Here is a 56,267-nt window from a genome sequence, read left to right on the forward strand (position 1 = left end):
GGGCCCCGAGTTCAATTCCGGTAAGGCCTTTGTGTTCAACCCGCTCTAACGAGCGCAGGTCATCTTCGGAAGATTCATCGTCCGCAAGAAGACGATTTTCATACGCGCCTGCATCCTCATCAGACGCGACAAAGAAGTCAGTGAGCATTCCCATGTTTGGTTCCTATCTTCGTGATGAAAGACCATGAAAGAGGTCTTTGGACATTGAGCGGATAAGCATTCTGGCCAAATTTAGCCGCCACGGCGACCGTCTGCTTCTGGCCGAACTTTGCCATCGAGGGCGCACGGCTGTGAGCGTGCCCCCTCATTCGCGTTGAAAGCCCCTGCAGAGCTCGAGAAAGTCTGCGGCAACCGGCATGGCAGCCTCCGGCTCCATACCAATCATAGGCAGCAAGAAAATTGCTCCAGCGTTGTCGAACGCGAAGACCTCGCCGCCGCCGTCCCCGGCAAAGGCGATAAAGCCTGGGGCGCATGCATCGACCTCCATGGCTTCGTTGGCAGATGCCGCTTCTTCCTCCCCCAGAGGATGATGTCGCCCTCATGCGTTGCTGTGACAACCCGGCCCTCGAACAGCTCATTCGTGGTGACCTATTGGCGGTATTCTGGTGGCAATTTGGCAAGCATGTTGGATGTCTTGTTCTGGCCGGATTGCGTCAAGCCAAGCCCCCTATGCCGCACTGCGGGCCAGCAATCCAAGCTCTCTTAAATGCTCCACTGCACGACTGGCAACCCGCTCTTTGTATTTGAAGTCGCCCGAGCGGGAGCGCCATCGAACTCGACTGCCGTCGTGGAGGTGAAATGTCAGTTGGTGCCGCCGCGACATAAAGGCCCACTTCAGCCCATAGATCCCGGCAAGCCCAAGCAGACCGACCCGGATGGTCGTCCCTGGCTCAAGGCTGTCCCAATAAACCCCCAAGTAGTAGAAGATGCCAACTAGTAGAAGCAGCACCAGTACGCCCGCCACGATTCGCGTTGCCGCCAAGCCGCTCTCGTATTCCACTCTGGAAATGCTGGATGCAGGCACTACCTCAATTCTGTACGGACTCTTTATCGAAAGTTGCTTGCGAACGACCCTCAAGCCGTCGGAACCAATGCTCACCACCTGGCCGATGTAGTACGCATAGTCTTCAGGCAGTGCAAAGATGGCGAAGGTTTGCTCTTCCTCGAGTCGTTTTCTTTCGCTTTCCATGATCTCCTTGCGTTGTGAACGAAGCTGCGCTTGCCTAGCCACGATTGGCGAGCTTCAATACTTTGGACTTCCTAGCGATTGATTGTTGACGCGCCTTCAGTTGGTGTGCACGCGCTTTCATTGCCGCGATACCAATCTGTTCGACTAGTGTTGTGAGCATGCTGCGAAGGTCTGCTTTCCGGCGATCTAGGTAAGGTCGCTGTACGACATTCATGCCCGACTGGAGCCTCGCGCACGGCCCTCGCAACAAGGCCCGAAGCCGACGGACATGGTTCATGGCGATCTTTTCATTGCGCACCGCCCTCGCCTGCGGCAGCACGCAACGACTGAATCGTAGCCTCGGCCGTTTCGACGCGCCGCTGCAGTTCTTCATTAACTAGCCGCACCAGAGCGCCGAGTTCGGCGCGCGTCGGATAGACCTCTTCCGTATCGCTCATCCTCTGCGGAACGATGAGCTTTTCAAGACACGCATAGGCGCGATGCACAGCGTGAAAGCTGTCGATGTCATCGCACGCCTGCAGCACAAGCGCTTCAACGCTGGCAGTTTCAGAAGATTCGGGAAACGAAGAGACGAGCGCAGAAGCGCGAGCAGATGCAGCCATGAATGGCCTCCAAGGGTTTCGGTTTGCTGAAACCGACACCCCCGAGTCCAAGCGGAGGCGGCGGCTCGACGGGTTGGACTACCGGGAAACCACTTGCGTGAAACCGGCCGGGCTTGCGCCCGCCCATCGAGCCGCCAAAACTGGAAGCACGAACGACGAAGCCGCAGACCCTGCGGGGTGACTGCGGCTTGCGTCGCAGTGATTTCAACGGGAGTCCAAGCCCGATCACGCCTCTTTTTGACGTGACCGGCGCAGTATAGCCACGGGTAACGGCATGCCCCTACGCCCTAGGGCTTCAACACAATTCAATGGTCTGCCGCAGCAACCCTGTTTGCTCAGCACTCGGCCCGACGAAGATCTCGACTTCGCCCGCCTCGAACAAGGGCTGCAGGTCCGGCCCGAGGTAGCGCAACTCGGCCGCCGGCAGTTCCAGGTTCACCAAGCCGGCTTCGCCCGGCATCAATCGCAGCTTCGCGTAGCCCTTGAGTTCCAGCAACGGCCGGGTGACACGGCTCCGCTTGCCGCGAACGAACAGGAAGACAGTTTCTTCAGCCTCACGCGCACCAACGTTGCGCAGCCTGACGCTGATCTTCAGCGCGTCCTGCTCGCGCACGCGTCGCGGCTCTACCTGAAGCTCGTCGTAGACAAACCGGCCGAAGGTCAAGCCGTGGCCGAAGGCATACAGCGGCGAATTTTCGACGTCCTGGTACCTGCTCGTGAAGTAGTCGGCGGGATTCATCGGCCGGCCGGTGGGACGCTGGCCGAAGTAGATCGGCAGCTGCCCGACGGCGCGCGGCCAGCTCATCGGCGTGCGGCCACTTGGCGTTGCCTGGCCCGTGACCACATCGGCGATCGCATGGCCGGCTTCGATACCGAGGAACCACGCAGCCAGCAGCGCATCGGCGTGTTCGGACAGCCAGGGCACGACGAGCGGGCGGCCCGAGAACAAGATTGCGACGACGGGGATGCCGAGCGCCTTTGCACGTGCCGTCACCGCTTCGGCCAGGGCCTGTTGTCGACCGGGAAGCGCGGGCGTGGCGCGGCTCGCGGCCTCGCCGCTCATGGTGGCACGCTCGCCCAGGCACAGCAGAACGGCGTCGGCGCCATCGCACAGCAGGGCGGCAGCTTCGATGCCGCTGTCGTCATCACTCTCGATGGCGACGCCGGGTGCATGGCGTATGTCGGTCTGCGGCAGCGCGGCGCGCAAGCCGGCAAGCACGCTGACGGCCGGCTCGTGTTCGCCGGCACCCCACCACGGGCCTTTCATCTCGGTGCTTGCGTCGGCCAGCGGGCCGATGACGCACAGTGCCTTCGCCGCAGCTGGCAAAGGCAGGGTGTCGCGCTCGTTCTTCAGCATGACGATGGCCTTGCGCGCGGCGTCGCGCGCCACCGCGTGCCGCTCGGCGACAACCGCCGCGAGTTCGGGTGTCGCGCCGCGGCGGTAAGGGTCGTCGAACAGGCCGAGCTGCTCCTTGAGCCGCAGCACGCGGCGCACGCTCGCGTCGATCTCTTCGATCGTCACCCGTCCCTGCGCGAGCGCGATGGGCAGACCCTTGCGATACGCGTCGGCCATCATGTCGATGTCGACGCCGGCCTTCAGCGCCAGTACTGCGGCATCGACGAGATCGGCCGCGACGCCGTGCTTGATCAATTCCGCGATCGCGTTGTAGTCGCTGACGATGACGCCGTCCCAGCCCATCTCGCCGCGCAGCCAGTCGCGCAGCAAGGGGATGTGCGCAGTCATCGGCACGCCGTTGAGATCGGTGAAGGCGGGCATCAGCGTTGCAACGCCGGCGCGCACCGCTGCTGCGAAGCCTGGCAGATGCACCTCGTGCAAGGTGCGCTCGGAGATGTCCACGGCGGCGTACTCCCGCCCTGCGGTGACTGCGCCGTATGCGACGAAATGCTTCGCGCAGGCGGCCAGCGAATCGGCCGATGAAAGGTCTGCCCCCTGGAACCCGCGCACCTTGGCCTGCGCGATGCGTGCGTTAAGCCAAGGGTCTTCGCCGGGTCCTTCCGCGGTACGGCCCCAGCGGGGATCGCGCGATACATCGAGCATCGGCGCAAAAGTCATCGCCAAGCCGTCGGCAGCGCCTTCGCGTGCGGCCTCCCGCGCCGTGCGCTCCCAGAGGTCTTCGTCGAAGGTGCCGGCCTCCGCAAGCGGGATCGGAAAGAGCGTGCGATGGCCATGAATGATGTCCAGGCCGATCAGCAGCGGAATGCCGAGCCGCGACTTCTCGACGGCCAGTCGCTGCATCTCGTGCGTGTGACCGGCGCCGACCATGTTCAGCAGATTGCCGACGGTGCCGTCGATGATCGACTGCGTGGAGTCTCCCGCGAGCACCGGCCCGGTGATCGTGTAGCCGGAGGCAGTCATCGTCAGTTGACCCAGCTTTTCGGCTAGCGTCATCCGGGCCATGAGAGTATCGATGCGACTCATCAGGGATTTCGAATAGAACCCAGGGGGCCTAATGATGGCATGCTGCGGGCGAAGAGCCCTCAGCCGCGTGGCGTCGCCGATGATTCGGTGAAACCAAACGTGACACCCGGGACAACAACGAAAGGAACCGTTCGTGTTGATGGATGACAGGAACCCGAGGGCACTGGCAGCCCTGCCCGATGAAGCCTTGATCGACGCCGTGCAGCGGCAGACCTTCCGCTATTTCTGGGACGGTGCGGATGCCGACAGCGGCCTGGCGCTCGACCGCCGCACGCTCGTCGGCGCCACGGGCGAAGACCTGCCCGATGACAGGGTCGCGATCGGCGGGACGGGCTTCGGCATCATGGCCATGATCGTCGCGGTGGAGCGCGGCTGGGTCACGCGGGACGCAGCGCTGGAGCGCCTGGGGCGCATGCGGGACGCCCTCTTTCGCGCCAGGCGCTACCACGGCGCCTTCCCCCACTTCATGGACGCAGCGAGCGGCGAGACGATCCCGATGAGCCCAAAGGACGACGCGGGCGATCTGGTCGAGACCTCGTTCCTCTGCATGGGCCTGCTCTGTGCGCGCCAGTATTTCAGCGAAGACACGGCCGCGGCGCGCCGGTTGCGCAGCGACATCGACACGCTGTGGCACGAGGTCGAATGGAACTGGTTCACCCAGAGCGGGCGGGACGTGCTGTATTGGCACTGGAGCCCGAACCACGGCTGGGCGATGAACCATGAAGTGCGCGGCTGGAACGAGTGCCTCATCAGCTACCTGCTGGCTGCGGCCGCGCCGCGCCATGCGATCGATCCGCGGGTGTACCACCGCGGCTTCGCGGCGGGGGCCGGTTTCCTCAACGGCCGGTCGTACTACGGCATCGAGATACCGCTGGGCATGCCGTACGGCGGCCCGCTGTTCTTCACGCACTACTCGTTCTGCGGCCTCGATCCGCACGGCCTGAAGGATCGCTACGCCGACTACTGGGACCTCAACTGCCGCCACCTGCAGATCAACCGTGCGCACTGCATCGCCAATCCTCATGGCCATCCGGGCTACGGTGAATCGTGCTGGGGCCTGACCGCCAGCGACGACCCCGACGGCTACCTCGCGCACGCCCCGGACATCGACAACGGCACCATTTCGCCGACGGCTGCGCTGGCCAGCCTGCCGTATGCGCCCACCGAGGTGATGCAGGTTCTGCGGCATTTCCTCACCGTGCATGGCACGCGCTTGTGGAAGGACTACGGCTTCATCGATGCGTTCTGCGAACGGCGCGGTTGGTTCGCAGAGACATATCTCGCCATCGACCAGGGCCCGATCGTCGTGATGATGGAGAACCATCGCACGGGCCTTCTGTGGAAACTGTTCATGAGCGTGCCCGAAGTGCAGGCCGGGCTGCGCGCCCTGGACTTCAGCAGCCCGCACCTCGAGTCGCCTGCACCGTGACCTTCAGCGTGGCGAGCCAGCAAGACCCGGCTTTCGAGTCATGGCTCGAAAGACAGCTGTCCCATTCGGCGAGCGCGATGCTGCCCTGCATCTCGCCGGTGTCTATCGTCAAGCATCGCCCCGGCTTCGGTCAGACCATACGGCCGGTCGCCGGCGCCATCATTGCCTCGCCCGTACTCGGCAACTACGACCCGGACCCGGACTACTTCTTTCATTGGTTCCGGGACTCTGCTGTCGTCATCGATGCATTGCGCCTGCTCTACGTCGACGGACGCATCGGCGACGAAGCCCTGCAGCATCTGCGCGATTTCACCCGCTTCAGCCTTGCCGTGAACGGGCTCGACGGCCGCGCGGTTCCCGCGGAGCAGAGCCGCAGAGCGCGCGTGGCCCCCGAACTCCTGCAGTACCTGCGCGAAGACCATGACCTCGCGAGCGTCCACGGCGATGCCGTCGTCGCCGAAACGAGGGTGAACCCCGACGGTACGCTCGATGTCCTCCGCTGGGCGCGCCCCCAGCACGACGGGCCGCCATTGCGCGCGCTGGCGCTGCTGCGCTGGGCGGCCGGCGGGCACCTCGACGCGGCCCTGCTGGCGGAGGTCACGCCGCTGATTCGCTTCGACATCGACTTCACGCTGCGTCACTGGCGCGAGCCGTCATACGACATCTGGGAGGAAGAGCTCGGCCACCACTACTACACACTGCGCGTCGCAGGGGCCGCGCTGGCCGAAGGCGCGGCATGGCTGGAGGGCCTGGGCGACGCGGCGCTGGCGCAGCGCTGCCGGGAGGAGTCGCGGGCCGTGCAGCGCCTGCTCGACGACTACTGGGTGGACGAACGAGACGAACAGTCAGACGACCGCGACTCGACGCGCGGCTACTACCGTTCACGCGTGCTGGCAGACGGCCGGCCCAGTGCGAAGGCGCTGGACATCGCGGTGATCCTGTCGGCAATCCACAGCCTCGGCACCGAGGCCGCGCATGGCCCGGCCGATCCGCGCATGCAGGCCACGCTGACGCGACTCGACGCGCTGTTCGATGCAGCCTATCCGATCAACCACGGCCGCGCCGCAGGCCGTGGCGCGGCGATGGGGCGGTACGCCGGCGACGTGTACTACTCGGGCGGTGCGTACTTTTTCTCGACACTCGGCGCCGCCGAGTTCTGTTTCCGCGCCGCGGCGATGGGCGGCGATGCACGCCATTGGAACCAGTGGATGGGGCGCGGCGACGCCTACCTCGGTACCGTGCGCGCGTACACGCCGGCCGGTGGTGATCTGTCGGAACAGTTCGACCAGCGCAGCGGCGCGCAGACCTCGGCGAAGCAACTGGCATGGAGCCACGCCGCCTTCATTTCGTGTGTCTCGGCGCGCCGCATCGCGGCCGCCGCTTGTCAGGTGCCGCGGTAGCGATGAGCGCGAGGCCTGAGAACCGTGTCGAGCCGGCTGCAAGAGCCGGTGTCTTCCGTCAGGTCCGCGAGTTGCTCGGCGCCTTGCGAGTGTCTCCGGTCGCGAAAACGCTTGTCGTGCTGATGGGCGCGATCGTCGTGGTCGTCGCGCTCACGGCTTATGGGCAGATCGAACTCAATAGCTGGAACAAGCCGTTCTACGATGCGATCTCGCGTCGCGACCTGAGCGAATTCGTCGTGCAGGTAGGCGTCTTCGCCATCATTGCGGGCGTGCTGCTGGTCTTGAACGTCGCACAGAGGTGGCTGGGCGAAACCTTGCAGCTGAAGCTGCGCGAGGCCGTGGTCAATGACCTCGTGGGGCTGTGGCTGCAGCCGCGCCGGGCGTTCTGGCTCCAGGCCAGCGGCCCGATGGGGGCTCATCCGGATCAGCGCATGCACGACGACACGCTGAAGCTGTGCGATCTGTCGGTCACCCTCGGCGTGGGTCTGTTGCAGGCAGCGATGCTGTTCGGCAGCTTTGCGAGCGTGCTGTGGGTCATCTCCAAGGACTTCAGCCTCTTCTTCAACGGCGAGGACCACGTGTTGCCGGGCTTCATGTTGTGGGCGGCAATTGCCTATGCGATCGCCGGCTCGCTGCTCACCTACTGGGTCGGCAACGGCCTGATCTCGCGCAACGCCGAGCGCTACGCGCGTGAAGGCGAATTGCGCTTCTCGCTGACGCGCATCAACGAGCATCTGGACGGCATCTCCCTGGCTGGTGGCGAGGCCGACGAGAAGCGTCGCGTTGCCATGCATTTCGGCGACGTCTTGCGCGCCACGTCGCGCGTGGTGCTCGGGCTGACCAACCTGACCTGGGTCACCGCGGGCTTCGGCTGGGTCACCATCATCGCGCCGACGCTGGTGGCCGCCCCCCTCTACTTCTCCGGGAAGGTTTCGTTCGGCGGCTTGATGATGGCTGCCGCGGCCTTCACGCAGGCGCAGTCGTCGCTGCGCTGGTTCGTCGACAACTTCAGCATCATTGCCGACTGGCGCGCCACGCTGCTGCGTGTCACCGACCTGCGCCGGATGCTGGCCTCCGATCTGGAGGCACAGGCAGGCGGCAGCCGCATCGCCTACGAAGAGAGCGAAGCCGGGACGCTCGCGATCGAAGCGCTCGAGGTTCGCTCCTGGAGCGGCCACGATCAGCTGGACGACCCCAGTCTCGTCGTGCACCGCGGCCAGTGCGTCCTGATCCTCGGCACACCGGGCACGGAGAAGACCCTGCTGTTCCGGGCGCTCGCGGGCCTCTGGCCCTGGGGCTGCGGCACCGTGCGCCGGCCCGTCGGCGAGACGATCCACTACATGCCGCGCGGCACGCCCTACATTCCCCGCGGCACGCTGGCCGAAGTGCTGTCGTATGCGATGGAGCCATCGACCTATCCGAGAGAAGCCATGGTGGCCGCGCTGGCGAGTGTGGGCCTCCAGCGTTTGGAGCAATTGCTGAACAAGACGGGTCGCTGGGAGAGCGAGCTCAGCATGGACGAGCAGTTGCGGCTGGGCTTCGCCCGCGTGGTGCTGCAGGCGCCGCCCTGGCTGGTGATGGACGAAGCCTTCGGCGCATTCGACGACGACACGCTCGAACTCATCATCGACGCGCTGGGCAAGCTCACGCACACGGGCATTGTTCATATAGGCTCGGCCGGAGGAGCGCACGATCGGCTGTTCACGCGGGTGGTGCATCTGGTCAAGGCGCCGAACGCCGCACCCGAGGAGCAGCGACCATGAGACACCCCGGGTCAACCGTCAGTCGTGCGCGTCGCGCCCTCATGCGGCTGATTCTTGCGCTGCCCGCGTGGCCCACCTGGTCCCTGGCGGCCGATTTCGGCTTCCGGCCACCGCGCGATCCTGACGATGCCACCGCGGCGGACCTGATGCGGGATCTGGCCGAGCGCATCTTGCCGGTGTACCAGGAGGCGGACACCGATGTCTTCCTGGCCAACCTGACCGCCCTGCAGATCGTCAGCGGCGCCTACCGTGCAGCCTACGACAGCAGCGGCTCCCTGCGCAGCCGCCGTCAGGGCAAGCCGTTCGACGACCTGGTCCAGCGGGCGATCCTCGACGGCATCTATGCGCGTGCGCGCATGCTCGAAGCGGACGGGCGTCTCGGCTTCGCCGAAGCCTACGCGCGCTCGTTCCAGGAACTGGTGTCGCCGCTCGACAACGCGCAAGCCCAGGCCATCATGGCGCGGCTCGAAATCCCGCCGGCGGTGTACAGAGAGCCGCTGCGCCAGGCTTTCGATCTCTGGCGCGCGAAGGGCAGCCTCCCGCAGGCCGATGCGCTGGCGCTCGTGCGAACCTGGCTTTCGTACCAGTCGCGTCGCAGCTTCAGTGCGCTGCTGCCCGAATTGTTCGCTGCGGAAAACCGCAACCGCTACGTGGCGGAGGCCGACGTCAGGATTCCCGTGCGCGGAGGTGTCATTCATGCGAACCTGGTTCGGCCCGGCCGCGCGAATGGAACTCTGCCGACGCTGCTGCGCTTCACGCTCGATCCCGCCGAGGACGACGCACAGCACAGCGCCGCCAAAGGCTACGTCGGCGTCACGGCGTACGTGCGCGGACGCACCCCTGACGGCAAGGGCGCCGTGTGGCCGTTCGTTCGCGACGGCGAAGACGCCGCCGCCGTCATCGACTGGATTGCCCGGCAGGCGTGGAGCGACGGCCGCGTCGCCATGCTCGGCGACGGCTACTCCGGCTACGCCGCCTGGGCCGCCGCCCGCAGGAGACCGGCTGCCCTCAAGGCCATTGCCACGATCGCGCCGATGGCGCCGGGCATCGACTTCCCGATGGCCGGACAGATCTTCCGCAACGCCATGGTCCGCTGGGCGCAGGAGCACGCGACTGCCGAGCCCCTGCGGGCCGGCGTCGACGCCGACGCGGACCCGGACACGATGTGGCAGGCACTCGACGCACGCTGGCACCGTGGCAATCGCCCCTACTGGGACATAGACCGCGTCTTGCTGGGCAAGCGCAGCAGGTTGATCCGAACCTGGCTGACGCACCCGAGTCACGATCGCTACTGGCAGAAGTTCTTGCCGTCGGCGGAGCAGTTTGCGCGAATCGACATCCCGGTGCTCAGCTTTGCCGGCTACTACGGTGCCGATGCCGGCGCGCTCTACTACCACCACGAGCATCGTCGCAACCGGCCGCAGGCCGACACGACGCTGCTGCTCGGCCCCTACGACGCGGCCTCGATCCGGCGCGGCACGGCGCCGACGCTGCGCGGCTACACGCTCGACCCCGCCGCACGCATCGACCTGCCCGATCTGCGCTACCAATGGCTCGACCACATCCTGAAGGGCGCGAACAAGCCTCCCCTGCTGATGGATCGCGTCAACTACCAGGTGATGGGCGCGGACCAGTGGCGCCATGCGCCGACGCTGGACGCGCCGCAGCGCACCCGGCTGCGCCTTCACCTCGATACCCGCGAGCGCGACGACCCGCACCGCCTGTTGCCGTCGCCATCCGAAGGCGGTGGCAACGTGCGGCTCTCGGTCGATCTCGCCGATCGACGCGACGTGCGCACTCCGTGGCCGGACGCGCTGCGCGTGAAGCAACTGCCGGCGCGCAACAGCATCAGCTTTGTCAGTGATCCGCTCCCGGAGGGCACCGAGCTCATCGGCAGCTTGCGCGGCGTGTTCGACATCACGCCCTCGCGGCAGGACGTGGACTTCAACATCTCGCTGTACGAGCAGACGGCAAGCGGCGAATACCAGCTGCTGTTCGATCCCTACGACTTTCGCGCCAGCTACGCAGGCCATCGCATGCGTCGCCGGCTTCTGCGGGCCGGCGAGCGTCAGCTGCTTGCGTTCACCGCCGAACGCGTGACGGCCTGCAAGCTCGCGGCGGGCAGCCGCATCGTGCTGCTGATCGGCCTCAACAGGCGTCCCGACCGGCAGATCAACTACGGCAGCGGCAAGGACGTGAATTCGGAAACCATTGCCGACGCGAAATGGCCCATCCGGGTGCGCTGGCATGCGCGCAGCTACGTCGAAATCCAGACTGGCAAGTCTTGATCGCTCATCGTGTCGCCAGACCTTTGTCGTTCACGGCGCCAATAACGACGCCTTCGCAAGGCGCCAGCACCAGGGGCCCCTTGATGAACTCGGCGCGCGCAGGATCGGTCGATGCGAACACGATCGGTTGGTGCGGCATCAACGCCGGCGAAATCGGCGCCGGGGTGGTGCCGAAGTTCAAGAGCACTACCAGCCGCTGCCCTTCGTCGTTGCGCGCATAGGCGAGCACCTCGCCCCCGGTTTCAAGCGCTTCAAAGTTGCCCCGGTTCAGCGCGGGCTGCGCGCGGCGCAACGCGATGAGGCGCCGGTAGAGCGCCAGCATCGACCCTGCGTCGTGCGATTGCGCCTCCACATTGTTCGTGGGCCAGTCGGCTGCCAGGCGCAGCCACGGGGTACCGGTCGAGAAGCCCGCATGCTCTGCCGCGCTCCACTGCATGGGTGTTCGCTCCGGATCGCGACCCAGGCCCATGCCAGGCTTGTTCTTCTCGAACGGGTCCTGCACTTCATCGGCGGGAATGGGGACGTCCGTCATGCCGATCTCGTCACCATAGTAGAGCGTCGGCGTGCCGCGCAGCGTGAGCAGCAGCATGGCCGCGAGCCGCGCCATCTGTGGGCCGACGCGGCTCGCAATGCGAGGTCTGTCGTGATTGCCCAGCACCCAGTTCGGCTGGGCGCCGGCGGGCAAGGCGGCTTCGTAGTCGCGCACGAAGCGGTCGATGCGCGCCGCCCGCCACTCGGTCGCGATCAGCTGGAAGTTGAAGGGCAGCTGCACGCCTTCGAGCACACCTTCGGCGTTGAGTCCGTAATAGGCGACCAGGCGCGGGAGCGGCAGGTAGAGCTCGCCGATCAGCACGCGCGACGAGCGTGCGTCGCTGAACGCGTCGACCACGCGGCGCATCTCGGCCACGATCGGCTGCACCTCCGGCAGGTCGGTGTTGTAGAGCATCAGCCAGCGAAAAAATGGGTCCTGGCCCGGGGCGAAGTCCGGATTCGGCGGGTTGTCGCGGAACTGCGCGTCCTTGATGATTTGAGAGAGCACGTCGACACGGAATCCGTCGACGCCACGCCGAAGCCAGAAGCGCAGCACCTCGTACATCGCGGCTCGCACTTCGGGGTTGCGCCAGTTGAGGTCGGGCTGCTCCTTCAGGAACGAATGGCAGTAGTACTGGCCGGTGGTCGCATCGAAGGCCCAGGCCGGGCCGCCGAAATTGCTGAGCCAGTTGTTGGGCGGCCCGCCGCCCGGCGCCGGGTCGCGCCAGATGTACCAGTCGCGTCGCGGATCGCTGCGTGCGCTGCGGCTCTGCACGAACCACGGATGACGGTCCGACGTGTGGTTGGGCACGAAGTCCAGGATGAGCTTGAGCTCTCGCGCGTGGGCCTCCTGCACCAGCGCATCGAAGCCGTCCAGCGTGCCGAAGTGCGGATCGACGTCGCAAAAATCGGAGATGTCGTACCCGAAGTCGGCCATCGGCGAGGGATAGATCGGCGAGATCCAGATGGCATCGACGCCGAGCGAGACCAGATGATCCAGCCGGGCGCGGATTCCGCCCAGGTCCCCGATGCCATCGCCGTTGCTGTCCTGGAACGAACGCGGGTAGACCTGATAGACGATTCCGCACTTCCACCAGTCGTCGGCTGACATCTTGATCCCCTCATGCTCGGTTTCGGGTGGGTCCATTTTCTCCAGAAAGAAAACAGCTGACCTAGCCGTTCAGTACGAGAGACCCCTGCGGATACTGCGCGCACATGAAATCGACGAACGCCCGAACCTTCGGTGCAGGGAGTCGCCTCGACGTATGCAGGACCCAGAGCGCGACCTCCACGCCTGAAACCATGCCCCACTGAACCAGTTCTCCGCGCGTCAGCTGGTTCCATGCGATCGACTGCGGCATCAGGGCAACGCCAGCGCCGGCGATCGCAGCGTCGCGAATCATCAGGAACGAGGAAAGTCTGAGCCTCGGAATCGGCTCCAGGACAAGGCGTCCGTCGTCGAGCGTCCAGTTCGTGGGTTGAAAGCTTGTCGAGACGATGCCTGGGACCGGGCTGACCTTGCCTGGCATAGGCACGGGCACGGAGGGCGCGGCCACGACCACCAGCCGGTCTTTGGCAAAACACCGGCCGACGAGGCTGCTGTCCGGGCTTGGATTGATCCGGATTGCGGCGTCGAACTGCTCCTCGACGAGGTCCACCAGGCGATCGTCCGCCACCACCTCGCAGCTGACCTCGGGGTAGGCCGTGCAGAACTCGGCGGAGATGCGGCCCATCGCCAGCTGGGAGAACAGCACCGGCGAAGCGATGCGCAGGCGTCCGCGGGGCACCGACAAGCCCTCGCGCGCGGAAGTCATGGCGTCGGCCACCTCGTGCATCGGCCCTTCGGTGCGGTCCATCAGCATCTGCCCGGCTTCTGTGAGCTTGAGCCCGCGGGCGCTGCGCTCGATGAGCCGCACGCCGAGTTGCTCTTCCAGATCGGCAATGCGCCGGGACAAGGTCGCCTTCGATCTACCGCTCGCGCGGCTTGCTTTTCCGAGGCCGCCGTTCATTGCGACGAGCGCGAAGTCGCTCAGTGCGTTCAGATCCATGGTGTTCCGAAATTGAAACGAGGTGTCTTCATTTTCGGATCTTCGTTTTAACAATGCAACGACTTATCTTCTCCTTACCGCAACTTCAACAGGAGAAAACTGAAATGACCACCACCATCACTCAACGTGCCGTGCTTATCCGGGCCTATGGCGGTGCTGCCGCCGCCGAGGTCGCCGAGACCGCGAGGCCCACGGCCGGACAGGGCCAGGTCCTGGTGCGCGTCCGGGCGGCCGGCGTGAACGGCATCGACTGGAAGATTCGTGAAGGCTTCGTCCGGGACGCGTTCCCGCTTCAACTGCCCGCCGTGCTGGGTATCGAGCTTGCGGGTGTCGTCGAAGCGCTTGGCTCCGGCGCCTCGCGTTTTCGCGTGGGCGATCGCGTCATGGGCCCGCTGGGCGGCCTGGGTGCCTATGCCGAGTTCGTGGCAGTCGACGAGGCGAAGCTCGTACGCACGCCGCAAGGCCTGGACGACGTCCATGCGGCCGCCGTCCCCGTCGCGGCCGTGGCCGCCTGGCAAAGCCTGCACCACGCGGGTCCGATCGCCGCAGGCCAGCGAATCCTCATCCATGGTGCAGCCGGAGGGCTGGGCGGCTATGCCGTGCAGTACGCCAAGCAGGCAGGCGCCGAAGTCTTCGCGACGGCGTCTACCGCCCACGTCGAGTACGTGCGCAGCCTGGGCGCGGACCACGTCATCGACTACCGCACCGAACGCTTCGAGTCGGTCGCACGCGACATCGACCTTGTGCTCGACTACGTCGGCGGCGAAGTGCTCGATCGCTCGTGGCAGGTGCTGACGAAAGACGGCGCGATCGTCGGCACGTCCTCGCCTGACATCCTTGTACGCACGCCTCCCGGCCGCCGCGGACTGTGGTTCATGAGCAAGCCGGACGCGGCGCTCCTGGAACGGCTGGCGGCAGAGATCGCCGGAGGCACGCTGATTTCGAAGCTCGACGAAGTCGTGGGCTTCGGCGACATCCCCGCCGCCATCGAACGCAATCGCACCGACCCGCGCATCGGCAAGGTCGTTGCGGACTTCTCGCGCTGATCGATCTTTTCATCACCCACCAACCTCCCAGGAGATTTCCATGAGCATTCTCGTCACCGGTGCCACCGGCACCATCGGTTCCCTCGTCGTCCAAGGCCTGGCCAGTGCCGGCGCCGAAGTCAGCGCCTTCGTTCGCACACCCGGAAAGCAGGGCTTTCCGACCGGCGTCAAGGAGGTCGTCGGCGACCTGACCGACGTGCCCTCATTGCGCGCGGCACTGTCTTCGGTGCGCACGCTGTTCCTGCTGAACGCCGTCACGCCCGACGAAGTGACCCAGGCCCTCGTCGCGCTGAACCTGGCGCGCGAAGCTGGCATCGAGCGCATCGTCTACCTCTCGGTCATCCATGCAGACAAGTTCACCGATGTGCCGCACTTCACCGGCAAGCACACGGTCGAGCGAATGATCGAGAGCCTCGACATTCCGGCAACCGTCCTTCGGCCGGCCTACTTCATGCAGAACGAGCGCATGGTCCAGCAGGTGATCCAGGGCTACGGCGTCTACCCGATGCCGATCGGCTCCACGGGCGTCGCGATGATCGATGCACGAGACATCGCGGACGCCGCCGTCGCCGAACTGCTGCGCCGCGATCGCGCGACCGCGCCGGCACCACGCGTGATGCTGGAGCTGGTCGGGCCCGAGCTGTTGACCGGAGAGTCGGTGGCCAAGATCTGGAGTGCTGCGCTCGGTCGTGAAGTGGCTTACGGCGGAGACGACGTGGCGGCCTTCGAAGCGCAGATGGCCACATCGGGGCCGTCCTGGCTTGCCTACGATATGCGCCTGATGATGGCCGGGATCCAGAAGTTCGGCATGCATGGCGCGGACGGCGCCGCGGATCGCCTGCAGGCCATCCTCGGGCGTCCTCTGCGCAAGTACACCGACTTCGTCAAGGAGGCCGTAGCCGCGTCGTAGGCTGCGTGCTTCGCGTACGTCGGCTGGGACCGCATCACACGCTGCGCTCTGGGGACCTGATGTCCGTTCCGTGCGCGGCGGTTACTGGCATTTGGCGGCAAAGCGCGGGTGAGTACTATCGGCTAGGAGCGGCCAGTCGCCCCGTTGGGAAAACTTAGCCCACAACCAGTCATTCGGGAGAAATATGCACTTCGAAACCAGCGATGAGTTGCTGAACTTTGTAGAGGACTGGGTAGGCTTCAGCGGTCCAGGATATGACTACGACGCTAAAGGGCTACTCCTCCTGCTGAGAGCAAGTCTTAGAAACATGCAGAAGCATTTCATTGAAGGCGACTTCGAGGACCTGAAGGACTTTTTCAGCGATGAAGAGCGGGGGATTCTGAGCAAGCTCTTGCACTCGTGCGAGTGAATCAAAAATGACGCCAGCCGATCAGAACCAGTCGTTCAGAGTTTCGGTTGAGCAGCTGTCGCTCTACTAGCTCCGAGCCACTGGCGAGACAATCTTTGCATGACATACGACAAGAATCTTTCACCGGTGGGCTGGTATGCGGTTTCGTACCTGCTGCGCTTCGTGGAGTTGAATGACGACAGAAAGGACGATGATGAAGCTCGATTCATGTCGTGGGAGAACACAATTCTTGTGCGTGCGCGAACCCTTGACGATGCCTATAAAAAGGGCATGACGGTTGCTCGCGCGAATGCGAAGCCATACAAGGGTGGTCCGGAAGGCGTACCTGTTCAATGGAAGTTGGTGGGTATCACCGATGTCCTCCCAATCTACGAGAAGCTGGGAGACGGGGCGGAAATCTTATGGACCGAGCGCGCCCCTCGAAAGCTCAAGAATCTCAAGCAAATGGTTAGGCCGAAGGGCTCTTTCCGGCAGTAGCCGCAAGCCCTGCTGCAGGGGCGGCGAAGCTGAACTGGAGGTCCGCTTGCGGGATAAACCTATGCCTCCTTCGGGCCCCAAGCGGATGTAGCGAGTGCAACGTGGGCCATCGCCAAGCGGCCAGTCACCGTAATAGGCGTTTCGCGAAGATCGCCCGGTGTTTCGCGGTTCGATTAAGCGCTGACAGCATGGACGCCAGTCACGGTATCCGAGTCACAGGGACGGTGAGATAGCCTGCAGCACATCGTTGAACACGCCGTACTGCAACTTGAATGCCTGCGGGCTGTAGTCCTGGTAGTAGCCTGCCGTCACGGCAACGACGAGATCGAGCTCGGGCACGATGCGGATCGATTGCCCGCCTCGACCGAGCGCACCGATCCAGCGGACTATTCGTCGGTGCGCTCTGGCATGGCCGCTCCACCAAAGGTAGCCGTAGTCCTGGTCGTCCGTTGCCTGGATGAGCGACGCGGTGGAAGCTTCGATCCAGCCCTTCGACACGATCTGGCGTCCATCCCAGCGACCGCCCGCCAGCACGAGCTGTCCGATCTTCGCCATGTCCCGTGGACGCATGCGAAGGCCTCCGCCGGCGTCGCTGTCTCTGCCCATTCGGCTCCATTCTTCGCCGGAGATGCCCAGGGGCTCCAGCAGGCTCGTTCGCGCGAACTCGTCGAGCGGTCTGCCGGTGGCCCGATGCAGGATCGCTGATATAAGCGCCAGCGCGCCGGTACTGTAGAAGAACTGCTGCCCAGCCGCCGCGACAGTTCGGCGCGTGAGCACGTAGCGGCACGGATCGCCCGAAAAATACATGCGCGTTTCGTCGTTCGCGAGATCGCCGGTCGCGGGCGTTGACTCGATCCATTCGAGACCGAGCGTCATGCCGAGCGCGTGCCGCAGCAACAGGCGATCCGATTCTGGCGTTCGCAGGTCTGCGAGTTCGGGGAAGAAGCCAAGGATCGGCTCGTCGACGCCATGGATCAGCCCCCGGTCGATCGCGATGCCGACGGCGAGCGACGCGACGCTCTTCGTCGCTGACTTCATTGCATGGCGCATGCCGGCGTTGAAGACGACGTTCTCCACACGGCTGCCGAAAAAGCTGGTCGGCACCTGATCGCTGCCTTGGAGGTAGCGCTCGAAAACGAGCCTGCCGCGATGCACGACAAGAACCGAGTGAATGTTCGAGCCCGAAGCCGCAAGCCGATCGGCCATCTTGCTGAGTGCGGTGGTGTCAACGAGCTTGCCGTCGTCGCCCGCGGCGATGTTCCAGTCATCTTCTCGCGAAGTTTTTGCGGCGAAGCCTCCGATCGAATGGGTGCACGCTGACCCGCCGAGTGAGGCGAGCGCAGTGCCAACAAGAACGAACTCACGGCGTTTCATGCCACGTCTACGGCGGAAGGTGTATTGATGTTATGCGGCGAAGGCTGCGCGCGTCAATCGCCTACTCCTCCGAGTTAGCGATCCCACACCTTTTGAATGAGGATAGAGCATCGCCGAAGCAGCCATTCGCGATTGGCCGCTTGTGGCCGCACGGGAAGTCTGCGCAAAGGGCCCAGCGACGTTCTCGAAAGCGGATGCTTAGGATTCCGCCGGGTACGCCTGGTTGACGGGAGCCGACCCTTGAGCCTTACATTCCAGTAGGTCTCGCTGGCAATCCTGCTGCTGCGTTTTGCCGGGAGAGCATGGCGGGCGCATCTCGCATCGAAGGTCGAGCTCGCTCCTCGCTCAACCTATGCCACAAGACATGCAAGGTTTGATCGTTTGACAGTCGCTTGCCGAGCCTCATCTGCCATGAAATATTCACGCCACCTTCCTGTTCTTTTCGCCGCGGTCGCATGCACCCACATTGGCGCTCAAACAACGGGCGCCGCATCGCATGGGTTCATTGCTGAATCCAATGACGCCGTGTTCAAAGCTTGCGCCGTCGCCCCGACAGCGAATGGAGCGTGCCCGCTCGATGCGGTCTTTGGGCTCTTCAAGCTCGCGCCCAACAACGACGTGCTGGACTTCAAGGTTTCGAACACCGTGCCACGGGCGATCAACCAAAACTACGGTTGGATCCTGAAACTCAACCGGAAATCTGGCAAGGTCCGCGTTCTCGAACGCGTGACATTGCCGGAAACCCCGAAGACGTGGGGCAGCGGTGGCCAGCCTTACGGTACGTCGGCGGATCGCAAGACTATTTCGCTGGACGTGACCCTGACCATCTACGACGGCACCATTTCGAAGTCTTGGGACGTGGCCGATGGCGATCCTGCCGGCCACTACCTGATCAGCGCCTACGTCGAAGACTCCGCTCCGGTGCAGTTCGAGTTTGATGTCATCGATCCAAAATGACCAACTGCCGTAGACCTGTGGGTTGAACTCGTTGCGGCTGGGCTGCCTGCCTCAGCTTCGAACGTCGGCCGCGAGGGAGCGCTTCTGACCGAATTCAGCCGCACAGCAGTGGCGCCGAGAGGCCCAAGACGGTCAACAAGCCAGTCCATTTCCGTTCGCTACCCGGCGCGGCACGGCAGGCGGGATTCAGTTGATGATCTCTCCCATGCCAACGCGTACGCGCTCCCTGAGCTGCCGGATGTACTCCGGATCGAAGAGTTCCCAGGTCTCCAGTTCGCCGACGATCCGAAGCGGCTCCCGGCTGCGGTACGAGCGTGTGGGATTGCCCGGAAACTTCTTGTCGGTGACGTTGGGATCGTCCTCGTAGGCGCCCGTGGGCTCGACGATGTAGACGCGGCCACGGCCGTCGCCCCTCGCCATTTCGGCAGCCAGCCCGGCGCCCTTGGGCCAGGCGGTGAAGTAGATGTGGTTCATGACGACGCGGCCGTCGTAGTTTGACCGAAAGCCGGCCGTGAGCAGATCGCCCACCTGAAGGTCCGCCCGCGTACCGTGGAAGTAGGGGCCGGCGTCCAAGATAGCCATGCAGCTCGCTCCTCTGCAGAAAGGAAAAGCCGCGGAGTCTACTCGTGTCGATCGTCACGGAAGCCGTCTCGCGTGAAGTCCGATCCAGGCCTGGGTATGCCCCTACACCCCACGGCCTCATCCTCGATGCTGGAACAATGCCTCCACCATGGACGGCCTCGATCTCATCAAAACATTCCGTGAAGTCGCGTTCCGGCGCAGCTTCTCCCGCGCGGCGATCTCGCTGGGCATGTCGAAAGCCACGGTGAGCCGCTATGTGGCGGAGCTCGAAACCCGCAGCGGCGTGCGCCTGCTGAACCGCTCCACCCGCTCCCTGAGCCTGACCGACGCCGGCCAGGTGCTGCTCGACCGCAGCACGCAACTGGTGACGATGGCCGAGAACACCCTGAACGACCTGCAGGCCCACGGCTCGCATCCGCGCGGTCGGCTACGCATGAGCGCGCCGCACGGACTTATCGCCGGCTGGCTCTCTGACGTGATCGCCGGGTTCATCAAGCTCTACCCCGACGTGTACGTGAGCCTGGTGTTCACCAACGACAACCTCGACCTGATCGAGGAAGGCATCGACATCCACCTGACGGGCGGGCGCATCGACGACATGAACCTGATCGTGCGCCGGCTGGTGCAGTTCGACATGGTGGTCTGCGCCACGCCGGCCTACTGGGCCCAGCGCGGCATGCCGCAGACGCCCGAAGACCTGGGCCGGCACGATGTGCTGAGCTTCTCGGCGAAGCCGACCACCCACCTGCCCTTCGAGACCGGCGGCAAGCCGTACGACGTGCCGGTGCACAGCCGCATGGAAGCCAACGACGCCGTGGCGCTGATCGAGCTGGCTCTGCGTGGCGTGGGCGTGGCCTATGTGCCCGAGCCGCTGGCGCAGTCGCACCTGGAGCGCGGGGCGCTGGTGCCGGTGCTGCGCGAGCACATGCCGCGCGAGCACTGGCTGTATGCCGCGTATTCGCAGCGCCGCCACAACAGCGCCGCGATGCGCGCGATGCTCGACTTCCTGGAGCAATCGATGGGCGCGCTGGCCGAAGGCCCGGCGCTGCCGCCACAGCAGCCCGTGCACATGGCACCGACTACATGCGCCCTTTCCAGGGCACCAGACGTCGCTCGAGCCACCGCATCAGCAGGTCGAACAGATAAGCAACCACCCCGATGACGATGATGCCCATGATGACGATGTCGGTGCGCAGGAAGTTCGACGCGTTCAGCACCATCTGACCCAGCCCCATGTTGGCCGCCACCATCTCGGCGGCCACCAGCGTGGTCCAGCCGAAGCCGATGGCGATGCGCATGCCCACAAGGATGTCGGGCAGTGCCGACGGCAATATCACGTGGCGGATCACCTGCATGTAGCTCGCGCCCATCGAGTACGCGGCGTTGATCTGCTCCTGTGAGGCACTGCGCATGCCAGAGCGCGCGGCCAATGCCAGCGGCGCGAAGCAGCTCAAAAAGATCAGCAGCACCTTCGGCAACTCGTCAATGCCAAACCAGATGATGATGAGTGGCAGGTATGCCAGCGGCGGCAGCGGCCGGTAGAACTCCAGAGGCGGATCGAAGATGCCGCGCCAGAAGCGGCTCATGCCCATCGCAATGCCCACTGGAATGGCGGTGACGCAGGCCAGGAAGAAGGCCGAGAACACCCGGAACATGCTCGCCAGGAAGTGCTGCCACAGCGGCTTGTCGTTGGCCTGGCCGGTGAGGTATTCGTAGAACTGCTGGAACACCGCCTGCGGCGTGGGCAGGAACAAAGGCTTGACCCAGCCCATGTTGGTGACGATGAACCACAGCGCCACCAGCGCCACAACGGTGACGATGCTGATGGCCACGCTCGAGCCCTCGCCCGGCACCTTGAAGGCGCTGGTCTTGAGCTTGGCGCCTGCTGCGGGTGCAGACAGCACTGGCGGGGTGGCGGGCTTGGAAGGCGGTGGCGTCATGGCGACGGGGGATGCGATCGACACCTCAGACATGGGCAACCTCGCGATGATGAATGATCGACAGCACTTCTTCACGCATGCGGATGAATTCGGGCTCCGATTTCACCTTGCGCGAATCGCCGTGCGAGAGGTACTGGCGCGAGAACGGCACGTCGTCGTAGACGTGCGATATGCGCCCGGGGCTCGGGCTCATCACGATCAGCCGGGTGGCGAGGAACAGCGCCTCTTCCACCGAGTGGGTGATGAAGAACACCATCTTGTTCGACTTGGACCAGGCTTGCAGAAGAATCTCTTGCACCTGTTCGCGCGTGAAAGCATCGAGCGCGCCCATGGGTTCGTCCATGAGCAGCACGGCCGGGTCGCTCGCGAGTGCGCGCGCAATGCCAACGCGCTGCTGCATGCCGCCAGACAACTCATACACCGCGCGGTCGGCGTATTTCTGCAGGCCGACGAGGCCCAGCTTTTCTTCAGCGATGCGGTCGCGCTCGGCCTTGCCCACGCCGGCCAGCCGCAGGCCCAGCGCCACGTTGTCGCGCACGTTGAGCCAAGGCATCAGCGCGTGCTTCTGGAACACCACGCCGCGATCAGCGCCGGGGCCGACTACCGGCTTTCCGTCCAACAGGATCTCGCCGGTCGATGGCGGCAGGAAGCCGGCGATGCTGTTGAGCAGCGTGGTCTTGCCGCAGCCCGAGGCGCCTAGCGCTACGACGAAGTCGCCGTCGTGCATCGTGAGGTTGACGGGGGCCAGCGCCTGCAGCGTGCCGCCCTTTACCGCGTAGTTGATCGTCAGGTCTCGGATGTCTAGCGTGGGCATTTCAGATCTCCGCTTTCCGTTCGTTGCTACTTGCCCATTGCCTTCTCGACATAAGTAGTGGTCACGAACGCGCCGTAGTCAGGCTTCACCTCCTGCACCCGCCCCTGTTCCTTCAGGAAGGCCGCCGTGTTAGCCATCGCCTTGGCAGCACCACCGCCCAGCCACGTCGGCGAAACCTGCTCGGCCATCGTCGGGAAGGTGTACAGCGCCATGGCCGCACCAACGTCCTTCGGATCGGCCTTGGTCCACTTGGCCATGGCCTTGGTCTGCGGCGAGTCGGGCGTCCAGCTCTTGCCCGTTGCCTTGTATTCCTCGTTCGCGCGGTTGAGTGCCTTCACGAAGGCGATCATGAAGGGCTCGTTGGCGGCCGCCCACTTGGCGTTGACCACGATGCCCTCGAAGGTGGGAGCGCCGCGCTTGCCGATGCTGCCCGAGGTGGCGATGGTCTTGCCGCTGGCCTTGATCTTCGAGAGCACCGGGTCCCAGATGAAAGTGGCGTCGATGTCGCCGCGCTCCCATGCGGCCGCGATCTCCGGCGGGCGCATGTTCATCACATTCACGCTCTTGGGGTCGACGCCGTCCATCTTCATGCCGGCCATGAGCTGGTAGTGCGCGGTCGACACGAAGGGCGTGGCCACTTTCTTGCCGGCCAGGTCCTTCATGCTGTTGATGCCCGATGCATTGCGCGCGATGAGCGCTTCCGCATTCGCGATATCGGCGGAGATCCAGAACAGCTTGATGTCCTGCCCCTGGCTGGCCGCGGCCGTCAGCGGGCTGGAGCCGGTTTCACCCATCTGCACGTCGCCTGAAGCCATCGCGCGGATCACGTCGCCGCCGCCCGCGAACATGCGCCAGTTGATCTTGTAGCCCGTGGCCTTCTCGACCTCGCCGGACTCCATGACGAGGCGCAGTGGAACCAGCATGTCCTGGTGGGCGAAGGTGAGTTCCTTGGCCTGCTGTGCGGAAGCGGTGCCGCACAAGGCTGCCAGCGTGGTGGCCAGCACGGCGAGTTGCAGGGGGAGACGGCGGGACATGGTCATCGGGTTTCTCCAGTAGGTGAATCTCGCAGCGACTTTGCACGCATCGCCTCCAGCCAGGAAGTACCAGCACCGGGGCGGGCATGGAGCCAGCCGATGGGTGAATACCCTTGTTCTGGTGCACATGGCACTCAGACGGGGCGTTGCCTCCCCCGAACTCTTCAGCCGGTCAGTGGGTCCGGCCGCCCGCCGGCCGCTTCTCACCGCGCGCCAAAGCCAGTTCTTCCACCGCTATTCCCAGGGCCCGGATCCCCGCCGGAATCTGCGAGGCCGCAATGGAAGACAGGCGCAGCCGGAAGAAGGGACACGGATACGGCGGCTTGGCAAAGAACACATCGCCCGCCTCGATCAGCACCCCATGGTTGCGCGCCATCAGCGACAGCTCCGTGGCATCCACCCACGTCGGCGCCTGCACCCATATCGAAGCCCCGCCAGAAGGCAGCCGGAACTCGAAATCGGGCAGATGGTCTCGCAGCGCCTGGGCAGCCAGGGCAAGCCGCTCCTGCATCGCGTGGTTCACCCGCCGCGCATGCGACTCGTGGTGCCCCAGCGAGAGAAACAGCGCATACGCATGCTGAAGGAAGGCACTCGGGTGCCGCACCATCGCATGCCGGATCACGCGCAGCTCCTTGATGAGCGCACGCGGCGCCACGATAAAGCCCAGCCGCAAGGCAGGCGACAGGCTCTTCGACACCGACCCCACGTAGATCACCCGCCCCGTCTTGTCCAGGCTCTTGAGTGCGGGCATGGGCGTGCCTTCGTACAGGTTCTCGGCCTCGTAGTCGTCCTCGATGATCACGAAGTCCTGCAACTCGGCCTTGCGCAGCAGCCACTGGCGCCGTTCGAGGCTCAGCGTCGCGGTCGTGGGGCTCTGGTGCGAAGGCGTAACGAACAGGTAGTCCGCCGCCGGTAGCGCATCGACCACCAGCCCGTCTTCATCGACATCCACCTCCACCCACTTGGGCTGCCGCAGCGAGAAGCTGTTGCGTGCATGCGGATGCCCCGGCTCTTCCAGCCCCACGCGCGTCTGCTCGTCGAACAGCGCCTCGGCCAGCAGGTAGTAGGCATGCTGCGCGCCCATGGTCACGAGGATTTCTTCCTTGAGCGCGAACACGCCGCGCTTGGGCAAGAGGCGCGTGCGGATCTGCTCGATCAGGTCGGGCACGTCGTCGGTTTCGAAGTCGGGCGTCCAGTGCGGCAGCTGCGAGCGCGCCAGGCTGCGCGCGCAGCACTCGCGGAAGTCTTCAGTGGGAAAGAGCTGCGGGTCGTAGTTGCCGTAGACAAAAGGGTACGGATAGTCGCGCCACCGGTCGGGCTTCGACAGCGTTGGCTTGTCGACCAGCGAGCGCAGCACGCGACCCGACCAGTCGGGCGGCTGGCTCGCCTGCCCGCTGCGCCCGACCAGCGGCTCGGCATGCACGGCTGACAGCGGACGGGCATCGTGCGCCACGAACACCCCGCTGCGCGGACGCGCTTCCAGAAAGCCTTCGTCAATGAGCTGCAGGTACGCCGAGGTAACGGTATTGCGGCTCAGCCCCAGCAACGCCGCAAGCTCGCGCGACGAAGGCAGCGGCGCGCCGGGCGCCAGGTGCTCTTCAAGAATGGCCTGCACCACGGCGGCGCGCAAACGAGCCTGCAGCGGCAGCGCCGGTTGATCGGGCAGCGCGAAGAGCTGCGCCCACTGGGTGGCTCGCGGATTCGGGGGCATGGTGCGCCGCAGTTTAGGGCAGTGCACGCGGTTCGTGGTGCTCTGGCTCGGTCGAATCCTCCCAACTGGCCCTATCGCGCCGGCAGGCGGCTGCCTACTCTTGCCGCATCAATTTCCGGAGTTCCCGCGTGACCGCAATGCCTTCCACTTCAGTGACCACCGACACCCTTGCCGCCTTCAGCGACGCCTGGAACCGCCACGACATCGACGCCCTCATGAGCTTCATGACGGCCGACTGCATCTTCCAGACCGCCGCCGGCCCCGACGCCTGCGGCACCCGCCACGTTGGCACCGAGGCGGTGCGCAAGGCCTTTGCCGCAGCATGGCAGGCCGTGCCCGACGCGCAATGGATCAACGGCCTGCACTTCGTGCATGGAGACTTCGGCACCTCGCAATGGACCTTCACCGGCACCGCCGCCGACGGCAGCCGCATCGAGACCGACGGCATCGACGTCTTCACCTTCAAGGGCGGAAAGATCCACCTGAAGAACGTGTTCCGCAAGGCACGCCCGAACCTGCCCGCCGCGAAGTAGGCAAGCACGCCTCGGCCCACTTCTTTCCGGCCCTCTTCTTCCCCTTCTCCTGGAGCCCTTCATGACCATGACAGGCACCGTGCAGTTCGCCTCCGCCACGGCCACCGCCAGCGCGGCCATCGACGCCGCAGCGTTCGAGCAGCAGCCGCCGCAGGCCCCCTTCCGCCCCTACGACCCGCAGTACGACCCGCTGCGCGCGCCCGACCCCGGCGCCGGCCGCGCCTACGCACCCACCTGGTGGGTGGCCAGCGCCGGCGAGCCGCCGGAAGACGACGGCCCGCTGCTGCGCGACATCGATGTAGACGTGGCCATCATCGGCTCGGGCGCCACCGGCATGTCGACCGCGCTCTACCTCGCGCAGGAGCACGGCATCCGCGCCACCGTGCTCGAAGCCAACCAGGCCGCATGGGGTTGCTCCAGTCGCAGCGGCGGCCAGGGCCAGAACGCGAGCGGCCGGCTCAAGCGTTCGCAGTGGATCGAACGCTGGGGCCTCGACACCGCCAAGCGGCTCGACGCCGAGATCCGCAGCGGCTTCGAGAACTTTCGCCACCTCACCACGCAGATCGACTGCGACGCCTACGACGGCGGCCACCTCTACCTCGCACACCGCCCCGAAAAGCTCGCCGGCCTCGACGCCGAGGCACGGCTCATGCGCGAGAAGTTCGGCTACGCCACCCGCATGATGAGCGCCGAGGAAGTGCGCCACGACTACTGCGACGAGCGCGAGACCGTCGGCGCGATGTACGAGGCCGAGGGCGTGGGCATCCACCCGCTGAAGTTCACCTTCGGCCTGATGCGGCGCGCCCGCGCGCTGGGCGTGACGGTGCACACATCCAGCCCCGTGCAAGGCTGGCAGACCATCGACGGCGTGCACCACCTGCAGACGCCCGCCGGCGTGGTGCGCGCGCGCCGCGTGGCGGTGTGCACCGGCGGCTACACGGGGCAGGCGCTCAACCCGCTGCTGAAGAACCGGATCATGCCGATCCTGTCGAACTCGGTGGTCACGCGCCCGCTCACCGATGCCGAGTTGCAAGCCACCAACTTCAAGTCGCAGACCTTCCTGACCGACACGCGCACGCTGCGCTTCTACTACCGGCTGCTCAAGGGCAACCGGCTGCAGATCGGCAGCCGCAGCGCCGTGAGCGGCGCCGACGCCGAAGGCCCGGTGCACCTGAAGCTGCTCACCGACGCCATCGCGCGCAAGTTCCCGCCGCTGGCGGGCATCCACATCGACTACTCGTGGTGGGGCTGGGTCGACATGAGCCACGACATGATGCCGCGCATCACGCAGCCCGATGCCGGCAAGAAGATCTGGTACGCGGTGGGCTACGGCGGCAACGGCGTGTCGTTCTCGACCTGGGCGGGCAAGCGGCTGGCCGAGCGCGTGGCGGGCAAGGACTCGGGCAAGGACGTGTTCGAGCTGCCCATCTACCGCTCGCCGCTGCCCTTTCCCAACGTGCTGGGGGTGGTCGAGTCGCGCGCGTTCGCGCCGTTCCGGCGCATCGGCCAGCGCATGCTCTACAAGTGGTACTGGCTGCGCGACGAGAAGTAGGCGCACCGCCTGCGCGCATTCACCGAAGTGGCGCACGCCCTGCTGCACAACGGGGCAAACCCGCCCCTTCTGGCCCTGTGAGTCGTGCCGCGTTGGCTCTTCGCCGGTGTGTACCAAGCGCCTATCTTCGACACAAGGTCTTCGCGTTGGCGTTGGCCGAATCCGATTGCCTGTGTCGAACTCTCCGAGGTCTTGTCATGCAGCTCCCGCTTTCTCCTTTCACGCGCCGCACCACACTGCTTTCCGCCGCGCTCCTGGCCGCGAGCACCCTGCTTCCGCTGCCCGCCTCCGCGGCCGACGAGCCCAAGCGCGGCGGCACGCTGGTCATCGGCAGCACGCAGACGCCCCGGCACCTGAACGGCGCGGTGCAGTCGGGCATTGCCACCGCCCTGCCCTCGACGCAGATCTTTGCGAGCCCGCTGCGCTTCGACGACAAATGGAATCCGCAGCCCTACCTTGCAGAGTCGTGGAAGCTGGCCGACGACGGCAAGTCGCTCACGCTCAAGCTGCGCAAAGATGCCGTGTTCCATGACGGCAAGCCCGTCACCTCGGCCGACGTGGCCTTCTCCATCATGGCCATCAAGGCCAACCATCCGTTCACCACCATGCTCGGCCCGGTCGAGAAGGTGGAAACGCCCGATGCGTACACGGCCATCATCCGCATGAGCGTGCCGCACCCGGCCATCGTGCTGGCAATGTCGCCGGCGCTGTGCCCCATTCTTCCCAAGCACATCTACGGCGACGGGCAAGACCTGAAGAACCACCCGCGCAACACCACCGACGTGATCGGCTCGGGCCCCTTCCGCGTGACCGAGTTCAAGCCAGCGCAGCGCATCGTGCTGGAGCGCTTCGACAAGTTCTTCCTGCCCGGCAAGCCTTACCTCGACAAGATCATCGTCAACGTCACGCCCGACATGGCGAGCCTGGTGCTCGGGCTGGAGCGCGGCGACATCCAGATGCTGCCCTTCGCCACGCTGCCCACCGACCTGAAGCGCTTCGCGAACGACCCCAGGGTGTCGCTCACGCCCAAGGGCTACGACGGCATCGGCCCGCTCAACTGGCTGGCCTTCAACACTGCGAAGAAGCCGCTGTCGGACGTGCAGGTGCGCAAGGCCATCGCCACGTCCATCGACAAGAACTTCATCACCAAGGCGCTGATGGGCGGCTTTGCCACCGTGTCCGACGGCCCGCTGGTGGCCAGCAGCCCCTTTGCCGTGCCCGACCTCGTGCGCTACCCGCTCGACCTGAAGAAGGCCGGCGAAATGCTCGACGCCGCGGGCTACAAGGCAGGCGCAGGCGGCGAGCGCTTCAAGCTCACCATCGACTACCTGCCCGGCGGCGACGACCAGCAGAAGAACGTGGCCGAGTACATCCGCGGCCAGCTCAAGAAAGTGGGCATCACGGTGGAGGTGCGCGCCTCGGCCGACTTCCCGGCCTGGGCCAAGCGCCTGGCCTCGCACGACTTCGACATGTCGATGGACGCGGTGTTCAACTGGGGCGACCCGATCATCGGCGTGCACCGCACCTACCTGTCGACCAACATCAAGCCCATCGTGTGGACCAACACGCAGTCGTACGCCAACCCGAAGGTCGACGAACTGCTCAACACCGCAGGCGGCCTGATCGACCCGACGCAGCGCAAGGCCTACTACGCAACCTTCCAGAAGATCGTGACCGACGAGCTGCCCATCGAGTTCATCAACCAGGTGCCGTACCACACCATCACCAGCAAGAAGGTGGGCAACGTGCCGACCACCATCTGGGGGCCGCTGTCGCCGCTCGACGAGGTGTACCTCAAGTAAGGCGGGCACGACATGGGCACGCTTCGCTACACCGCCTCGCGACTGCTCCAGGCCCTGGGCCTGGTGCTCGCGGTGGTGGTGCTCAATTTCGTGCTGGTGCACGCGGCGCCGGGCGACCCGGTGGAAACCATTGCCGGCGCCAGCGGCGGCATGTCGCCCGAGCTGATGGCGCAGCTGCGCACGCAGTACGGGCTCGACAAGTCGCTGCCGGTGCAACTGGGCGTGTACCTGGGCAAGGTGGCGCAGGGCGACCTGGGCTATTCGTACTTCTTCAACCTGCCGGTGACGAGCATGATCGCCGAGCGCGTGCCGGCCACGCTGCTGCTGGTGCTCAGCTCGGTGCTGCTGGCCTTCTTCGTGGGTACTGCGCTGGGCGTGCTGTCTTCGCGCAGGCCGAACGGGTTGCTGTCGCAGTTCATCACCGTGCTGTCGCTGGTGGGCTTCGCCGCGCCGGTGTTCTGGCTGGGGATCATGCTGGTGATCCTGCTGGCATCGGTGTTTCCGATTCTTCCTGTCGCGGGCATGCGCTCCATCGACTCGACGGGCACCGGCGGCTTCGCGGACATGCTCGACGTGGCACAGCACCTGGTGCTGCCCACGCTCACGCTGAGCCTGGTGTATCTCGCGCAGTACAGCCGGCTTGCGCGCTCGTCGATGCTCGACGTGCTGGGCTCCGACTTCATCCGCACCGCTCGCGCAAAAGGGCTGGCCGACCGCGTGGTGCTCTACAAGCATGCGCTGCGCAACGCACTGCTGCCGGTGGTCACGGTGCTGGGGCTGCAGTTCGGCAACGTGCTGGCCGGCGCCATTCTGGTGGAGACGGTGTTCAACTGGCCGGGCCTCGGCCGGCTGGCCTTCGAGTCGGTGCTGCGGCGCGACTACCCGACCATTCTCGGCGTGCTGCTGTTCTCTTCCATCGTGGTGGTGGTGATGAACCAGCTCACCGACCTGTGCTACCGCTTCATCGATCCACGGATCAAGGCCTCATGAGCAAGGTGATCACGATGCCTACCGCTGCTGCTGCCGCATCTTCCAAGGCCCAGGCAAAACCCGCCGTGCGCGTCGAGCATCCGGGGGTGGAAGCGATGCGCATGTTCCTGCGCAACCCTGCCGCCATCGCCGGCATGGCGATGCTGCTGGTCGTGCTGCTCGTGGCCATTGCCGGGCCATGGGTCTACCCGGCCGATCCGTTCGAGATCAAGGCCGCGCCGCTCACGCCGCCCTTCAGCGAAGACGCCTGGCTCGGCAGCGACTACCTGGGCCGCGACGTTCTCACCGCGCTGATCTACGGCGGGCGCGCCACGCTGCTGGTGGGCGCGGTGGCCGCGCTGCTGTCGGTGCTGATTGGCATCACGCTCGGCGCCTTCGCGGGCTACTACGGCGGCAAAGTCGATGCCGCGCTGATGAGGCTGACCGAGTTCTTCCAGGTGCTGCCCGCGCTGCTGTTCGCGATGGTGGTGGTAACGCTGTTCTCGCCCACGCTGGTAACGGTGACGCTGGCCATCGGCATCGTGAGCTGGACCGGCACCGCGCGCCTCACGCGTGCCGAGTTCATGAAATTTCGCGGGCTTGAGTTCGTGCGGGCCGAGCGTGCCATCGGCGCACGCGACGCTCGCATCATCTGGAAAGTGATCTTGCCCAACGCGCTGCCGCCGCTGGTGGTGTCGGCCACGCTGGCCATCGGCGCAGCCATCTTGTTCGAGGCGGGCCTGTCCTTCCTCGGGCTGGGTGATCCGAACCAGATGAGCTGGGGGCTGATGATCGGCTCCAGCCGGCAGTACGTGCTCTCGTGCTGGTGGGCCGTGGCCTTTCCCGGTGCGGCGATCTTTATCACCGTGCTGGCCGTGAGCCTGATCGGCGACGGCCTGAACGATGCCCTCAACCCGAAACTGAGGGAACGCTGATGACGAACGACGACGCATTGCTGCGCGTGCAGAACCTGCATGTCGAGTTCAAAACCCGCCGAGGCCAGGCGCTGGTGCTCAACGGGGTCGACTTCGAGATCCGCGCCGGCGAAACACTGTGCGTGGTCGGCGAGTCGGGCTGCGGAAAGAGCATGACGGCACTGGCGCTGCTGCGGCTCATACCCTCGCCGCCGGGCCGCATCCGCGACGGCCGGGTGCTGTTCCAGGGTGAAGACCTGGTGCAGGCCACCGATGCACGCATGCGCGAGGTGCGCGGCAACCGCATCTCGATGATCTTCCAGGAGCCGATGACATCGCTGAACCCGGTGTTCACCGTGGGCGACCAGATCGGCGAATCGCTTCAGCTGCATGCGGGCATGAACGCACGCGCAGCGAGGCAGCGCGCCATCGAGATGCTGCAGCAGGTGGGCATTCCTGCGCCCGAGCGGCGCGTGGACGAGTACCCGCACCAGCTCTCCGGCGGCATGCGCCAGCGCGTGATGATCGCGATGGCGCTGGCCTGTCGCCCCGACATCCTGATTGCCGACGAACCCACCACTGCGCTCGACGTGACGGTACAGGCGCAGATCTTCGACCTGCTGCGCGAGTTGCAGCGCGAGAAGGGCACGGCCATCATGCTCATCACGCACGACATGGGCGCGGTCGCCGAGATGGCCGACCGCGTGATGGTGATGTACGCGGGCCGCGTGATCGAACAAGGCACAACCGAGCAGGTGCTGTCGGAGCCCGGCCACCCCTACACTCGCGGGCTGATCGATTGCCTGCCCGAGCTCGGCAGCAGCGCGGCGTACGACGACGATGCGCGTGAAGACCTGGCTGAGATCGCAGGCGTGGTGCCTTCGATCTGGGAGCTGGGCACGGGCTGCGCCTTTCGAGAACGCTGCCCGCGCGCAATGGCACGCTGCGCCTCCGAAGTGCCGCCGATGTTCGCGATGCACGGCAATGTGGCCGCTGGCGTGCCGCACGGCGCGGCCTGCTGGTTGCATGCCGAAGCGCTCGACCAACGCGAAAGAGAGGCCGCATGACATTCATCGGCAAGACCGACACGCTGCTTTCGGTCGATGACCTGAAGGTGCACTTTCCGCGCGGCAAGGCCGGCTGGGGCCGCACGCCCGAGGTGGTGAAGGCGGTGGATGGCGTCTCTTTCGAGGTGCGGCGCGGCAGCACGCTCGCGGTGGTCGGCGAATCGGGCTCGGGCAAGACCACGACCGCACTGGCGGTGATGCGGCTGTCGCCCGTTACCTCGGGCCGCATGCGGCTCGGCGACACCGACCTGGGCGCGCTGCAGGGCGAAGCATTGCGGCAGGCGCGCACGCGCATGCAGATCATTTTTCAGGACCCGTTCTCCTCGCTCAATCCGCGCGAGAGGGCTGGCGCAGCGGTGCGCGCGCCGCTCGACCTGATGCGGGTGGGCACGCCGGAAGAACGCACGCGCCGCGTGGCAGAGCTGTTCGAGGCGGTGGGCCTGCGGCCTGAGCAGCAGCATCTGTTTCCGCACCAGTTCTCGGGCGGGCAGCGCCAACGCATCAACATCGCGCGGGCGCTGGCCACCAACCCGGAGCTGGTGGTGTGCGACGAACCTGTGTCGGCACTCGACATCGCCATTCGCGCGCAAATACTGAACCTGCTCGCACGACTGCAACGCGAGCTGGGCCTGACCTATCTCTTCATCTCGCACGACATGGCGGTGGTGGAGCACATCTGCGACGACATCGCGGTGATGTACCTCGGCCAGATCGTCGAGCGCGCGCCGCGGCGCAGCTTCTTCGCGCGGCCGCTGCATCCGTACAGCGTGGCACTGATGTCGGCCGTGCCCACGGTAAGCGGCGGGCGGCGGCGCGCGGCGAACCGCATCAAGCTCAGCGGAGATCCGCCGAGCCCCATCAACCCGCCGCAGGGCTGCCGCTTTGCCGGCCGCTGCCCCGTGGCGGAGCCGGCCTGCGCGGTCGAACTGCCGCCGCTGCGCGAAGTCGCGCCCGATCATTGGGTACGCTGCAGGCGCGTCGACGTGGTCGACGGCTTGCCGCGCCCTCCTCTTTCGATTCCCATATCGCCATGAGCACCAGCAACACCACCGTCTACCCCGCCCGCAAGATCATCACCATGAACCCGATGCAGCCGCACGCCACTCACGTGGCGGTGCGCGACGGCCGTGTGCTGGCCGTCGGCGCGCTGGCGGACATTCAGGGCTGGGGCCCCTTCACGCTCGACGAGCGCTTTGCCGGCAAGGTGCTGATGCCCGGCCTCGTCGAAGGCCACTGCCACCTGAAGGAAGGCAGCATGTGGGACTGGACGTACCTCGGCTGGTTCGACCGCCGTGACCCCGAAGGCAAGGTGTGGAGTGGCCTGCGCTCGATGGACGAAGTGGTATCGCGCCTGAGCGAAGTGGCCGCGAAGATGACGGCCGACGGCGTACCCGACACCGAGCCGCTCATCGCCTGGGGGTTCGATCCCATCTACTTCGGCGGCGAGCGCATGACGGTGCAGCACGTCGACCGTGCGAGCAGCACGCGCCCCGTCGTCATCGGCCACGCCAACGGCCACCTTATGAACGTCAACAGCGCGATGTTGAACATCGCCGAGATCACGCGCGACAACGAGGTCGAAGGCGTGGTCAAGTTCGCGGACGGAGCCAGCGAAGGCGAGCCCACCGGTGAACTGCAGGAACCGGCCGCCATGTTTCTTGTGCTGCGCAAGATCGGCAACGCCGGCCTGCTCGCGCCGATGACCGAAGCGGGCGTGCGCTCCTTCGCGCGGCTGGCCTGCCTGCAGGGCGTGACCACCGCGACCGACCTCGTCAACAAGCTCACGCCTGAAGACTGCGGCGTGCTGGAGACGGTGACGCAGGACGACGGCTTCGGCGTGCGCATATTGCCCGCGTTCCAGGCCTTCCACGGCACGCATGGCGCCGCGCAGGGCGCGGAGCACGTGAAGGCGCTGGTGCCGCGCAACACCGACCGCCTGCGCTACGGTCTCGTGAAGATGATGCTCGACGGCTCCATCCAGGGCTTCTCGGCGCGGCTGCGCTGGCCGGGGCATTTCAACGGCGCGCCCAACGGCATCTGGGTGACTGCGCCCGCGCAGTACGAGGCCGACTTCGAGACCTATCACCGCGCCGGGCTCACCATCCACACGCACACCAACGGCGACGAGGCCAGCGAGGTGGCCATCGACGCCATCGGCCGCGTGCTCGCGCGCGCCCCGCGCCCCGACCACCGCCACACGCTGCAGCATGGCCAGATGATCGACGCGCCGCTGTTCCGCCGCATGGCATCGCTGGGCCTGTGCGCCAACCTCTTCGCCAACCACATCTGGTACTGGGGTGACCAGCACTACGAAATGACCATGGGCCCCGACCGCGCGAACCGGCTCGACGCCTGCGGCAGCGCGCTGGCGGCGGGCGTGCCGCTGGCCATCCACTCCGATGCGCCCGTCACGCCGCTCGGGCCGCTCTTCACCGCATGGTGCGCCGTGAACCGCATCACGCCCAAGGGCCGGCTGCTGGGCGAGGCCGAGCGCATCAGCGTGCCGCAGGCACTGCGCGCCATCACGCTCGGTGCGGCGTGGACGCTGAGGCTCGACGGCGAGATCGGCAGCATCGAATGCGGCAAGCGCGCCGACTTCTGCGTGCTGGAAGACGATCCGCTGGAGATGGACCCGATGACGCTGAAGGACGCGCGCGTGTGGGGCACCGTGCTGTCGGGCCGCGTGTTCGAGGCGCAAAGAGGCTGAAGGCCACATGACGCCGAAGAAGAAGCGCCTGCCGCTCACCGTCATCGGCGGCTTCCTGGGCGCGGGCAAGACCACGCTGCTCAACCGCTGGCTGCGCGAGGCGAACGGCCTGCGCATGGCGGTGCTGGTGAACGACTTCGGCGCCCTCAACATCGACGCCGGACTCATCGCCGCCACGCACGGCGACACCACCGCGCTGACCAACGGCTGCGTGTGCTGCCAGATCGGCGACGACCTGGGGCGGGCGCTGGTGGACGTGATCGAGGCGAAGACGCCCTTCGACGCGGTGGTGATCGAGGCCAGCGGCGTGTCGGACCCGTGGCGCATCGCGCAGATCGGCATGGCCGCGCCGGAGCTGAGCCTCGAAGGCGTGATCGTGCTGGTGGATGCGAGTGCGGTGGCCCAGCAGTCGGCAGACCCATTGCTGGCGGACACGCTGGTGCGGCAGCTGAAGTCGGCCGACCTCGTGGTGGTGAACAAGGCCGACCTTGCGTCCGCCGAGGCGCTCGCTGGGGCCAGAGCGTGGGTCGGTGCGACGGCGCCGGGCACGCCATGCATCGAGACGACGGAATCGGCGGTGCCGCTGGCGCTGCTGTCGGGGCTGCCGCATGCGGATGTGGCTCCGCATGTCTGCGGTCATGACTGTCACGATCACCACGGTCATGACAACCCCGATCACGGATCGTTGTTCCAGACGTGGAGCGCGCTGCCCCAAGCCGCGATTCCCGCCGCCACGCTGCGCGCCTGGCTGCGCGAGGTGCCGCCGGGTGTCTTGCGGCTCAAGGGCTTGCTGCGCACTGGCGACGGTGAATGGTCGGAGGTGCAGTTCGCCGGCCGTCACGGCAGCTTGCGCAAGGCCGCGCCGCCCGCCGATGACACGCGCCCCGGCGTTGTCGCCGTCGGCCTGCGCGGGCAGTTGCCTGAAGAAGCGCTGAAGGAGTTCTTCGCGCCCTGAGCCGGGTCATGTTGCAATCGCATGTCTTTCAACGTGCAGACCACCGACGCCATGACCTCCTCCCTCCTGATTCGCCCGCCGACGCCGCAAGACTACGCGGCATGGAAGCCGCTCTGGGACGGCTACAACGCTTTCTACGGACGCGAGGGTGCGACCGCGCTCGCCGATGAAATCACGCAGGCCACCTGGCAGCGCTTCTTCGATGCCTACGAGCCGGTGCACGCGCTGGTCGCCGAGCGAGATGGCCAACTGGTCGGGCTCACGCACTACCTCTTTCACCGCAGCACCACGCGCCTGGAGCCGACCTGCTATCTGCAGGACCTGTTCACGCTGCCGTCGGAGCGTGGGCGTGGCGTTGGCCGCCAGCTCATCCAGGGCGTGTACGAGCGCGCAAAGGATGCAGGCGTGCATCGCGTGTACTGGCAGACGCACGTGACCAACACAGCCGGCCGCACGCTCTACGACAAGGTCGCGACGCACGATGGGTTCATCGTGTACGGCACGCTGGTCTGAGCCCGTGGGGGCCTTCGGTACCCGACTCAGTACTTGATGGTGACGCCGGCCTTCACGCCGTTGTTGTTCTTGCCGTCCGACGACAACCCGCCCGAGAGCGACAGATTGCCGCCGGTGCTTCCGCCCAGCGAGTAAGTAGGCCGTGGCATGGAGGTGTCGGTACCGATGTAGGTGCCGCTGCCATCGGGCCGCAGCACGCCGACCGTGCCCCCCTTGACGGTGGCCGATGTCTCGGTCGGGTTGACGTTGGGCGCGACGTAGACGGAGCCCTTCTCATCGCTGTCGACGGGCACCTTGACGGGCTCGGCCTGTGTGGAAGCGCCGAGCGCGCTCAGCCCCAGGGTCGTTGCAAGGATCAATTGACGCATCGCGGCCATGTTTGGGCAGATGGCGGGCAATCCGCGTAGGACTAAAGGAGATTCGGGGTGCGAACCACGGCCGAGAAGGTGTCGCCCCCGGCGAGGGGCAGGCGAAGCGACACGAAGTGCGCGAAGCCTTGGGGGCATTTCATTGCAGCATTGAGAACTTGTGTACTCAAGGGTCAAGCTGGTGGCAAGTGCATCGATCACGCTCTACGATTGCCTGTCCGCAATCCAGACAGGAGATCGCCCCATGCCCCCCACCGAAGTCGTCATGCCCGAGCAGCTGCAGAGCGCGCTCGAAGCCCAGAGCCGCACGCCGATCGCACGCATCGGCGAAGCGCTGACATCGCTGGGCATGATCACCGACGAGCAGCTTCGCGCGGGGCTGGCGCAGCAAAAGCTGGAGCCCACCGTGCCGTTGGGCGAGACGCTGGTGCGCATGGGCGTAGTGAGCCGCGGCCAGCTGCAGACCGCGCTGGTGCGCAAGATGGGCTACCCCCTCGTCAACCTGCATCTGTTTCCCGCTGCTGCCGAGGCGTTGCGCAAGCTCCCGTATGCGGTATCGCGCCGCCTGCAGGTGATGCCGCTGATGCTGCACGAAGGGCGCCTCGTCGTAGCGATCGACGACCCGACCAGCCGGCATTCGGCCCTCGACGAAGTGGAGTTCATCGCCCAGATGAAGGTCACGCCGGTCGTGGGGCAATGCCTCGACCTCGACGGCGTGCTGCGAGCGGTGTACGAAAAGATCGGCGAGCACACGGCCTCCGCTCCCGGCGTCTTCTCATCCAGCCTCGATCCCAGCCAGCCGCTCGATTTCGACATGGCCGGCACCAGCGAACTGCTGCAGACGCTGGAGAAAGAAGGCCCCGCCGCACCCACTTCCGACGCGCCTATCGAGCAGTCTGACAACTCCCTTGTGCGCATGATCAACAGCATGATCCTCGAGGCGCATCGCGAGGGCGCGTCGGACATTCACATCGAAAGCTACCCCGGCCAGGAAAAAACCCGCATCCGCTTTCGCCGCGACGGCCTGCTCTACACCTACCTGGAGCTTCCGCCGAGCTACCGCAACGCCATCGTCGCTCGCGTGAAGATCATGTGCGACCTGGACATCAGCGAAAAGCGCAACCCGCAGGACGGCAAGATCAACTTCGCGAAGTACTCGCCGCAGCACCGCATCGAACTGCGCGTGGCAACCATTCCCACCAACAACGGGCTCGAAGACGTGGTGATGCGCATCCTGGCATCGGCCAAGCCCATTCCCATGAGCGAGCTGGGCCTGTCGCCGAACAACCTTGCGCAGCTGACCAAGGCCGTCGAGCGTCCCTACGGCATGGTGCTGTGCGTGGGGCCCACGGGCTCGGGCAAGACGACGACGCTGCACTCGGCGCTGATGCACATCAACACGCCCGAACGCAAGATCTGGACTGCCGAAGACCCGGTCGAAATCACGCAGGCCGGGCTGCGGCAGGTGCAGATCAATCCGCGCATCGACTGGACCTTTGCCAAGGCGCTGCGCGCCTTCGTGCGCGCCGACCCGGACGTGATCATGGTCGGCGAAATCCGCGACGAGGAAACCGCGAAGACCGCCATCGAGGCCTCACTGACCGGCCACCTCGTGCTGTCGACCCTGCACACCAACAGCGCGCCCGAAACCGTGACCCGACTGCTCGACATGGGCATGGACCCGTTCAACTTCGCAGACTCTCTGCTGGCCGTTCTTGCACAACGGCTGGTGCGCCGCCTGTGCAAGCAATGCACCAGCAGCAAGCCTGCAAGCCCGGAGATCGTCGACGAACTTCTGGACGACTACATGCACGCCTTCGGCGCGCAGCAGCACGATGCGGCCCAGCGCCAGGCGGTGCGAAGCGACTGGGTGCAGCGATACGGCCGCGACGGACACCTGCACACCTACACCAGCACCGGCTGCAAGCATTGCGGCGACACCGGCTTCAAGGGGCGCGTGGGCATTCACGAGCTGATGACCATGTCGAAGACGCTGCGCCGCCTGGTGCAGACCGGCGCACGCGCGGAAGAGCTTCAGCAGGCGGCCCTGCAGGAAGGCATGCGCACGCTGCGGCAGGACGGCATCGAGAAGGTGCTGGCCGGGCACACCACCATCGAGGAAGTGCGCGCCACCAGCAACGTGTAAGAGCGGTAAGGGCGAGCCCGCGAACGCAGAGCCGCTACAGCTGGCTCTGCGGAATGAACGGCGCGATCAATCGCAGCTTGAAGCGCTGCCACGCCGAGGTTTCGGGCGGCACGTCGTAGGCCGTTTCCTTGCCGTCCTCGTCTTCTTCGACCCACTCGACGTTCCGGCCGGTGGCGTCGAGCCGCAAGCGATAGGAGCTGCCCGCATCCGCGAAGCTCAGCAGCTGCCGCGCCATCTCGGGGCTGTCGATGATCACGCCCAGTTCGGTGTTGAGCCGGGCCGAGCGGGGGTCGAGGTTCATCGAGCCGAGGAACACCTGCTTCTGGTCGACGATGCCGTTCTTCATGTGCAACGCGCCCGTGCGGTGGCCGAAGATGCCGTACTTGCCGCGCTTCACGCTCAGCGTGGGGCTCAGCTCGTAGATGGTCACGCCGGACTTGAGCAGTTCGTGGATGTGCGGCCAGTAGCCCACGTACACCCATGGCTCGTCGGTGGACGCAAGCGAGTTGGTGACCAGCGACACGCTGATGCCCTCGGCCTGCGCCCGCGCCAGGTTGGCCACGGCCGCATCGGACGGAACGAAATACGGCGACACCATCTTGATGCTGGAGCGCGAAGTCTCGAACCAGCGGATGACGCCTTCGGTCACCGTGCCCTTGATGGAGTTCTCGCGCTCGTTCAGGCCCTCGGTCTTGGTGAGCGGATCGAACAGCACGCGCGCATTGGCCCACAGTAGCGGGCTCAACTGGTGCTCGGCCAGCTCGAAAGGCAGGTTCAGCATGGGCACCATGTCGAGCGGCACGACGGAAGGCTCGTTTGCGCTGGCGTTGAGGATCTTGCCGTCCAGCGGGATTCGGAACGCCTCGGGCGGCTTTGCCGTGGCGGTGAGCGCTTCGAAGTTCTGCTGCAGTTGCGCGGGTGTCAGCGTGCTGCGGGCGATCTGGCCCACGGGGTAGACAACTTCGCTGTTCCAGTAGTGGTCGAACTCGTTCGACAGTTCGCGCACCACCGGGCCGGCCGCGAAGACGTCCATGTCGACGAAGTTGCTGCCGGCGGCATTCATCACGTATTCGTCTGCCATGTTGCGACCGCCCGCCACTGCCGCGGCGTTGTCGGCCACGAACAGCTTGTTGTGCATGCGCCGGTTGATGCGGTCGAAGTCCAGGCCCGAGCTGATGAAGCGCGTCACGTCGCTGCCGCGCCCGCCCGGAAACGGGTTGAACAGGCGCACCTGCACGTTCGGATAGCTGGCGAGCGCCAGCAGCAGATCGTCTTCGCCGGTGGTGTAGAGGTCGTCGACCAGCAGCCGCACGCGCACTCCGCGCAGCGCGGCGTCGCGTAGCTCGCGCATCAGGGCGCGGCCCGTGTTGTCCGCGGCCAGCAGGTAGTACTGCACGTCGAGGCTGCGCGTGGCGAGCTTCGCCATTGCGATGCGGGTGGCGAAGGAAGTGGGGCCATAGGGCAGGAGCTGGAAGCCCGAGCGGGTATCTGGGGGCAGCACCTTCTGCGTGATCGCGCTCAACGGCGTGGCCGAGAAATCTGCGATGGCGTTGACGGGCTGTTCCGGCACCCGGGGCGGCAGGCTGGAGCACGCGCTCATCAGCATCGAGAAGGCAAGCGCCAGTGCGGCAGGCAGCGCACGCCAGCATGCAGTGATCATTTTTCTACTCCCGGCTCGGTTGGCACATCACATCCCGTGCGAATGATCCGGCTGGGAGTATGACGCGCTCAACCTGACGCCGAGCCTTGCCGGAGCCGAATCTACCAGTTCTCGGGGATGGCTCTTCTGCAAACAAAAAGACACACTCGCCCGCGTTTTGTCTTATTCGTTTTTGCAAGGGAAGAACCATGCTCACTCGACTCCAGCTCTCGCGCCGGTACTTGCCGGCCGTGGCCCTGCTCACCATGGGAAGCGCTCACGCAGCGGGCTACGTGGCCGGTGACGCCGGCAACCCCGGCCCCAACCAGCCGGGCTGGACGAGCAGCAGCGGCGGTGGCGCAGCCACGGTCTCCGGAGATGGCGCCACCGCGATCGGAGCGGGCGGCGACGGCAGCAACGGAACCGCCGGCGGAACCGGCGGCACAGGTGGAGCAGGCGCCAGCGCAAACGCGAACGGCGCGACGGCCATTGGCGGCGGCGGCACCGCCGGGCAGGGGTTCGCGGGCGGCACGGGCGGCAACGGCGGCAGCGGTGCACAAGCTTCTGCCAGCGGCGCCATCGCCGTCGGATCGGGAGGCCAGGGCACGGACGGCTGCTGCGGCTTCAGCGGCCAGGCGGGCGGCGGCGGCGCGCAGGCATCGGGCGTCTCGGCGGTCGCCATCGGCAGTGCCTCGGGCGCCAGCCAGGGCGCCGTGGCATCGGGCAACGGCAGCACCGCCATTGGCGGCGCCTACAACGGGTCATCCGGTGCGTCGGCGATGGCCACCGGCAGCGTGGCCGTCGGCACGGGCAGCCAGGTTGCCAGTGGCGCGACCAATAGCGCAGCCATCGGCGCCAACTCGGTCGCCACCGCGGCAAACACCGTTTCATTCGGCTCGGCGGGCCAGACGCGCACCCTCGTCAACGTCAACGCCGGCGCGGTGAACGCCACGAGCACCGATGCCGTCAATGGCAGCCAGCTCTACACCGTGCAGCAGACCGCCTCGACTGCGCAGTCCCTCGCGCAGAACTCGGCGCAGTACGGCGCGGGCGGCACATCGCTGCAACTCAACGCCAACGGCGGCGCCGGCACCACCATCAGCAACGTGAGCGCGGGTCAGGCGACCACCGATGCAGCCAACGTCGGCCAGGTGCAGCAGGCACAACAGACCGCCATCACCACGGCCAACAACTTCACCGTGCAGCAGGTGACGGCGCTGCAGACGCTGATGAACCAGGCCCTGGCCAGCGGCGTGTGCGCGGTGGGCGCTGGCGGTGCCGTGGCCTGCGGCCCCGGCGCCAGTTCCAGCGGCGCGGGCAGCACATCGATGGGCACCAACGCACAGGCCAACGGCGAGAACACCGTGGCCATCGGCAACGGGGCGCAAACCAGCAATGCGGGCTCGGTCGCCATCGGTGCCGGCGCCAAGGCGCTGGCCGACCCAACCACCGCGGTAGGCAACAACGCCATCGCCACCGGCAACAACGCCGTGGCGCTGGGCGCCAACACATTGGCCTCGGGCAGCAACGCGGTCGCACTGGGCCAGGGCTCCGTGGCGGAGCGCGACAACACCGTGTCGGTGGGCAATGCCGCCACCGGTCAGTTGCGCGGCATCACGAATGTCGCACCGGGGGTGCTGGGCACTGACGCAGTCAACGTCAATCAGCTGCAGCAGGCGGTGAGCAACGCGACCAGCCAGGCCAATGCATTTGCTGCGCAGGGCGTGGCCGCTGCGCTGGCCATGCCGTCGATGCCTACGCTGCCGGTGGGCAAGAAATGGATGGGCGCGGCTGTGGGCAACTATGCAGGTGCGTCGGCTGTCGGCTTTGCGTTTGGCTATCAGGTCAATGACAACCTGAATCTGGGGGTGGGGGTTTCGACTGCTACGAGCAGTGGGAGCAATAACAGGGTTGCGGCTCGGGTGCAGGCGGGGTATGCGTGGTGAGAGGTGTGGAAAGAAGGACCCACAACAATCCGGCTGCGTGAGCCATATCCCTTTCGAATTCACAAAGTGGGCTACTAAGCGCTCGCCATCAATCGCAGGTTCTGCACGGCCGCGCCTGCGGCACCTTTGCCCAGATTGTCGAGAACCGCGCTCAAGACGATCTGACCTGTGCGTTCATTGAATGCAACGGCCAGACTCATGTCGTTCGAGCCGTTGTGGACTTGCGGGTCCAGTCCGGTCATCGGCACAGCAGACGACATCGGCAGCACGCGCACATGCGCCGCATCGCGGTATCGTTCCGCAAGGCATTCGTGGATGCGCACGCCCGAAGCATCAGAGGGAAGCATCCGCGCGTGCAATCCGATGGTGAGCACGATGCCCTGCCGGTAGCTGCCATAGGCCGGCACGAAGATGGGCCGCTGCGCCAAGCCGCCATAGGCCTCGATTTCCGCCACGTGCTTGTGCTCGAGTGCAAGGCCATAGACCTTCAGCGAATGCGCCCCTGCGCCGCCAGCTGCGGCCTCGTGCGCTTCCGCCCCCGCCCTGCCCTGACCAGAATAGCCTGAGACGGCATGGATGACCAGCGGATAGTCGGTGGGCAACAAGTCCGCATCCGTCAACGGTCGCAGCAGGGCGACCGCGGCGGTGGGATAGCAGCCCGGATTCGTGACCCGCAGTGCCGAGGCGATACGTTCGCCTTGCCGTGCATCGAGCTCCGGCAGGCCGTAGACCCAACCCGGACTGGTACGGTGGGCCGAGCTGGCGTCGATGACGCGCACGGCAGGGCTCTCGATCATCGCCACCGCGTCGCGCGCCGCGGCATCGGGCAGGCAAAGGATTGCGATGTCGCACTCGTTGAGAGCGGCCCGGCGGGCAGCCGCATCCTTGCGCAGGCTTGTCGGCAATGTGCGGATGCGAAATTCCCCGCCCCGCAGGCGGTTCTGCAGGTCAAGGCCAGTGGTGCCCTGATCGCCGTCGATGAAGATATTGAGGTCCATGGAGCGCAATCGTAGGGATACGACCTCGATGGCTCCAGCTAAATATATGGAACCCCAGATTAAGAAAAGTTAAATTAGCCGTATGCGGGAACTGAGCCTTGACCATCTGCGCACCCTGGTCGCCATCGCCGACCTCGGGTCTTTGGCCAATGCTGCGCGCGCCCTTCACCTGGCGGCACCCACCGTCACCGTTCAGATCGCGGAACTGGAGTCGCGCCTGGGTGGCCAGTTGCTCGTTCGCGGGCGGGGGCCCGCGCAAGCGACTGCCTTGGGAGAGCGCTTCATCGCGCGTGCCCGCAGGCTGCTGGCAGACGCGGACGACGCAGTGGAGGACGTTCGACGTCAGCTCGCCGGCCAAACGGGCCGCGTGCGGGTGGGAGCCTCGACGGGCGCCATTGCGCACCTGCTGCCGCCCGCGCTCGAACGTCTTGCCCGGAACCATCCCGGCATCGACGTGAACGTGCAGGTGCTGACCTCCAACGACAGCATGGCCCGGCTCGCCGCAGGCAGCCTCGACCTGGCAGTCGTGGCGCTGCCGCAGGCGCCTGTGCGTGGTGTTCATGTCACTCCGCTACGGCGCGAGTCTGTCGTCGCCTTTCTGCCGGCGGACTGGAAAGCACCCAAGCGGCTTACCCCGCAGTGGCTGGCCCAGCGACCGCTGATCATGAACGACTCTTCCACACGTCTCTACCGGCTGACCGCGGAATGGTTCTCTGCGGCTGGCGTCCATTGCCGGCCGCGCATCGAGCTCAACTACAACGATGCGATCAGGACACTGGTCGCCGCCGGCTACGGAGCGGCCTTGCTGCCGGAGGAATCGCACGAGCCCGCGCGTGATCCTCGCATCGCGGTCCGCTCGCTTAGCCCGGCTCTATGGCGGCAGCTCGGTCTCGCGGTCAGCGACCGGGGCGCCAGCGGACCGACACGTTTCGTCCTGGAGGCGTTGCTGCCAGAGAAGGATTCGGCTGCTTGAGTCGGCACCGGGCCCTGGCCCGCGGTTGCTCAGACCCCTTCGATGATCCGTAGATCCCGTTCGGCGCCGTCGCCCAACGCGGCAAGCGCGGCTTGGTAGTCAGGGCTGTCATGTGCGGATGTAGCTTGCTCGAGGCTGTCGAACTCGATCAACACAGTGCGTTCGGACAGACCGAACTCGTAGACCTTGGCTGGCAGGCCACGCGCCAGAAAGCGCCCACCGCCAGCAGTGATCGCCGGGCCGGCCAGTTTTGCGTAGGCCGCAAGTTTGTCGGCGTCCTTGATGGCACGGTACGCACTGACCCAATAGGCTTTTGCCATGGTGACTTCTCTCTTGTTGCTAGATGAACAATATAGCTTCCGTTGCCCATGACCTTGCCGAGGCATGGCCGAGAAGGCCGTGCTAGGTCGGCTCGACTACCGCTGCTGTTGCGTCCACCGCCACCGTCGGCCGTGCGTAACGCCACGCGATCAGCGCGCCAATTCCCAGGAACACCGCGGCAATGAAAAAAGGCGCGCCTGGCAAATGCACCGGTGCGTCCGCCCCGATGAAATAACCGAAGCTGCCGGCGAACGTCGCCGGTCCGACGATACCTGCCACTGACACCAGGCTCGTCAACGCGCCCTGAACGCGACCCTGCTCACTCGCGTCGACCTGCCTGGTGAGCAGCGTCTGTGCCGCCGGTCCGGCGACCGTCAACAACGTGCCGAACGGCAGCGCAGCCACAAGGACCCAGCCGACATCGGCGAAGCCGTAGATGACGAAGCCGAGCACGCCGCAACCCAGCCCGAACAACAGGGTGCGGTGCTCGCCGAAGCGCTTCACGCCCGGCCCGATCAACAGCACGTTGACCAGCACACTGAGCACGCCTACCAGTCCGAGCACCCAACCCACCGCGCCTTCCTTCCAGCGGTATTGATAGTCGGCGAACAGCACGAACACGCTGGGATAGACATACTGCGCGAGGTTGACAAGGAAGATCACCGCCGCCAGCCCGAACACCTGCGGGTAGCGCTTCAACAGCACCAGCGATCCGATCGGATTGGCATGCGACCAGTCAAACTTCCGGCTGCGCCGTTCCGAGGGCAGCGACTCCGGCAACACGAACCATCCGTAGCAGAAGTTGAGCATGGTCAGGCCGGCCGCGAACCAGAACGGCAAGCGTGAATCGATGTGGCTCAGTTGCCCGCCGAGCACCGGCCCGAGCACCAGGCCCACACCGAACGCCGCGCCCACTATGCCGTAGCTCTTGGCGCGCTCCTCCGGCGACGTCACATCGGCGATGTAGGCATTGGCTGCAGTAAGGCTGGCCGAGAACACGCCGGACACCACCCGGCCAATGAACAGCCACGGCAAGCTGTTGGCCAGGGCCATGAACACAAAGTCCACGGCCAGCCCCAGGCACGACAGCAGGATCACAGGTCGCCGCCCGAAGCGATCGGACAAGGCGCCCTGAATCGGCGAGCAGATGAACTGAATAGCTGCAAACGCCGTGCCGAACACTGCGATCCAATACGCCGCTGTTGCAGTACTGCCGCCAGCGAGGCGCTCCACCAGATGCGGCAGACCAGGAAGAATCAACCCGAACGCGAGGAAGTCGATCAGCACGGTCACGAATATGAAAGCGAGCGCGGCGCGGCGGGCGCGGGGCGCTTGAAGGGTCGAGCTCATCGCGAGTTCAACCGCTGCGGCTCAGGTACTTGCTCATCCGGGGGCGCGCCTCGCGGATGCCGCCAAGCCGGCCGAGCAGGCCATCGAATAAGCCGACCATCAGTGCAATGCACTTTCTCAAACGATCGCGCTCGAAGATCAGCATGGGCAGGATCTGCTTCAGCGTGTAGACGTTGATGAACAGAATCGCGGGAAAGGCGCGCACATGCGCCAGCGAGAGGTCGAGGGCATTGCGCGCAATGTAATAGCGGCGCACGGCCGAATAGTTGATGACGTAGATCTTCCAGCCGAACAGCGACTTCGCCTGGAGATCGCCGATCTGGTGCCGAAGCACGACGTGCGGATTCAGATAGATCGGTACGTCGCAGTGCAGCGCGCGCATGCAGTAGTCGGTGTCGACGTGGTCGATCACGTAGCGCTCGTCGAAGCGACCTATCCTGGCCCAGGCCGCGCGCGAAATCAAAGAACCAGAAGAGATCAGGAAGGCGCAGCGAACCAGCGGTTCGGTGAAAGGCTTTCGCAGGTCGAACTGATAGACACGCTTGCCCTCGAGGCCGAATTGCGGAATCAGCGCGTCCAGGTTCGTGTCGTGGACGAGCGGGCCGATCAGGAAGGCAGCGCCCTCTTCGCTCTCGCCGGCATCTCCTGTGCCGCGATCGTGTTTCCTGTCTCGTGCTGCCACTGCGGCCTGGCACATGGCGTCGAAGTAGCCGGGCGGGAGCTCCGAATCCTGGTCGAGCAGAAAGAAGAGTTCAACGCCCCGCGCTTCGAGTTCGACGATGCCGCAGTTGAAGGCACCCGCGATGCCGCCACGGTTGCCGTTGTGCAGCACGGGGATCTCCGCGTCGATGAGCGCGCGATGCCAGTCGCCCACTTCTGGCGTGTTGTCGACCACACAAAGGCGCGGGCACGACTGCGCGAGTGAATGGAGGTTCGTCAGTTGCCCGTCGGTGGGGAAATAGGTGACGACAACGGCACCGAACGAAAAGGACATCGCGATCTATCCAGAGTGACAGGCGTTCGGAGTGTGGGCCCGAACCGATGACAATTTCAAGCGTTGTTACGGGCGCGGGTCGATATGCCGCTCTGGCGGTTGGTTTTGCGCAAAAGCGATGCGTGATCGAGCTGACCGAAGTACTAATCTGGTGCGTTGAATAGCGAGGTGAGGCTGCAAGAGTTCTTGTCTGCGTTCATAACAAAGTATGAATGCGGCTTCTAGGTCCGCTTGTGGCCCGAGAGCAGACTACTCCGCTGGCTCAAAGGGACCAAACTCCCGGTGGACTTCGCCAGCGCGAATATCACGAGCCCATGTGTCGAACATTTCTTCGCCGACACCGCGTGCAAAGAACGTGACCGATGGGAATGCCAGCGAGACTTCTCGAAGCATTGCTATCAACGGTTCCGCATAGATGGAGTTGTAGCCCGGGCGATCAAGCCCTTTGCCTTCGGCAGACGCCCGCAGGTCTTTGAGCACATCCAGCGACCAACCATTGCCGACAACAAAGCTCTCGGCCGCTTCGGCGATCAGTTGAGGCGTAAGGCTTCCAGACGCGTAGTCAGCATCGTCCCATTGCAGTTCCAAGCGGGTGTAGTAGCTCATGGTTTTTTTCTCTCTAGTCAAAAAAGATCCCCAGAAAAGGGGGCTCATAGATATCCGTTCTTAGCCGACTGTAGCCAGTCACACCGCCGTCGCGAAGGGCGCGTTGCTGCCGCTCCCGATGCCCCGGTTCTCCGCGAAGAACCGATCGCTCAACCGGCCATCGTCCGCGAACTGAAAGGGGCGTTGACCTATGAGCCTGGTGCCTCTCTGGCGCGAGGCCGAAGGAACCGGCGTGCTTCTGCGTCGATCTGTGCCACGGCGCCACGAATGCGGCTTGCCGACATTTGCGACGAAGCGCCGGGCAACTATTGCTGCGCGCGTGCAACGCTTCTGTTGCCGGATCGCTATAGCGGTGTTAGCCTCCGACCCCCAAAGATTAACCATCGCGCTGCGGCCAACAGCCAGCCGCACGAGAGACCCATGAAGCAGTTCCTGACCACGCCAGACGCATTGATGACCCGCACCGTTGCGGCGGCTTCGCTGCGCCCTTTTGGCACCGAATTGCTTTCCTAGAGCCCTTCCACCTGGAGGCTCGGCCTCCTGAGTTTCACAAGACCCGGTAGGCCTCAAGCCACCGGGTTTTTTGTTTTCTGCTTACCCAGTTGGAGATTTGGACATGAGCCCCGAACGAGAACTTACTTTCGCCGCGCGCGCTGCCAGCGCGGTGCTGTGCTTCAACTCCGCGGAGTGGTTCGTGTAGAGCCTCCAGGCCCTCGTGCGCCTGGAGGTCCATCCTTCAGGCAAGAAGAAAAGCCTGTCGGGTGGTCCACCCAGCAGGCTTTTTTTTCGCCCGCATGGCGGGCACCGCGAGTTTGGTGCGCGCGCACCGACAACCCGCCGACCGTTTCGCCTGGCCAGCGAATCGGATCGGTTTTTTACTCTCAAACTGGAGAAAACCATGATGAACAAGGTTCATGTGAATGTCGGAACCATCGGTCACGTCGACCATGGCAAGACGACGCTGACGGCTGCTCTTACCTTCGTGCAGGCCGCGCGCATTGGCGGCCGTGCGCTGTCCTATGGGCAGATCGACAACGCGAAGGAAGAGCGCGAACGCGGCATCACGATCAATACCTCGCACGTCGAGTACGAGTCGGACAGCCGTCATTACGCACACATCGACTGCCCCGGACATGCCGACTACATCAAGAACATGATCACCGGCGCCTCGCAGATGGACGGCGCGATCCTGCTGGTGGACGGCACCGAGGGCGCCGCACGGCAGACCATCGAGCATGTGCTGCTGGCGCGCCAGGTGAACGTCGGCCACATGGTGGTGTTCGTGAACAAGATGGACCTCATTGCGGAAAGTGACCGCGCGGACATCGAGCAGCTGATCGAAATGGAAATCGGCGCGCTGCTGGCTGCGCACGGATACCGCGATGCCCGCTTCGTCTTCGGCAGTGCGCTGAAGGCCTTGGCCGCCGCCGAGCGCGGCGACCTCGAAGGCGCCGACGTGCAATGCATCGTCGAGCTCGTGAACGCGTTGGACTCGTGCATTCCTGATCCGGTGCGCGACTACAGCGCGCCGTTCATGATGCCTGTCGAAGGCGTGCACACCATCACGGGCCGCGGCACCGTGGTCAGCGGCCGGGTCGAGCGCGGTGTGATCCGCGTCGGTGACAGCCTGGAGATCGTCGGGCTCAGTTCGGACGGCGACGAACAGGTGATCGTGACCGGCGTGCAGTCCTTCCACAAGGACGTCGCCGAGGCGCGAGCCGGCATGAACGTCGGCCTGCTGCTGCGAGGGGTCAAGCGCGACGATGTCGTGCGAGGCCAGGTTGTCGTGAAGCCCGGTGCGCTGAAGCCGTACCGGACGGGGCGTGCACAGATCTTCGTCCTCAGCAAGGACGAAGGTGGTCGCCATACCCCGTTCGGCTCAGGCTATCAGCCGCAGTTCTTCTTCGGCACGACCGACGTGACGGGTGTCATTCGCGTCGACACCGAAACCGGTCTGGTCGAGCCGGGCGCACAGGCGCAGATCAGCTTCGAGCTGAACAAGCCCGTGGCCATCGAGAACGGCATGCGGTTCGCAATGCGCGAAGGCGGCAAGACCGTCGGCGCAGGCATCGTGACCGAGGTGCTCGGCTGAAGGGCTTATGCCGCACTTGCCCCTGTCGTCTGCTTGTCAGGCGGCAGGGGCTTTTTTGACCTAAACACCACCGAGTTGCTCGGCAAGCCCGACGATGATGCCCTCTGGCCCGCGAAGATAGGCAAGCCGGTACGACTCCCCGTACTGCATCTGGCCAATGAGTTCTGCACCATGGGCCTGCATTCGCGCAACGACAGCATCGATGCCGTCGACGGCAAACATGATGCGACGAAGACCCAAAGTGTTCACTGGCGCATCCACAGGCCCGAACCGAACCGCATTCGGCGTGTGGAATTTGTCCAGTTCAATTCCCTGCCCATCGGGAGTCCGCAGCATCGCGAGAGTGGCTCTGACGTCTCCAAGCCCGATGAGGCTCCCGACAGAAGGCCCTTCAACCGTGGTTTGGCCCTCGAGCTCGAGGCCCAACTCTACAAAGAACGCCTTCACCGCTTCGAGATCGTCGACAACGATCAGGATGTTGTCCATTCGCTTGACTGTCATGTACTTCGGTTCCTCTTTCAACGGTGTCGCGTATTTGGGGGAATTGGCGTCCAGGTCGAGCCAGGAGGATGACCTTACCGAGGAAACAGCCTACCCGGGAGTTGCCCTTGGCGACTGGCTGCTTCCGACCGGATTCCGCCTATAGCCCAGCGCACGCATGACTCACGACTGGAGATGTTTCGTTCGAGCCTACCTGCGGTTCTGCTTCCAGATCAACGCGGAAGATGCAGGAGTACGGCGGCCACAGGTTGTCTCTCTGACTTGAGCACTGCAGCATCGCCTTCTTGCTCGACGAATCCTCAGGGGCTGCAGTACAGGCATAGCCTTGCAGAGCCAACTTCTGAGCCAACTTTGAAGGCGGCTCGCCCTTGGATGCTGTCAAGACGGCGTCAAGCTTTTGACTTTCCCTCACTTCGATGGGAGCACATCCGCTTGTCATCAATAGCGCCGCGGAAAGAACTAGTGCCCGTCGAGCTATCGAGCCGGACTTCTGCATATTTGCTGCTGGCATGGTCTGAAGTTTGCTGCTTGGTAGAACCCCTGGGTCACACCTACCGGCACTCACACGAGTTGCTTCTCACCCCCGCACAGCACCGCCTCCCCGCGAACCTTCAGCCAATACTCGTCCCGAACGTCATCGTCTATGACGGGCCGAATGTGCGTCGCATACAGGGCGTCCTTCCCATCTCGTCGAGGCCCTGAAATCCAATAGTGCTCACCGGTTTCAACGTCGAAATAGTTCGACTTGAAGCCGCTTCCCTTCAGGCTGCGAAAGGCCTTTCCTCCGTAGTACAAGGTTGCCCCCGACTTGGAACTGGTGACTCGACCGATGCGGGCCGGTCCTGTCAGGCCGCCCGACTTCGCTTCGATATACATGATTCGGCTCTTCATCAGGTCGTACTTCCGTTGTGAAGAAGTGGAAAAGAAACCCGACGCCACGACTTCGTTGTACTCAAACCGCCATTGTGGGCTGAAGAAAAGTTATTTCCGCAAATCGAGACTTCCTAGTGCATTTGCTTTTCCGCACCGCGCCGCTCTTCTCTAAAGTGAATGCCCCCGCAACCAAACACCCGCTATGCGGGCAAGGAAGACAGCACCAACAGCAATCCAAATAAGCAAACCGCATCGCCTCACGGCGGGCCATCGACGCACCCGCGCACCGATGCAAACGTGAGGCACAAAAGGCGACGGCCAGGGTGCGGTAACACCCCAGCCGTCTAACCAAGTGACGTGCAAAACCTTAGAAGGACACACACCAAATGGCTAAACGAATTATGGCCCGGCCTCACACGCCGGCATCTCCCGACGCGACCGCTACCGAGAGCGGACCGGGTCCCTCGGATCGTCTGGAAAACAAGCTGGAGCAGTTGCAATCGCTGCTCTGGTGCCTGCATGGAGACGGCCGATGGGGCGAGCAGAAAGACTCGGAGCATCTGAACAACGTGCTCTGGCTCGCGGCGGAGTTGGCTCGAGAGGCAGCGGCGTTGTTTCAGGAGAGCCCGCGCTGTTGAGGCGAAGCCGCGCCACTGGCGCGGCCTCCCCCCTCCAACTACGCCGCAGTCGGGTTCATGGCGGCAAAGGTAGCGTCGTAGCGGCCATCCCGCTCGGCCCAACGCCGTGCCCTGTCGCGCTCGACCAGCACTTCGCCCCGGGGGTGGTCCTGCGACTCCAGCAGCTGCATAACCTCCGCCACGTACGCGGCAAGCGGCATGGCGCGCGGGTCGGATGCCTGGCTGTCGCCCGTGAGTTCCGTCTGCACATAGGGCGGCGCCAGTTCAAGCACTTCGACCGGAACGTTGCGCAGCTGATGGCGCAGCGATTGAAGCCAGGAGTGCACGAATGCCTTGCTGGCGCAATAGGTCGGAAAATCGGCCCGAGGCACGAAGGCAAGGTTGGAGCTGGTCACCATGATTGCCGCGTCTGGCTGCCTTTTCAGCAGCGGCAGGAGCGCCGCCGTCACACGCAGCACGCCCATTATGTTCGTCTCCACGATGGCCTGGGCGGCAGAAACATCCCAGCCGTCTGCGGCCATGTTCTCCGCCCGCGAGATGCCGGCGTTGGCGACGAGCACATTGAGTTCGGGAAAGCGCGCACGAACGTCTTCGGCGAGACGAGGCAACGAAGCCGGGTCATCGAGATCGAGCGGCATCCCGATCATGCCCGGCCGGCTCGCCGTGATTTCATCGAGCAGGGCCTGCCGTCGCCCCGAGACGATGACGCGATTGCCGCGGTCGTAAAAAGCTTCGGCGAGCGCACGGCCGATGCCGCTGGTTCCACCGGTGATGAGGATTGTGTTGCCGGTCATTTTCATGATTCGCTACTCCTTGTTGTGTTGAGGTCGTATGCAGGTGACGTGACAGCGCATTCGCCTCGTCCTTGAAAGGATCGGCGATGCGGCTTGTGAAAGGAAAAGATGGACGAGTCCAGCGCCAGTCGACCGAAGATCAGTGCGACAAGCGTGGCAACGGGGTCAGGATGAGGGAAGTGATGTCATGCCAAAGGCTCCTTTACTGCGTCGAAACACTCCCTGCTGGGATCCTCTCGACAAAGGACGCGTTGGATGACGGTAACGCCTACGACAGTGCCGTGGAGGCGACTGCGGGGGCGACTATAAGCGTGGCGCTGCGCTGTCGTCAATGCTTCATCAGTGCCGGCCTTTGACCGCCACTCCGGTAGTTACACCCCGCCGATCACAAAGAACAATTTCGCCATCGTAAATTCGCCGGAGACTGGCCACTTGAAGGCGGAGAGCCGTCGCGTAATGCGCTCGTCCTGCATGCCGTTGACCGTGAACGCCACCTGCTCCACCTTCCCCTTGACGATCAGGACAACCAGCTTCGCCCATTGCAGTTCCTTTGTCGGGGAGGTGTTCCGCAACTCCGCCGCGATCAACTGCTCGATCTGCTTCTGGGTGGCCTCATTGATCGACACACCCCGCTGCCCCCACTCGGACAAGAAAATCCGGCGCCGAGTGCCATTGATCTCCCATGCATCCTTTCTGACATGGGAGTCGGAATGATCGAAGAGCTCCGCGTAGATCGGGTGCAACGTCGTAAGACAGAAGTTCTGCAGCGAGTCTTTGAACGCGTCCTCGGCGCTGCTCCCTATGCCTGCGACGAAATCATCGAGCCGACGTCCATCCTTGAACGTGATGGAAACCCGGGATTCGACCGAGTACAACTTGCTGGAGGAAAACTCCTTTGCCTCATGGATCTCACCGTCGAGAAGTACCCCTTGCGCGGGGAAGAAAAGCCCATTCGGCTTCTTCTCGAATTTCGTGAAGTTGTGGGCCTTGAGCCAGAGTTCGAAATAGGAGTTGACGTACTCGCGCCCCTGTCCTGCGTGTGCCACGCTGCTCAATAACACGATGAGGGTTGCGAGAAGACGGATCACAGGGTGCATTGAATTACCCTTTCCCCTGAAGCTTTGGTTAGCAAATTCTGGCCAGGTCGCAACGCCCTCCTCCAGAGAGGTGAGAGGTGGCACCACCTGGCCAAGGCTGAGCACAAGCTCAAAGCGGCCTCCTCAACCCGGAATGTTCGGCTCGACCAACTGGGCCAGTGCGACAAGCGACTCCTGCCAGCCCAGGTAGCACATCTCGACAGGAATCACATCGGGGATGCCCTCCTGCACGACGGACATTTCAGTGCCGCAGGACACTGGAGTCAGCGTCACGGTGGTCTTCATGGTGCCAGGCAGATTGGGGTCGTCGAAAGTGGCGTCGTATGCAATGCGCTGGCCGGGGACGAGCTCCAGATACTTCCCGCCGAACGAGTGGCTGTGGCCCGTACCAAAGGCGGTGAACGACATGCGCCAGGCGCCCCCGACCACGGGCTCCATGCTGTGGACTTTTCCGGTGAATCCGAATGGTGGCAGCCAGCGCTCGAAAGCACCGGGCTCCACGAAGGCACGGTAGAGCCGGTCCGGCGGAGTGCGCAGCACGCGGTGCAGACGGACAGTGTTGGTAGCCATGATTGTGTTCTCCTGAAGTGAAGAGGATGAGCCTTGTTTCGAGGCTCACGGAAAGGAACGGCCCTGGTCGGCAGGCGTCTTTGCAATGAACGCCTGCTTGTCGTTGCGGTTGAATCCGGCCGACTCGTAGAACTGGAAGGTCGCTTCATCCTTCCTGCCGGTCATCAGCATGACCTTGTAGCAGCCTTGCGACCACGCAAAGGACAAGGCCTCTGCAAGCACCGCCTTGCCATGTCCCTGCTTGCGATGGTCGGCGTGGGTTACGACGTTCTCGATCACGCCATAGGGCCTGCAGCCGCGGGTGAGATTCGGGACGACGGTGAGGGCGCAGCTTGCGATGAGCTTGCCGCCCACATAACCGCCGAAGTATTTGTAGCGAGGGTTGCCCAGCAGTTCCTGCCAGACGGCCTCGACAGTTGCGGCGTCGGGCAAGGGGTCATCGGCGTCGTGAAGATACTTGTACAAGGCCAGAAGGTCCTTGAGTTCTGAAGCGCCAACTTGATGAACTTCCATGCATCCTTCCTTTGTCGAGGCCTTTGGAATCTGCGCCTCTATCTCCTTGATCACGGCCTCTTTCTCCCGGTTGTAGACCTGGGGGTTGGCCGGGTCTACCGCATGGGCGCGATCCTTCGCTTCTTCGTACCTTCTGCGCAGATCCGGGCGGCGGCTGAGTATGTCGATGAAGGCCAGCGAATCCTTGTGAACAGGATCGCCGCGATGGCAGATGTGGATGTTGATGTTGAAGCGCCGCCCTTCATGTAAGACGGAGGCGCAGACATACGGCTTCTCATCCCTGTCGACCCAGACCGGCCGACGGTGAAAGCCGATGCGCTCGAACGCCCTCTGCTCTTCCCGAAGGTCATCGCGGGAGGTGATCGCCGTGATGTCGATCATCGGCTTGCCACGCAGTCCGACCACCGCTGTGCTTCCGATGTGCACGAGTTCCACGCTGGCCAGATGCATGCACACGTACTCCTTCACCCCGGCGAAGACTCGGGCGTATGCAAGGTCATACGGAACGATATTCCGGTGCTCAAGGCCTTCGTCGAATGCGTCGATCTTCATGGCTCGTTCCGATGATTACCGCGAGGACTCAGCTTTCGGCAAAGAACTGGCTGGGCGTCTGGTCGAATTGCTTGCGGAACATTGTGGCAAAGGCACTGGGGCTTTCGTAACCCAGCGCAAGGGCAACGTCGATGACTTTCTCGCCGGCCGCCAGCAGCTCCAGCGCTCGCAGCAGCCGGGCCTGCTGTCGCCATTGACCGAAGGTCATGCCGGTCTCGTTCACGAACAGGCGCTGGATGGTCTTCACGTTCACCGCAAGGCGCCGCGCCCAGTCGGCCATGGTGGAGGAGTCGTCCAGTCGTTGCTGCAGCAGTTCGCAGATCTGCAGCAGCCGCGGGTCGGACGGCATGTGCAGGTGCAGCGGCAGCACCGGCAAGGCACGCAGCTCGTCCAGAATCAAGCGCATGACGCGGCCATCGCGGGTGCCGGGCACGTAAGGCTGCTGCACCTCCATGGCGGCTCGGATGAGTTCGCGCAGCAGGGGCGATATGCCCACGGCCCGGGTCTCGCCCAGCAGTTTGGGGGCAGCATCGGTCGCCACCTGCAGGCTGCGCATGTGCACTTCTCCGATGCAGCGGATCTCGTGGGTCATGCCGGCCAGCATCCAGATGGCACGGGTGGGTGGCACCACCCAGCGGCCCGCCCGGGCCTGCACCACCATTACGCCGCGCACGGCATAGATCAACTGGTGCTTGGTGTGCGCATGCGGCTCTATGTACCAGCCGCTTGGGTAGTCCGTGGCCCGGCCGGTGACGGGCGTCGGCGCGTCGTCGATCTCCTTGAGCACCTGAGGCAGGGCCTTGGGCTTGCGAGATGAGTCCATGTCCTTTTCGCGAGGGTTTCTGGTGGATTGGCGCGAGACAGGCGCAGCGGTGCTTTCGATAATTCTCCCATGACAACCTCCGCAGCAGCATCCTTGGACGCCAGCGCCACGCCGACCGGCGCGGCCAGCGATCCGGCCTCTCTTTCTCAAAAATCCAAGCCGGCCTTCGGCATCCTCGCCGGTATCAGCAGCTCGCACATGATCAACGACATGATGCAGTCGCTGATCCTGGCGATGTATCCCATCCTGAAGGGCGAGTTCTCGTTGAGCTTTACGCAGATCGGGCTGATCACGCTGACCTATCAGCTGACCGCATCGCTGCTGCAGCCGCTGGTGGGTCTGTTCACCGACCGCCGGCCGCAACCGTATTCGCTGCCCTTCGGGATGATGTCCACGCTGATCGGCCTGATGCTGCTGGCCTTCGCACCCAGCTTCGGCTTCGTGCTGCTGGCCGCGGCATTCGTGGGCATCGGCTCGTCCATCTTCCATCCGGAGTCGTCGCGCATCGCGCGGCTGG

Annotated in this window: 52 protein-coding genes (1 of these 52 running past the window's edge); 26 read left to right on the forward strand and 26 right to left on the reverse strand. The window is 64.8% G+C overall.

What is annotated here, in order from left to right:
- Positions 1-304 precede the first annotated feature (304 nt).
- The 4 genes from BMW87_RS28465 to BMW87_RS28480 form a co-directional block, all read right to left on the reverse strand.
- Positions 305-487: a hypothetical protein gene (locus tag BMW87_RS28465; protein ID WP_093080705.1), complete on the reverse strand. Its 183-nt coding sequence runs from the start codon at positions 485-487 to the stop codon at positions 305-307.
- 180 nt (positions 488-667) lie between these two features.
- Complete coding sequence (locus BMW87_RS28470) at positions 668-1,189, reverse strand: hypothetical protein (protein WP_093058439.1); 522 nt, start codon at positions 1,187-1,189, stop codon at positions 668-670.
- 287 nt (positions 1,190-1,476) lie between these two features.
- Positions 1,477-1,791 (reverse strand): hypothetical protein, encoded by a 315-nt coding sequence (locus tag BMW87_RS35590; protein ID WP_093080707.1) that lies wholly within the window; start codon positions 1,789-1,791, stop codon positions 1,477-1,479.
- A 295-nt stretch (positions 1,792-2,086) separates the two neighbouring features.
- On the reverse strand, positions 2,087-4,210 hold the full coding sequence (locus tag BMW87_RS28480; protein WP_256216954.1) for a glycoside hydrolase family 3 N-terminal domain-containing protein: 2,124 nt from the start codon (positions 4,208-4,210) through the stop codon (positions 2,087-2,089).
- 160 nt (positions 4,211-4,370) lie between these two features.
- Between BMW87_RS28480 and BMW87_RS28485 the strand changes: the two genes are divergently transcribed.
- From BMW87_RS28485 to BMW87_RS28500, 4 genes are read left to right on the forward strand one after another with little or no spacing between them, the layout of a single operon-like run.
- Positions 4,371-5,660, forward strand: a complete 1,290-nt coding sequence (locus BMW87_RS28485) for a glucoamylase family protein (RefSeq protein WP_093080712.1) — start codon at positions 4,371-4,373, stop codon at positions 5,658-5,660.
- The gene (locus BMW87_RS28490) at positions 5,657-7,060 is read left to right on the forward strand and encodes a glycoside hydrolase family 15 protein (protein WP_093080715.1); all 1,404 of its coding nucleotides are present in this window, start codon (positions 5,657-5,659) and stop codon (positions 7,058-7,060) included. Before BMW87_RS28485 ends, BMW87_RS28490 begins: the two co-directional genes overlap by 4 nt.
- A gap of 2 nt (positions 7,061-7,062) precedes the next feature.
- Entirely contained in the window at positions 7,063-8,823 is a 1,761-nt protein-coding gene (locus tag BMW87_RS28495; RefSeq protein ID WP_093080717.1) for an ABC transporter ATP-binding protein/permease, read from the forward strand.
- Positions 8,824-8,864: 41 nt separating this feature from the next.
- Complete coding sequence (locus BMW87_RS28500) at positions 8,865-11,111, forward strand: CocE/NonD family hydrolase (RefSeq protein ID WP_256216955.1); 2,247 nt, start codon at positions 8,865-8,867, stop codon at positions 11,109-11,111.
- 4 nt (positions 11,112-11,115) lie between these two features.
- Here BMW87_RS28500 and BMW87_RS28505 read toward each other — a convergent pair whose 3' ends face one another.
- Positions 11,116-12,753 (reverse strand): alpha-amylase family glycosyl hydrolase, encoded by a 1,638-nt coding sequence (locus BMW87_RS28505; protein WP_093080884.1) that lies wholly within the window; start codon positions 12,751-12,753, stop codon positions 11,116-11,118.
- Between the two features lie 61 nt (positions 12,754-12,814).
- On the reverse strand, positions 12,815-13,690 hold the full coding sequence (locus BMW87_RS28510; protein WP_093080722.1) for a LysR family transcriptional regulator: 876 nt from the start codon (positions 13,688-13,690) through the stop codon (positions 12,815-12,817).
- Positions 13,691-13,794: 104 nt separating this feature from the next.
- Here BMW87_RS28510 and BMW87_RS28515 point away from each other — a divergent pair, with 104 nt between their 5' ends.
- The 4 genes from BMW87_RS28515 (at position 13,795) to BMW87_RS28530 (ending at position 16,532) form a co-directional block, all read left to right on the forward strand.
- On the forward strand, positions 13,795-14,736 hold the full coding sequence (locus BMW87_RS28515) for an NADP-dependent oxidoreductase (RefSeq protein WP_093080725.1): 942 nt from the start codon (positions 13,795-13,797) through the stop codon (positions 14,734-14,736).
- A gap of 40 nt (positions 14,737-14,776) precedes the next feature.
- Positions 14,777-15,646, forward strand: coding sequence for an NmrA/HSCARG family protein (locus tag BMW87_RS28520; RefSeq protein ID WP_093080727.1), 870 nt, complete (start codon positions 14,777-14,779; stop codon positions 15,644-15,646).
- A gap of 184 nt (positions 15,647-15,830) precedes the next feature.
- Positions 15,831-16,055 (forward strand): hypothetical protein, encoded by a 225-nt coding sequence (locus tag BMW87_RS28525; RefSeq protein ID WP_093080730.1) that lies wholly within the window; start codon positions 15,831-15,833, stop codon positions 16,053-16,055.
- Positions 16,056-16,154: 99 nt separating this feature from the next.
- Complete coding sequence (locus tag BMW87_RS28530; RefSeq protein WP_093080732.1) at positions 16,155-16,532, forward strand: DUF4288 domain-containing protein; 378 nt, start codon at positions 16,155-16,157, stop codon at positions 16,530-16,532.
- 213 nt (positions 16,533-16,745) lie between these two features.
- Here the strand turns inward: BMW87_RS28530 and BMW87_RS28535 are convergent, their stop codons facing one another.
- Positions 16,746-17,906 carry a serine hydrolase domain-containing protein gene (locus BMW87_RS28535; RefSeq protein WP_093080734.1) on the reverse strand — a complete coding sequence of 387 codons (1,161 nt, stop codon included), beginning with the start codon at positions 17,904-17,906 and terminating at the stop codon, positions 16,746-16,748.
- Positions 17,907-18,317: 411 nt separating this feature from the next.
- On the opposite strand from BMW87_RS28535, the gene BMW87_RS28540 reads away from it, so the two are divergent.
- Positions 18,318-18,863, forward strand: a complete 546-nt coding sequence (locus BMW87_RS28540; protein WP_143062619.1) for a hypothetical protein — start codon at positions 18,318-18,320, stop codon at positions 18,861-18,863.
- A 186-nt stretch (positions 18,864-19,049) separates the two neighbouring features.
- Here the strand turns inward: BMW87_RS28540 and arr are convergent, their stop codons facing one another.
- Positions 19,050-19,445: an NAD(+)--rifampin ADP-ribosyltransferase gene (gene arr, locus BMW87_RS28545; protein WP_093080736.1), complete on the reverse strand. Its 396-nt coding sequence runs from the start codon at positions 19,443-19,445 to the stop codon at positions 19,050-19,052.
- 148 nt (positions 19,446-19,593) lie between these two features.
- Here arr and BMW87_RS28550 point away from each other — a divergent pair, with 148 nt between their 5' ends.
- Positions 19,594-20,607: a LysR family transcriptional regulator gene (locus tag BMW87_RS28550; protein WP_093080739.1), complete on the forward strand. Its 1,014-nt coding sequence runs from the start codon at positions 19,594-19,596 to the stop codon at positions 20,605-20,607.
- On the opposite strand, the gene BMW87_RS28555 is transcribed toward BMW87_RS28550, so the two are convergent.
- The 4 genes from BMW87_RS28555 to BMW87_RS28570 all read right to left on the reverse strand — a co-directional run bounded on the left by BMW87_RS28555 (position 20,525) and on the right by BMW87_RS28570 (position 24,944).
- Positions 20,525-21,418 (reverse strand): ABC transporter permease subunit, encoded by an 894-nt coding sequence (locus BMW87_RS28555; RefSeq protein WP_093080741.1) that lies wholly within the window; start codon positions 21,416-21,418, stop codon positions 20,525-20,527. The genes BMW87_RS28550 and BMW87_RS28555 overlap by 83 nt on opposite strands.
- Positions 21,411-22,199, reverse strand: a complete 789-nt coding sequence (locus tag BMW87_RS28560) for a taurine ABC transporter ATP-binding protein (protein ID WP_093080744.1) — start codon at positions 22,197-22,199, stop codon at positions 21,411-21,413. The genes BMW87_RS28555 and BMW87_RS28560 overlap by 8 nt, the downstream gene beginning before the upstream one ends.
- A 26-nt stretch (positions 22,200-22,225) precedes the next feature.
- Positions 22,226-23,239, reverse strand: a complete 1,014-nt coding sequence (tauA, locus tag BMW87_RS28565; RefSeq protein WP_093058457.1) for a taurine ABC transporter substrate-binding protein — start codon at positions 23,237-23,239, stop codon at positions 22,226-22,228.
- A 166-nt stretch (positions 23,240-23,405) separates the two neighbouring features.
- Positions 23,406-24,944 carry a MocR-like pyridoxine biosynthesis transcription factor PdxR gene (locus tag BMW87_RS28570; RefSeq protein WP_093080746.1) on the reverse strand — a complete coding sequence of 513 codons (1,539 nt, stop codon included), beginning with the start codon at positions 24,942-24,944 and terminating at the stop codon, positions 23,406-23,408.
- Positions 24,945-25,081: 137 nt separating this feature from the next.
- On the opposite strand from BMW87_RS28570, the gene BMW87_RS28575 reads away from it, so the two are divergent.
- From BMW87_RS28575 to BMW87_RS28620, 10 genes are all read left to right on the forward strand, one after another.
- The gene (locus tag BMW87_RS28575) at positions 25,082-25,477 is read left to right on the forward strand and encodes a nuclear transport factor 2 family protein (protein ID WP_093080749.1); all 396 of its coding nucleotides are present in this window, start codon (positions 25,082-25,084) and stop codon (positions 25,475-25,477) included.
- Between the two features lie 61 nt (positions 25,478-25,538).
- Positions 25,539-27,029, forward strand: coding sequence for an NAD(P)/FAD-dependent oxidoreductase (locus BMW87_RS28580; RefSeq protein WP_093080751.1), 1,491 nt, complete (start codon positions 25,539-25,541; stop codon positions 27,027-27,029).
- A gap of 197 nt (positions 27,030-27,226) precedes the next feature.
- Complete coding sequence (locus BMW87_RS28585; RefSeq protein ID WP_093080754.1) at positions 27,227-28,831, forward strand: ABC transporter substrate-binding protein; 1,605 nt, start codon at positions 27,227-27,229, stop codon at positions 28,829-28,831.
- A 12-nt stretch (positions 28,832-28,843) separates the two neighbouring features.
- Entirely contained in the window at positions 28,844-29,821 is a 978-nt protein-coding gene (locus tag BMW87_RS28590) for an ABC transporter permease (protein ID WP_093058462.1), read from the forward strand.
- Positions 29,818-30,735: an ABC transporter permease gene (locus tag BMW87_RS28595; protein ID WP_177192865.1), complete on the forward strand. Its 918-nt coding sequence runs from the start codon at positions 29,818-29,820 to the stop codon at positions 30,733-30,735. Before BMW87_RS28590 ends, BMW87_RS28595 begins: the two co-directional genes overlap by 4 nt.
- Entirely contained in the window at positions 30,735-31,781 is a 1,047-nt protein-coding gene (locus BMW87_RS28600) for an ABC transporter ATP-binding protein (protein ID WP_093058463.1), read from the forward strand. The genes BMW87_RS28595 and BMW87_RS28600 overlap by 1 nt, the downstream gene beginning before the upstream one ends.
- Positions 31,778-32,815: an ABC transporter ATP-binding protein gene (locus BMW87_RS28605; protein WP_093080756.1), complete on the forward strand. Its 1,038-nt coding sequence runs from the start codon at positions 31,778-31,780 to the stop codon at positions 32,813-32,815. The genes BMW87_RS28600 and BMW87_RS28605 overlap by 4 nt, the downstream gene beginning before the upstream one ends.
- A complete protein-coding gene (locus tag BMW87_RS28610) occupies positions 32,812-34,488 on the forward strand; it encodes an amidohydrolase (RefSeq protein WP_093080759.1) in 1,677 nt (558 codons plus the stop codon). Before BMW87_RS28605 ends, BMW87_RS28610 begins: the two co-directional genes overlap by 4 nt.
- 7 nt (positions 34,489-34,495) lie before the next feature.
- The gene (locus tag BMW87_RS28615; RefSeq protein WP_093080761.1) at positions 34,496-35,443 is read left to right on the forward strand and encodes a CobW family GTP-binding protein; all 948 of its coding nucleotides are present in this window, start codon (positions 34,496-34,498) and stop codon (positions 35,441-35,443) included.
- Between the two features lie 51 nt (positions 35,444-35,494).
- On the forward strand, positions 35,495-35,956 hold the full coding sequence (locus BMW87_RS28620) for a GNAT family N-acetyltransferase (RefSeq protein ID WP_093080889.1): 462 nt from the start codon (positions 35,495-35,497) through the stop codon (positions 35,954-35,956).
- Positions 35,957-35,982: 26 nt separating this feature from the next.
- Here the strand turns inward: BMW87_RS28620 and BMW87_RS28625 are convergent, their stop codons facing one another.
- The gene (locus BMW87_RS28625) at positions 35,983-36,324 is read right to left on the reverse strand and encodes a hypothetical protein (protein WP_093058531.1); all 342 of its coding nucleotides are present in this window, start codon (positions 36,322-36,324) and stop codon (positions 35,983-35,985) included.
- A 244-nt stretch (positions 36,325-36,568) separates the two neighbouring features.
- Here BMW87_RS28625 and BMW87_RS28630 point away from each other — a divergent pair, with 244 nt between their 5' ends.
- Positions 36,569-38,470 carry a GspE/PulE family protein gene (locus BMW87_RS28630; RefSeq protein WP_093080764.1) on the forward strand — a complete coding sequence of 634 codons (1,902 nt, stop codon included), beginning with the start codon at positions 36,569-36,571 and terminating at the stop codon, positions 38,468-38,470.
- A 34-nt stretch (positions 38,471-38,504) separates the two neighbouring features.
- On the opposite strand, the gene BMW87_RS28635 is transcribed toward BMW87_RS28630, so the two are convergent.
- Positions 38,505-40,130: a phospholipase D family protein gene (locus BMW87_RS28635; RefSeq protein ID WP_256216956.1), complete on the reverse strand. Its 1,626-nt coding sequence runs from the start codon at positions 40,128-40,130 to the stop codon at positions 38,505-38,507.
- A 188-nt stretch (positions 40,131-40,318) separates the two neighbouring features.
- Between BMW87_RS28635 and BMW87_RS28640 the strand changes: the two genes are divergently transcribed.
- Positions 40,319-42,055 (forward strand): YadA family autotransporter adhesin, encoded by a 1,737-nt coding sequence (locus BMW87_RS28640; RefSeq protein WP_093080766.1) that lies wholly within the window; start codon positions 40,319-40,321, stop codon positions 42,053-42,055.
- A 74-nt stretch (positions 42,056-42,129) separates the two neighbouring features.
- Here BMW87_RS28640 and argC read toward each other — a convergent pair whose 3' ends face one another.
- Positions 42,130-43,053 carry an N-acetyl-gamma-glutamyl-phosphate reductase gene (gene argC, locus BMW87_RS28645; RefSeq protein ID WP_093080769.1) on the reverse strand — a complete coding sequence of 308 codons (924 nt, stop codon included), beginning with the start codon at positions 43,051-43,053 and terminating at the stop codon, positions 42,130-42,132.
- A gap of 82 nt (positions 43,054-43,135) precedes the next feature.
- On the opposite strand from argC, the gene BMW87_RS28650 reads away from it, so the two are divergent.
- Positions 43,136-44,026: a LysR family transcriptional regulator gene (locus BMW87_RS28650; RefSeq protein ID WP_093080771.1), complete on the forward strand. Its 891-nt coding sequence runs from the start codon at positions 43,136-43,138 to the stop codon at positions 44,024-44,026.
- 29 nt (positions 44,027-44,055) lie between these two features.
- On the opposite strand, the gene BMW87_RS28655 is transcribed toward BMW87_RS28650, so the two are convergent.
- From BMW87_RS28655 to BMW87_RS28670, 4 genes are all read right to left on the reverse strand, one after another.
- Positions 44,056-44,346, reverse strand: a complete 291-nt coding sequence (locus tag BMW87_RS28655) for a DUF1330 domain-containing protein (RefSeq protein ID WP_093058471.1) — start codon at positions 44,344-44,346, stop codon at positions 44,056-44,058.
- A gap of 82 nt (positions 44,347-44,428) precedes the next feature.
- A complete protein-coding gene (locus BMW87_RS28660; protein ID WP_093080773.1) occupies positions 44,429-45,697 on the reverse strand; it encodes a TCR/Tet family MFS transporter in 1,269 nt (422 codons plus the stop codon).
- A 7-nt stretch (positions 45,698-45,704) separates the two neighbouring features.
- Positions 45,705-46,691 (reverse strand): glycosyltransferase family 2 protein, encoded by a 987-nt coding sequence (locus BMW87_RS28665; protein ID WP_093080776.1) that lies wholly within the window; start codon positions 46,689-46,691, stop codon positions 45,705-45,707.
- Positions 46,692-46,940: 249 nt separating this feature from the next.
- Positions 46,941-47,297 carry a hypothetical protein gene (locus BMW87_RS28670; RefSeq protein WP_093058474.1) on the reverse strand — a complete coding sequence of 119 codons (357 nt, stop codon included), beginning with the start codon at positions 47,295-47,297 and terminating at the stop codon, positions 46,941-46,943.
- Between the two features lie 898 nt (positions 47,298-48,195).
- On the opposite strand from BMW87_RS28670, the gene tuf reads away from it, so the two are divergent.
- Complete coding sequence (tuf, locus tag BMW87_RS28675) at positions 48,196-49,389, forward strand: elongation factor Tu (RefSeq protein WP_218132254.1); 1,194 nt, start codon at positions 48,196-48,198, stop codon at positions 49,387-49,389.
- A 60-nt stretch (positions 49,390-49,449) separates the two neighbouring features.
- Here the strand turns inward: tuf and BMW87_RS28680 are convergent, their stop codons facing one another.
- Together BMW87_RS28680 and BMW87_RS28685 are read right to left on the reverse strand one after the other, a co-directional pair.
- Entirely contained in the window at positions 49,450-49,890 is a 441-nt protein-coding gene (locus BMW87_RS28680) for a VOC family protein (RefSeq protein ID WP_093080778.1), read from the reverse strand.
- Between the two features lie 561 nt (positions 49,891-50,451).
- Complete coding sequence (locus tag BMW87_RS28685; protein WP_093058476.1) at positions 50,452-50,781, reverse strand: 1-deoxy-D-xylulose-5-phosphate synthase; 330 nt, start codon at positions 50,779-50,781, stop codon at positions 50,452-50,454.
- Between the two features lie 368 nt (positions 50,782-51,149).
- Here BMW87_RS28685 and BMW87_RS28690 point away from each other — a divergent pair, with 368 nt between their 5' ends.
- A complete protein-coding gene (locus tag BMW87_RS28690) occupies positions 51,150-51,401 on the forward strand; it encodes a hypothetical protein (RefSeq protein WP_093080781.1) in 252 nt (83 codons plus the stop codon).
- Positions 51,402-51,439: 38 nt separating this feature from the next.
- Here BMW87_RS28690 and BMW87_RS28695 read toward each other — a convergent pair whose 3' ends face one another.
- The 5 genes from BMW87_RS28695 to BMW87_RS28720 all read right to left on the reverse strand — a co-directional run bounded on the left by BMW87_RS28695 (position 51,440) and on the right by BMW87_RS28720 (position 55,750).
- Positions 51,440-52,201, reverse strand: coding sequence for an SDR family oxidoreductase (locus BMW87_RS28695; RefSeq protein ID WP_093080783.1), 762 nt, complete (start codon positions 52,199-52,201; stop codon positions 51,440-51,442).
- A 365-nt stretch (positions 52,202-52,566) separates the two neighbouring features.
- Positions 52,567-53,292 (reverse strand): DUF6348 family protein, encoded by a 726-nt coding sequence (locus BMW87_RS28705; RefSeq protein WP_093058480.1) that lies wholly within the window; start codon positions 53,290-53,292, stop codon positions 52,567-52,569.
- Positions 53,293-53,415: 123 nt separating this feature from the next.
- Positions 53,416-53,862, reverse strand: a complete 447-nt coding sequence (locus tag BMW87_RS28710; RefSeq protein WP_093080786.1) for an SRPBCC family protein — start codon at positions 53,860-53,862, stop codon at positions 53,416-53,418.
- 45 nt (positions 53,863-53,907) lie between these two features.
- Positions 53,908-54,927: a GNAT family N-acetyltransferase gene (locus BMW87_RS28715; protein WP_093080788.1), complete on the reverse strand. Its 1,020-nt coding sequence runs from the start codon at positions 54,925-54,927 to the stop codon at positions 53,908-53,910.
- A 28-nt stretch (positions 54,928-54,955) separates the two neighbouring features.
- Positions 54,956-55,750 carry an AraC family transcriptional regulator gene (locus tag BMW87_RS28720; protein WP_093080791.1) on the reverse strand — a complete coding sequence of 265 codons (795 nt, stop codon included), beginning with the start codon at positions 55,748-55,750 and terminating at the stop codon, positions 54,956-54,958.
- Between the two features lie 69 nt (positions 55,751-55,819).
- Between BMW87_RS28720 and BMW87_RS28725 the strand changes: the two genes are divergently transcribed.
- Positions 55,820-56,267, forward strand: partial view of an MFS transporter gene (locus BMW87_RS28725; protein WP_093080793.1) — the 5' portion only. Its footprint extends 800 nt past the window's final position; only the first 448 of its 1,248 coding nucleotides appear in the window; it begins with the start codon at positions 55,820-55,822; the stop codon falls past the right edge of the window.

The sequence above is a fragment of the Variovorax sp. OV084 genome, from assembly GCF_900111625.1.
GTDB lineage: Bacteria > Pseudomonadota > Gammaproteobacteria > Burkholderiales > Burkholderiaceae_C > Variovorax.

Bases quoted from the DNA above. Each gene is read 5' to 3' on its own strand.
- BMW87_RS28465 (WP_093080705.1), bottom strand. From the start codon at position 487: ATGGAGGTCGATGCATGCGCCCCAGGCTTTATCGCCTTTGCCGGGGAC.
- BMW87_RS28470 (WP_093058439.1), bottom strand. From the start codon at position 1,189: ATGGAAAGCGAAAGAAAACGACTCGAGGAAGAGCAAACCTTCGCCATC.
- BMW87_RS35590 (WP_093080707.1), bottom strand. From the start codon at position 1,791: ATGGCTGCATCTGCTCGCGCTTCTGCGCTCGTCTCTTCGTTTCCCGAA.
- BMW87_RS28480 (WP_256216954.1), bottom strand. From the start codon at position 4,210: ATGGCCCGGATGACGCTAGCCGAAAAGCTGGGTCAACTGACGATGACT.
- BMW87_RS28485 (WP_093080712.1), top strand. From the start codon at position 4,371: ATGGATGACAGGAACCCGAGGGCACTGGCAGCCCTGCCCGATGAAGCC.
- BMW87_RS28495 (WP_093080717.1), top strand. From the start codon at position 7,063: ATGAGCGCGAGGCCTGAGAACCGTGTCGAGCCGGCTGCAAGAGCCGGT.
- BMW87_RS28500 (WP_256216955.1), top strand. From the start codon at position 8,865: ATGCGGCTGATTCTTGCGCTGCCCGCGTGGCCCACCTGGTCCCTGGCG.
- BMW87_RS28505 (WP_093080884.1), bottom strand. From the start codon at position 12,753: ATGTCAGCCGACGACTGGTGGAAGTGCGGAATCGTCTATCAGGTCTAC.
- BMW87_RS28510 (WP_093080722.1), bottom strand. From the start codon at position 13,690: ATGGATCTGAACGCACTGAGCGACTTCGCGCTCGTCGCAATGAACGGC.
- BMW87_RS28515 (WP_093080725.1), top strand. From the start codon at position 13,795: ATGACCACCACCATCACTCAACGTGCCGTGCTTATCCGGGCCTATGGC.
- BMW87_RS28520 (WP_093080727.1), top strand. From the start codon at position 14,777: ATGAGCATTCTCGTCACCGGTGCCACCGGCACCATCGGTTCCCTCGTC.
- BMW87_RS28525 (WP_093080730.1), top strand. From the start codon at position 15,831: ATGCACTTCGAAACCAGCGATGAGTTGCTGAACTTTGTAGAGGACTGG.
- BMW87_RS28530 (WP_093080732.1), top strand. From the start codon at position 16,155: ATGACATACGACAAGAATCTTTCACCGGTGGGCTGGTATGCGGTTTCG.
- BMW87_RS28535 (WP_093080734.1), bottom strand. From the start codon at position 17,906: ATGAAACGCCGTGAGTTCGTTCTTGTTGGCACTGCGCTCGCCTCACTC.
- BMW87_RS28540 (WP_143062619.1), top strand. From the start codon at position 18,318: ATGAAATATTCACGCCACCTTCCTGTTCTTTTCGCCGCGGTCGCATGC.
- arr (WP_093080736.1), bottom strand. From the start codon at position 19,445: ATGGCTATCTTGGACGCCGGCCCCTACTTCCACGGTACGCGGGCGGAC.
- BMW87_RS28550 (WP_093080739.1), top strand. From the start codon at position 19,594: ATGGACGGCCTCGATCTCATCAAAACATTCCGTGAAGTCGCGTTCCGG.
- BMW87_RS28555 (WP_093080741.1), bottom strand. From the start codon at position 21,418: ATGTCTGAGGTGTCGATCGCATCCCCCGTCGCCATGACGCCACCGCCT.
- BMW87_RS28560 (WP_093080744.1), bottom strand. From the start codon at position 22,199: ATGCCCACGCTAGACATCCGAGACCTGACGATCAACTACGCGGTAAAG.
- tauA (WP_093058457.1), bottom strand. From the start codon at position 23,239: ATGACCATGTCCCGCCGTCTCCCCCTGCAACTCGCCGTGCTGGCCACC.
- BMW87_RS28570 (WP_093080746.1), bottom strand. From the start codon at position 24,944: ATGCCCCCGAATCCGCGAGCCACCCAGTGGGCGCAGCTCTTCGCGCTG.
- BMW87_RS28575 (WP_093080749.1), top strand. From the start codon at position 25,082: ATGCCTTCCACTTCAGTGACCACCGACACCCTTGCCGCCTTCAGCGAC.
- BMW87_RS28580 (WP_093080751.1), top strand. From the start codon at position 25,539: ATGACCATGACAGGCACCGTGCAGTTCGCCTCCGCCACGGCCACCGCC.
- BMW87_RS28585 (WP_093080754.1), top strand. From the start codon at position 27,227: ATGCAGCTCCCGCTTTCTCCTTTCACGCGCCGCACCACACTGCTTTCC.
- BMW87_RS28590 (WP_093058462.1), top strand. From the start codon at position 28,844: ATGGGCACGCTTCGCTACACCGCCTCGCGACTGCTCCAGGCCCTGGGC.
- BMW87_RS28595 (WP_177192865.1), top strand. From the start codon at position 29,818: ATGAGCAAGGTGATCACGATGCCTACCGCTGCTGCTGCCGCATCTTCC.
- BMW87_RS28600 (WP_093058463.1), top strand. From the start codon at position 30,735: ATGACGAACGACGACGCATTGCTGCGCGTGCAGAACCTGCATGTCGAG.
- BMW87_RS28605 (WP_093080756.1), top strand. From the start codon at position 31,778: ATGACATTCATCGGCAAGACCGACACGCTGCTTTCGGTCGATGACCTG.
- BMW87_RS28610 (WP_093080759.1), top strand. From the start codon at position 32,812: ATGAGCACCAGCAACACCACCGTCTACCCCGCCCGCAAGATCATCACC.
- BMW87_RS28615 (WP_093080761.1), top strand. From the start codon at position 34,496: ATGACGCCGAAGAAGAAGCGCCTGCCGCTCACCGTCATCGGCGGCTTC.
- BMW87_RS28620 (WP_093080889.1), top strand. From the start codon at position 35,495: ATGACCTCCTCCCTCCTGATTCGCCCGCCGACGCCGCAAGACTACGCG.
- BMW87_RS28625 (WP_093058531.1), bottom strand. From the start codon at position 36,324: ATGCGTCAATTGATCCTTGCAACGACCCTGGGGCTGAGCGCGCTCGGC.
- BMW87_RS28630 (WP_093080764.1), top strand. From the start codon at position 36,569: ATGCCCCCCACCGAAGTCGTCATGCCCGAGCAGCTGCAGAGCGCGCTC.
- BMW87_RS28635 (WP_256216956.1), bottom strand. From the start codon at position 40,130: ATGATCACTGCATGCTGGCGTGCGCTGCCTGCCGCACTGGCGCTTGCC.
- BMW87_RS28640 (WP_093080766.1), top strand. From the start codon at position 40,319: ATGCTCACTCGACTCCAGCTCTCGCGCCGGTACTTGCCGGCCGTGGCC.
- argC (WP_093080769.1), bottom strand. From the start codon at position 43,053: ATGGACCTCAATATCTTCATCGACGGCGATCAGGGCACCACTGGCCTT.
- BMW87_RS28650 (WP_093080771.1), top strand. From the start codon at position 43,136: ATGCGGGAACTGAGCCTTGACCATCTGCGCACCCTGGTCGCCATCGCC.
- BMW87_RS28655 (WP_093058471.1), bottom strand. From the start codon at position 44,346: ATGGCAAAAGCCTATTGGGTCAGTGCGTACCGTGCCATCAAGGACGCC.
- BMW87_RS28660 (WP_093080773.1), bottom strand. From the start codon at position 45,697: ATGAGCTCGACCCTTCAAGCGCCCCGCGCCCGCCGCGCCGCGCTCGCT.
- BMW87_RS28665 (WP_093080776.1), bottom strand. From the start codon at position 46,691: ATGTCCTTTTCGTTCGGTGCCGTTGTCGTCACCTATTTCCCCACCGAC.
- BMW87_RS28670 (WP_093058474.1), bottom strand. From the start codon at position 47,297: ATGAGCTACTACACCCGCTTGGAACTGCAATGGGACGATGCTGACTAC.
- tuf (WP_218132254.1), top strand. From the start codon at position 48,196: ATGATGAACAAGGTTCATGTGAATGTCGGAACCATCGGTCACGTCGAC.
- BMW87_RS28680 (WP_093080778.1), bottom strand. From the start codon at position 49,890: ATGACAGTCAAGCGAATGGACAACATCCTGATCGTTGTCGACGATCTC.
- BMW87_RS28685 (WP_093058476.1), bottom strand. From the start codon at position 50,781: ATGAAGAGCCGAATCATGTATATCGAAGCGAAGTCGGGCGGCCTGACA.
- BMW87_RS28690 (WP_093080781.1), top strand. From the start codon at position 51,150: ATGGCTAAACGAATTATGGCCCGGCCTCACACGCCGGCATCTCCCGAC.
- BMW87_RS28695 (WP_093080783.1), bottom strand. From the start codon at position 52,201: ATGAAAATGACCGGCAACACAATCCTCATCACCGGTGGAACCAGCGGC.
- BMW87_RS28705 (WP_093058480.1), bottom strand. From the start codon at position 53,292: ATGCACCCTGTGATCCGTCTTCTCGCAACCCTCATCGTGTTATTGAGC.
- BMW87_RS28710 (WP_093080786.1), bottom strand. From the start codon at position 53,862: ATGGCTACCAACACTGTCCGTCTGCACCGCGTGCTGCGCACTCCGCCG.
- BMW87_RS28715 (WP_093080788.1), bottom strand. From the start codon at position 54,927: ATGAAGATCGACGCATTCGACGAAGGCCTTGAGCACCGGAATATCGTT.
- BMW87_RS28720 (WP_093080791.1), bottom strand. From the start codon at position 55,750: ATGGACTCATCTCGCAAGCCCAAGGCCCTGCCTCAGGTGCTCAAGGAG.